At 46.2% G+C, this 57,671-nt stretch carries 41 protein-coding genes and 1 pseudogene (1 of these 42 running past the window's edge); 8 read left to right on the top strand and 34 right to left on the bottom strand.

What is annotated here, in order from left to right; all coding sequences use genetic code 11:
* From ACE04G_RS22675 to ACE04G_RS22650, 6 genes are all read right to left on the bottom strand, one after another.
* Window positions 1-596: the beginning of a rhamnogalacturonan lyase B N-terminal domain-containing protein gene (locus tag ACE04G_RS22675; RefSeq protein WP_221820134.1), read on the bottom strand. The gene continues 1,030 nt to the left of window position 1, outside the view; the window shows 596 of its 1,626 coding nt (coding positions 1-596); it begins with the start codon at window positions 594-596; the stop codon falls past the left edge of the window.
* A gap of 353 nt (window positions 597-949) precedes the next feature.
* A complete protein-coding gene (locus ACE04G_RS22670) occupies window positions 950-1,822 on the bottom strand; it encodes an AraC family transcriptional regulator (protein ID WP_221820135.1) in 873 nt (290 codons plus the stop codon).
* A gap of 167 nt (window positions 1,823-1,989) precedes the next feature.
* The gene (locus ACE04G_RS22665) at window positions 1,990-4,098 is read right to left on the bottom strand and encodes a TerD family protein (protein ID WP_449003774.1); all 2,109 of its coding nucleotides are present in this window, start codon (window positions 4,096-4,098) and stop codon (window positions 1,990-1,992) included.
* Window positions 4,099-4,436: 338 nt separating this feature from the next.
* Entirely contained in the window at window positions 4,437-8,627 is a 4,191-nt protein-coding gene (locus tag ACE04G_RS22660) for a DUF8202 domain-containing protein (protein WP_486094841.1), read from the bottom strand.
* A gap of 277 nt (window positions 8,628-8,904) precedes the next feature.
* Window positions 8,905-12,711, bottom strand: a complete 3,807-nt coding sequence (locus tag ACE04G_RS22655) for a DUF8202 domain-containing protein (RefSeq protein WP_486094839.1) — start codon at window positions 12,709-12,711, stop codon at window positions 8,905-8,907.
* A 178-nt stretch (window positions 12,712-12,889) separates the two neighbouring features.
* On the bottom strand, window positions 12,890-14,026 hold the full coding sequence (locus ACE04G_RS22650) for a response regulator (protein WP_449003772.1): 1,137 nt from the start codon (window positions 14,024-14,026) through the stop codon (window positions 12,890-12,892).
* A gap of 135 nt (window positions 14,027-14,161) precedes the next feature.
* Between ACE04G_RS22650 and ACE04G_RS22645 the strand changes: the two genes are divergently transcribed.
* Complete coding sequence (locus tag ACE04G_RS22645) at window positions 14,162-17,290, top strand: hybrid sensor histidine kinase/response regulator (RefSeq protein WP_486094837.1); 3,129 nt, start codon at window positions 14,162-14,164, stop codon at window positions 17,288-17,290.
* 246 nt (window positions 17,291-17,536) lie between these two features.
* On the opposite strand, the gene ACE04G_RS22640 is transcribed toward ACE04G_RS22645, so the two are convergent.
* The 9 genes from ACE04G_RS22640 to ACE04G_RS22600 form a co-directional block, all read right to left on the bottom strand.
* The gene (locus tag ACE04G_RS22640) at window positions 17,537-19,042 is read right to left on the bottom strand and encodes a malate:quinone oxidoreductase (RefSeq protein ID WP_036671812.1); all 1,506 of its coding nucleotides are present in this window, start codon (window positions 19,040-19,042) and stop codon (window positions 17,537-17,539) included.
* A gap of 378 nt (window positions 19,043-19,420) precedes the next feature.
* Complete coding sequence (locus ACE04G_RS22635; protein ID WP_449003770.1) at window positions 19,421-20,389, bottom strand: ABC transporter ATP-binding protein; 969 nt, start codon at window positions 20,387-20,389, stop codon at window positions 19,421-19,423.
* A complete protein-coding gene (locus ACE04G_RS22630) occupies window positions 20,386-21,186 on the bottom strand; it encodes an ABC transporter ATP-binding protein (RefSeq protein ID WP_221820141.1) in 801 nt (266 codons plus the stop codon). The genes ACE04G_RS22635 and ACE04G_RS22630 overlap by 4 nt, the downstream gene beginning before the upstream one ends.
* Window positions 21,183-22,037, bottom strand: coding sequence for a nickel transporter permease (gene nikC / locus ACE04G_RS22625; RefSeq protein ID WP_076217106.1), 855 nt, complete (start codon window positions 22,035-22,037; stop codon window positions 21,183-21,185). Before nikC ends, ACE04G_RS22630 begins: the two co-directional genes overlap by 4 nt.
* The gene (nikB, locus tag ACE04G_RS22620; protein ID WP_062836581.1) at window positions 22,034-22,981 is read right to left on the bottom strand and encodes a nickel ABC transporter permease; all 948 of its coding nucleotides are present in this window, start codon (window positions 22,979-22,981) and stop codon (window positions 22,034-22,036) included. Before nikB ends, nikC begins: the two co-directional genes overlap by 4 nt.
* Window positions 22,981-24,531, bottom strand: coding sequence for a nickel ABC transporter substrate-binding protein (gene nikA / locus ACE04G_RS22615; protein ID WP_221820144.1), 1,551 nt, complete (start codon window positions 24,529-24,531; stop codon window positions 22,981-22,983). Before nikA ends, nikB begins: the two co-directional genes overlap by 1 nt.
* A gap of 250 nt (window positions 24,532-24,781) precedes the next feature.
* The gene (locus ACE04G_RS22610) at window positions 24,782-25,279 is read right to left on the bottom strand and encodes a hypothetical protein (RefSeq protein ID WP_449003769.1); all 498 of its coding nucleotides are present in this window, start codon (window positions 25,277-25,279) and stop codon (window positions 24,782-24,784) included.
* Window positions 25,280-25,291: 12 nt separating this feature from the next.
* Complete coding sequence (locus ACE04G_RS22605; protein WP_449003768.1) at window positions 25,292-26,578, bottom strand: WXG100 family type VII secretion target; 1,287 nt, start codon at window positions 26,576-26,578, stop codon at window positions 25,292-25,294.
* A 186-nt stretch (window positions 26,579-26,764) separates the two neighbouring features.
* Window positions 26,765-27,568 carry a DNA-binding protein gene (locus tag ACE04G_RS22600; protein WP_449003767.1) on the bottom strand — a complete coding sequence of 268 codons (804 nt, stop codon included), beginning with the start codon at window positions 27,566-27,568 and terminating at the stop codon, window positions 26,765-26,767.
* 164 nt (window positions 27,569-27,732) lie between these two features.
* On the opposite strand from ACE04G_RS22600, the gene ACE04G_RS22595 reads away from it, so the two are divergent.
* Entirely contained in the window at window positions 27,733-28,080 is a 348-nt protein-coding gene (locus ACE04G_RS22595) for a helix-turn-helix domain-containing protein (protein ID WP_339180784.1), read from the top strand.
* 75 nt (window positions 28,081-28,155) lie between these two features.
* Here the strand turns inward: ACE04G_RS22595 and ACE04G_RS22590 are convergent, their stop codons facing one another.
* From ACE04G_RS22590 to ACE04G_RS22570, 5 genes and pseudogenes are all read right to left on the bottom strand, one after another.
* Entirely contained in the window at window positions 28,156-29,850 is a 1,695-nt protein-coding gene (locus tag ACE04G_RS22590; protein ID WP_449003766.1) for a histidine kinase N-terminal 7TM domain-containing diguanylate cyclase, read from the bottom strand.
* A gap of 535 nt (window positions 29,851-30,385) precedes the next feature.
* Window positions 30,386-31,135: pseudogene (locus tag ACE04G_RS22585) on the bottom strand (AAC(3) family N-acetyltransferase); the annotation flags it as partial.
* Window positions 31,136-31,295: 160 nt separating this feature from the next.
* Window positions 31,296-32,714, bottom strand: a complete 1,419-nt coding sequence (gene araA, locus ACE04G_RS22580; protein ID WP_017691494.1) for an L-arabinose isomerase — start codon at window positions 32,712-32,714, stop codon at window positions 31,296-31,298.
* Between the two features lie 272 nt (window positions 32,715-32,986).
* Window positions 32,987-33,682: an L-ribulose-5-phosphate 4-epimerase gene (locus tag ACE04G_RS22575; RefSeq protein ID WP_036611813.1), complete on the bottom strand. Its 696-nt coding sequence runs from the start codon at window positions 33,680-33,682 to the stop codon at window positions 32,987-32,989.
* Between the two features lies 1 nt (window position 33,683).
* On the bottom strand, window positions 33,684-35,300 hold the full coding sequence (locus ACE04G_RS22570) for a xylulokinase (RefSeq protein ID WP_449003765.1): 1,617 nt from the start codon (window positions 35,298-35,300) through the stop codon (window positions 33,684-33,686).
* 434 nt (window positions 35,301-35,734) lie between these two features.
* Here ACE04G_RS22570 and ACE04G_RS22565 point away from each other — a divergent pair, with 434 nt between their 5' ends.
* A complete protein-coding gene (locus tag ACE04G_RS22565) occupies window positions 35,735-36,826 on the top strand; it encodes a GntR family transcriptional regulator (protein ID WP_221820289.1) in 1,092 nt (363 codons plus the stop codon).
* Between the two features lie 158 nt (window positions 36,827-36,984).
* On the opposite strand, the gene ACE04G_RS22560 is transcribed toward ACE04G_RS22565, so the two are convergent.
* Together ACE04G_RS22560 and ACE04G_RS22555 are read right to left on the bottom strand one after the other, a co-directional pair.
* Window positions 36,985-37,746 carry a leucine-rich repeat domain-containing protein gene (locus ACE04G_RS22560; protein ID WP_221820165.1) on the bottom strand — a complete coding sequence of 254 codons (762 nt, stop codon included), beginning with the start codon at window positions 37,744-37,746 and terminating at the stop codon, window positions 36,985-36,987.
* 26 nt (window positions 37,747-37,772) lie between these two features.
* A complete protein-coding gene (locus ACE04G_RS22555; protein ID WP_221820167.1) occupies window positions 37,773-39,716 on the bottom strand; it encodes a DUF6242 domain-containing protein in 1,944 nt (647 codons plus the stop codon).
* A 291-nt stretch (window positions 39,717-40,007) separates the two neighbouring features.
* Between ACE04G_RS22555 and ACE04G_RS22550 the strand changes: the two genes are divergently transcribed.
* The 4 genes from ACE04G_RS22550 to ACE04G_RS22535 are packed head-to-tail and all read left to right on the top strand — an operon-like array spanning window position 40,008 to window position 43,951.
* Entirely contained in the window at window positions 40,008-41,090 is a 1,083-nt protein-coding gene (locus tag ACE04G_RS22550) for an iron-siderophore ABC transporter substrate-binding protein (protein ID WP_221820169.1), read from the top strand.
* Complete coding sequence (locus ACE04G_RS22545; RefSeq protein WP_449003764.1) at window positions 41,083-42,123, top strand: FecCD family ABC transporter permease; 1,041 nt, start codon at window positions 41,083-41,085, stop codon at window positions 42,121-42,123. The genes ACE04G_RS22550 and ACE04G_RS22545 overlap by 8 nt, the downstream gene beginning before the upstream one ends.
* The gene (locus ACE04G_RS22540; protein WP_339180804.1) at window positions 42,120-43,151 is read left to right on the top strand and encodes a FecCD family ABC transporter permease; all 1,032 of its coding nucleotides are present in this window, start codon (window positions 42,120-42,122) and stop codon (window positions 43,149-43,151) included. The genes ACE04G_RS22545 and ACE04G_RS22540 overlap by 4 nt, the downstream gene beginning before the upstream one ends.
* Window positions 43,151-43,951, top strand: coding sequence for an ABC transporter ATP-binding protein (locus ACE04G_RS22535; protein ID WP_449003763.1), 801 nt, complete (start codon window positions 43,151-43,153; stop codon window positions 43,949-43,951). Before ACE04G_RS22540 ends, ACE04G_RS22535 begins: the two co-directional genes overlap by 1 nt.
* 60 nt (window positions 43,952-44,011) lie before the next feature.
* Here ACE04G_RS22535 and ACE04G_RS22530 read toward each other — a convergent pair whose 3' ends face one another.
* The 5 genes from ACE04G_RS22530 to ACE04G_RS22510 form a co-directional block, all read right to left on the bottom strand.
* A complete protein-coding gene (locus ACE04G_RS22530) occupies window positions 44,012-45,226 on the bottom strand; it encodes an ATP-binding protein (RefSeq protein ID WP_449003762.1) in 1,215 nt (404 codons plus the stop codon).
* Window positions 45,227-45,475: 249 nt separating this feature from the next.
* A complete protein-coding gene (locus ACE04G_RS22525) occupies window positions 45,476-46,615 on the bottom strand; it encodes a 5-methyltetrahydropteroyltriglutamate--homocysteine S-methyltransferase (protein WP_221820178.1) in 1,140 nt (379 codons plus the stop codon).
* 192 nt (window positions 46,616-46,807) lie between these two features.
* Window positions 46,808-48,661, bottom strand: coding sequence for a hypothetical protein (locus ACE04G_RS22520; RefSeq protein ID WP_221820179.1), 1,854 nt, complete (start codon window positions 48,659-48,661; stop codon window positions 46,808-46,810).
* Window positions 48,662-48,672: 11 nt separating this feature from the next.
* Window positions 48,673-50,964 carry a glycosyltransferase family 2 protein gene (locus tag ACE04G_RS22515; protein ID WP_221820180.1) on the bottom strand — a complete coding sequence of 764 codons (2,292 nt, stop codon included), beginning with the start codon at window positions 50,962-50,964 and terminating at the stop codon, window positions 48,673-48,675.
* Entirely contained in the window at window positions 50,964-52,058 is a 1,095-nt protein-coding gene (locus ACE04G_RS22510) for a GtrA family protein (protein WP_449004014.1), read from the bottom strand. Before ACE04G_RS22510 ends, ACE04G_RS22515 begins: the two co-directional genes overlap by 1 nt.
* A gap of 398 nt (window positions 52,059-52,456) precedes the next feature.
* Here ACE04G_RS22510 and ACE04G_RS22505 point away from each other — a divergent pair, with 398 nt between their 5' ends.
* Window positions 52,457-53,179 (top strand): YheC/YheD family protein, encoded by a 723-nt coding sequence (locus tag ACE04G_RS22505; RefSeq protein WP_221820182.1) that lies wholly within the window; start codon window positions 52,457-52,459, stop codon window positions 53,177-53,179.
* Between the two features lie 84 nt (window positions 53,180-53,263).
* Here the strand turns inward: ACE04G_RS22505 and ACE04G_RS22500 are convergent, their stop codons facing one another.
* From ACE04G_RS22500 to ACE04G_RS22470, 7 genes are all read right to left on the bottom strand, one after another.
* A complete protein-coding gene (locus ACE04G_RS22500; RefSeq protein WP_221820183.1) occupies window positions 53,264-53,605 on the bottom strand; it encodes a hypothetical protein in 342 nt (113 codons plus the stop codon).
* A gap of 207 nt (window positions 53,606-53,812) precedes the next feature.
* Complete coding sequence (locus tag ACE04G_RS22495; RefSeq protein ID WP_221820184.1) at window positions 53,813-54,409, bottom strand: DUF4303 domain-containing protein; 597 nt, start codon at window positions 54,407-54,409, stop codon at window positions 53,813-53,815.
* A gap of 28 nt (window positions 54,410-54,437) precedes the next feature.
* A complete protein-coding gene (locus tag ACE04G_RS22490; RefSeq protein WP_221820185.1) occupies window positions 54,438-54,716 on the bottom strand; it encodes a hypothetical protein in 279 nt (92 codons plus the stop codon).
* A gap of 12 nt (window positions 54,717-54,728) precedes the next feature.
* The gene (locus ACE04G_RS22485) at window positions 54,729-55,346 is read right to left on the bottom strand and encodes a hypothetical protein (RefSeq protein WP_339306281.1); all 618 of its coding nucleotides are present in this window, start codon (window positions 55,344-55,346) and stop codon (window positions 54,729-54,731) included.
* 336 nt (window positions 55,347-55,682) lie between these two features.
* Entirely contained in the window at window positions 55,683-56,228 is a 546-nt protein-coding gene (locus tag ACE04G_RS22480) for a 50S ribosomal protein L25 (protein ID WP_339306283.1), read from the bottom strand.
* Between the two features lie 375 nt (window positions 56,229-56,603).
* Window positions 56,604-57,380 carry a class B sortase gene (gene srtB / locus ACE04G_RS22475; RefSeq protein WP_339306285.1) on the bottom strand — a complete coding sequence of 259 codons (777 nt, stop codon included), beginning with the start codon at window positions 57,378-57,380 and terminating at the stop codon, window positions 56,604-56,606.
* A gap of 22 nt (window positions 57,381-57,402) precedes the next feature.
* The coding region (locus ACE04G_RS22470) for an LPXTG cell wall anchor domain-containing protein (protein ID WP_486094823.1) at window positions 57,403-57,671 on the bottom strand (269 nt) is incomplete at its 5' end.

Genomic DNA, 57,671 nt, shown 5'->3' with positions numbered 1-57,671 from the left:
CCCGTAACTCCACGAACGGATAAATCTTTGGCCTGATCATTACCATAATATTTGGAGGCTGACTGTCCATTTGCAAACCCGAACACATCCTGACTTTCAATCGCTCCAGTGTTACCTCGGTTGTTTGAATTCGCCGGAACACCTGTCAACACACTACCATTACCACGGAAAATGTACCGCAGCTCCCCGATCGAAGGTTGAGCCGTGATATGCGTTGCCATGTATATGATGTTCTCCCCACCACGCGAAGCATAATAGTGGGTCAGTGTGCTTGTGGATACCGTGATTAACACAGTTGATCCTGAAGGAGAAGTATTCCAAGTCACATTGGCAGAGGAGCCCAAACCTGAGCCGATATGTGATCCTCTGTTGCTGTTCAGCTCCGTACCGTTCATTTTGGCTGAGATAATATCCCCATTGGTTTTGTTCACCACGTAGACTAAGCCTGAACCGGTGTTTACTTCAATTCTGGAGCCGTTATCCGTAACATTAATGGTAGCCGCGTGTCCAGTAGATGCAGGGTATACAGCTGCTGTTGCGATCATAACGACAATTAAAAACAAACCAAGCGCCTTTCTCACTATACTTTTGGTCATGAGTAAATCCCTCCCTGGATTCCATTTAATAAAGCGCTTACATTATAATGTATAATAACTGACACTTTCGTCTCATATCGATATGTCTGCTATGCGGGCATGTCCATAATCAACTGAAATGTTATGTCTGCGTGCGTATAGAATAAAATCATCACTTCATGTAAACCAGATCTCTTCACCCCCTTTTTAAATCACTCTTCAAACTAAAAGTATTCTTACAATTCCAATAAAATAATACCATTATATTACATATACTTGCAATGAAAACGGCTCGTATATCCGATAGCAAATTCTGAAAACAAAAAACGCAGCTTCAAAAAGCTGCGCTAGCAGATACCAAGCTCGAGACAGTATCATCTCTTCCGAATAGGTATCCATATCTCACTTCTATATTGCTCTACAGTAACATCCTTGTGCTCATTCCATAACATTTCCGGACCCTCACTCAGCTCATAGTCCGATGAAGGAAACCACTCCGCGTAGATCCGGCCCCACACCTCCTGTAGCGTGCCTGGAAACGGGCCAACGACAGTAAATACAGCCCACGTCGAAGCAGGAACCTCGAGCTGTTCCAGTCCTTCAGGCACTTCTTTTGTCGTAGCAGCGCCAATGTAATGATCCAGTTCTCCTTGTTCTGCCATCCGCCCCTCACTGAAATGGGCCGAAGCACTAATTAAGCCCAGAGGCTGGACGTTCGATGCCCCCTTAATTGTATCAATCAATTCTGGTGTAAGACTCTGGTACATCGCAGCGATCTCCGGATTAACCCCGTTGAATACGATTGGCACCCTTTTACGAATACCCACGATTCGAAACGCCTCTTTATCTTCAATGCGGTAGTTCATTTCGCTTCCTCCTTGAATGGTCAGTTGAAATGTCATCCGTGGGAAGGCTTTAAGAAATGGACCATGGTTTCGCGCTTCGGAGGGCGTAGTGCCATGCATGCTTTGAAAAGCACGCGAGAAAGAATCCGGCGATGTATACCCGTATTTTAGTGCAATATCAATGATTTTGCTGTCACTGTAGCTTAACTCCATGGCTGCAAGTGTCAAGCGGCGACGTCGAATATATTCCGAGAGCGTTACACCACTAAGAAAAGAGAACATGCGTGTAAAATGATACTCCGAGCAGCAGGCAATCCGGGAAATCTCCTTCATGTCCACGACATCCATCAGATGCTCCTCAATATAATTCAAGGCTTCATTTAACCGCCTCAGCGTATCCATATCATCCCTCCCACGTTAATTTAAGCTTAGCAAAGTCATTCTCTTTGCATCCGACATTACCTGCACCATTCTGTAGGCTCTTTGCATCTAAACAGAAAAAAGAGCAGCATCAGCTACTCTTTTATAACCTTGATATTCACATATCTCCAGTAGTCAAGTCAAACAGGTCAAACCAGATACTCTGCCATAATCTGCTCGATATCGTACGGCGTAATGCCTTGATTCACCGAATAGATTGTATCCGCCTGATCCATTGTATCCACCAATTCTCCTCTAGCTTTGGCATGGAGCATGAACAAGTCATGCAGATCGGGTTTGCGTAGAGTCGTTAGTGCTTTCCCCATCAGGACCATGCCTTTTTGATTGCCTTCCACATTATTGTAGTAATCCGGGTGGCTTGTCAGCGCCAGGTCTGTCCAGATGACGGTACGTTCGACCAGGTCCATAATGACAGGGATTGCAATCTGGGTATCTGCTGTAATATCGATTTTGTTCGCTACGGTAGACGGTTCGAAAATCTCGCCAGACCCCGGCTTCTTCCGCATCATCCACCCTACAAAACATTCCGGCAGATCACAATACGGATGACTGGTGAACGAAAGCAGGGTTGCCACCACATATCGTCCACCATAAGCCACGATGGATGGAATATGCAGATCAATGAACTCACTTGCTCCGTTAGGTGCGGTCACAATGTCTCCGCTATGGACAGCCTTATAGTTAGAGGAGCGCAGATTCGTATAGGAAATGTGCTCCACATAGTTCCAGTCCTTATCGTACATCACCGCAGACAAGTCAATGTCCACACGCCCTGTAGACTTTCCATCCACGTCCCCCTCTTTCCACCAGTTGAAGAAACGAATCGTATCTCCCTCGGCCATCGGCACACGGCTTCCACGAACGATGGTACGTAGAGCCTTGCTTGCCGATCTCTGGGAAAAGGGTACCAGATAATCATGAAGCTGTGGATCGACATAGGTCTTTCCAAGCGTGGGAAGGACAGCGAAGCGCTCTATCAGCGCCTGTTCGCATAATTGCACGACCTCCTGACACGTGGCTTCATCGATGTCTGGCAACTCATTCGGAACAGCAAAGGCTTTGGCTACATTGCCTTTTGGGAAGAAGACACGCAGATCCTGCGGTTCATTACGCTGTGTAAAATGCTGTCTCACTTGCAACAAGACCGGGGTAGATACCTGCTCCAAAACCTCACCAAATGTCAGCAGTACATACGCTTCATCTTCGGTCATCCGCAACAAGTGATCCAGTCTTCTCGCGAATTCACCTGGACGCTGTGATAACAGATCGATCAGACTCCAGACATTTCGATATTGGAAGGCAAGTTCCACACTTCCGTTGAAAGTCGAATAAGGTTTATTATTACGCAAAATAGCAAAGGCTTCTTCACATCGTGGATACCGAAGCTTATATTCCGAAGGATGCAGAATTTCGCCAAGGCGAATCCAGCGATTCTTATATCGCAGCATATCCTCCGTGATGGAGCCGCATTGCTCCAGCAATCCGAGCAAAAGGCGTCTTTCACGGCGTTTGAATTTCCGAAAGGGAGAAGCCGTTGCGAGGCTGACATCACCATCGGACCAGGCAACAGCCAGACGTAGGACATCACTTGCCGTTTTGAAATACGGACCGATCCGGTCGATGTTCGCTTTTTCATGCTTCAACAGCGAGGCAACCACAAAGCCCACATTTTCTTTGAACGGAATCTCAGCGGGTAATAGCGCATCCACGTCTTCCGGGTTTGCATGCTCCAATACCATATCGATATCCGCCTTGTCCGTTTCCGAGATGGAACCTTTTGCTTCAATGATCTGACGGATGAGCGTCTGGAATGCTTGCTGGTTTCCCAAACCAATGACTTTCAAGTCCGTCTTCTCCAGCAAAGGCATTCTCTCCACACATTGTTGATCGGGATAGACCACATTCAGGTTGGTCAGATAATGAATAATTGCATTAAGGTATAACTCCGCTTCATCCGCATGCATCACCTGCATCGGGAATCCTGCATACATCGGTTTGTATTTCACATGTGCGCCGACCATGACTCTCAGATCAGCCTCAAGTTGAATATATACTGCTTCAAATTGTTCCTTGGACAGCTGCCGCGTTGCATGCATCAACTCGTCCGAGAAAGTGTATCCAAGTGCTTCAATATTTTTGAGGGCAGTCGCCAGGTGTGTCTTCGGCAACTGTTGTTTCCCTTCGTTTGATTCGATAATGAGTTTGTTCGCTCTACGCAAATAGATTGTATTGTTCATGATAAAAGAGTCCAGGAAAGCCACATCCCTATATAACGTGAAAGGTTAGGGTTAGAAGGAAGGAATGTGATAGCCTGGACGCCTCCTCTCTGAAATAAAATCTTCAGGAGAGCTGCGCCCCTATGATCTCCAATGATTGTAGAAGGAAGGATCGCAATAGCCTGAAGGCCAGCGGTTCAAAGTTTGTCACCCAAACCTCTGGTGAACCCATCATCTCAGATTCCACGATCTTCCAACAGGGCGAAAGTATTACGACATGAATTTAAGATTTTAATGAAATAGAAAAAAGCCTTTGCCGACCCCCAATGTCAGCAAAGGCTTTTCATTTTAGATTGTGTTTATTGATCAATCAAGTTTGTTACTTTCAACATTCTTGCAATCAATGCAGTAACCTCGGCACGAGTCATCGTGGTCTTTGGACTCAGAACCTCTGGCCCATTACCTTGAATGATTCCGGCTGCAATCAACTGGGCTACATCTTCTTTCGCCCAATTCGATACATCCGCTGCATCACTGTAACGTTCCAGTTCAGAGTTCATCTGATCCGGGCTAATTGCCGCTTCCGGTTCAATCAGACGGTAGGCACGAGCAACCATAGCAAATCCTTGCTCACGTGTGATCTCCTGATTACCGTAGAAGTTCCCATTATCGTAACCGCGAACGATACCGAATTCATTTGCAAGGGCTACCGCAGAGCGGAACCATGCGGAATCGTTAACGTCAGGGAATAGATTTTGTGGTGCATCCTGACGCATTAAGCCCAGTCCAAGCACAACAATCTCGGCAAACTCAGAACGAGTAACCTGACGGTTCGGTGAGAATGTGTTATCTCCGTTACCTTGCAGATCTAATCTCGCAGCGATGTTGTTCACATCCGTTTTACCCCAATGGGATCTGGCATCTTCAAAATCCTGCGGATTCCAGATGACCGAATAACTTCCGCTACTACGCAAGTCATTAATGAGCGCGTAGTAACGACTATTGATCTTCGTAACAACCGTTGGTACATGGAAAATGCTACCGTCCGGGTTGATAATTACGCCTGTTGTAATCCGGTTCGGGTCGATACCTTCCGGAAGTGCAATATACTTCGGTGCATAGCCGTTCAGCTGGCCGGATCGCACGGTCTGTCCATCTTTTGTAAACGTCAGATCCAGATCAACCGGCGTCACAAGTAGCTCATATCCTTGGGATGCGGCTCTTGTCTCGGCGCTGTCAATCAAAGCATCCGAGGAACGTGCGATATCAACATGGACATCAATATCATTCAACGCTGCATTACCAAGCTGTCTGGACACACCATTCACGTCCATTTTACCGCCAGGTACCGGATAGATCGCCAGCGGATTGCTAATGTTTAGTTTGGAACCTTGATCCACTAATTGTTTCAGTGTTTCCAGGGTTAACCCGTCCACCTTCATATCCCCATCATTAGGTGAATGAATGGCGAACTGCTGGCCTGTGCCTTGTGACATGGCAACATTCAGCTTGGCTGGATCAACTTGAACCAATGTTTCTTTGTTATTAGATGGTTTGGATGTAGCAAATGGTTGATGGCTACCATCCTGAGTTGTTTCCAAATTATCCTTCACGGGTGCCGGAGTTGGCGTTGGTACAGGCGCAGGTGTAGGTGCTGGTGTGCTTCCACTGTTACCGCCCGTATTTCCACCGCTGCCATTGTTGCCTCCACCATTGTTACCATTGTCACTGGATGCTCTGGTGATGACCGTAGTGTACTCCGTCTGCAAACCATTCGTATCTGTAACTCTAATGACAATTGTGTTTGAACCTACCTTAAGTGCAAGATCATCACTACTATTGCCACTCTCCACTTCCCTCCAGATTCCATCATGCAAAATCTCAATTTTGTCTGCAGAATAAGGAGCAGTCGGGTAAATACGTAGATTGTACACATCATTGGTTACCGTTGCTGCGTAGTTGAATTGGTTTGGATCAAATGCTTGGTTCAACGCAATATTTTTCCCAAATGAATCGGTCAGACTGAGCTGTGTCAGTGCTTCTTTTACAATAGTAAATGTTTTCGTTTTCGTAACGGAACGTCCTCCGTCCACTGCTGTTACCTCAACGGTATAAGTGCCGGGTGCAAGATCTTCATCCAGATGATAGGACCAGTTTGGGTCCCCAGCATTCCAGATCAAACTTCCTGCAACATCAATTACACGACCTTCTGCATCTTTCAACACTGCACTCAGCGTATCTGTATCCGTATGGACCGTACCCGAGACTGCTGGCTTCTTATCTGAAGTACTCCCTGCTGGTTCAATAATCTTCAGCGCGCTCGCGAATGGGTCTTCCAAATCGAATTGGAAATCATGAACCAATGTCCCTTCTGCTCCCTCGCCTTTTAGATAGCCAGATGTTCCATTGTAAGCAACGTTAACCTTCTCATCACTTGATAATTTAACCGATTCGGGCAAGGTCAAAATCAATTTTGTAGGATCAGATCCATCGATGACAGCTCCGACAACTTCTACGGCTTGCCCACCTACCGTAACTGTAAATGCACTACTTAGATCCACTTCAGAAACTACTTCGATACTTTTATTAAAATGAATGGATATCGTGCTTTCGCCCTCGATGAAGCTGCCGCTGTCCGCTTTGGGTTGATTCTTGACCAATCCATCGATTGCGTTATCCAATACACTTAACAGGTCATTTACTTGAGTCTGTGTTACCAAAGGATTGCTCAAAAGTGTCTGTGCCTCTTGGACTTTGGTTTGCAATGCATTCCATGAATCAGTCGTGTAATCATCATTCGATAAAGCTAAGGCTTCTTTCACTTTTTTCGCTAATGGCATTGTATTGACTGCATGAATAGCCTGCTCGAATTCATCAACCTTGAGTCCGGTTAACGCGTCTCTCAACGTGCCACTACCGTCATAGTTAATTGTAATTTCTTCTCCCGATTCAAGCTGAGCTTCCGTCAGAGGGATGGAAATCGTAGATCCATTAGCTATAAATTGACTCAGATCATCATACACGGTACCTCCAATTGTGACGGTGAAGCCCTTCAAATCATCCGATTTCACGTCACGATTGAAGGTTAGATTCAAAGTTCCATCGTCATTGACTTGCGATATTAGCAAGTGAGCATCTTTAGGATCTGGATAAGCAGCTGCAAACGTGAAGTAAGAACCGTCGGCAAAGTTGGAACTGTTTAATGTAACCTTTCCATCCGTTACTGGATAAAAGGTATCATTATTGTCAAAAGAGTCATCTTGGCTAAGAATGATGTAGCTTGGTTTTAAGCCTTCAGCATCATCCACTTGAAGTGTGATATCTTGATCACTCCAGTTTGTTTTGTCCACCTGATACGAACGATCCATGATCTTTACACGAAAGCCATCTTTCACGATGGGTGCACTTACATAAGATACGGTATCGTTCGCGCTCTTGTCTGCAAACATAAAGAAGGAGTTGTTATCCATCGTATTCTCATTGTCGACATTATCTGAATGAATCGTATCTCCAAGAGCAATGGCTACATTTGAGCCGACTCCTTGTGACTTGGATTGTTTCTGGTTCTGGGCACCTAAGTCATCACGGCCAATCCCGGTAATGCGATTCTTGTAATCTGCCTGGTTCGACAAATTCCAGAAAACAGTACCTTCTTCTCCATTCCAATCACTGGAAACATAGTTGTCTGCCAGAGTGATTCCGTATTTTAACCCCAAGTAACTGTACACTTTAGTTCTTTCAACGTCCTGTAACTCGCGATTATATAATATCGTTTCCGATATTAGTCCATTAAACCTTCGATTATGCCCTGCTCCGAAGTAGTAACCCGTAGCACTTGTGGCACTATTAAAGCTCGCTGTTCCTGCAGTTGTTTTATCGATTAACTTCGTATGATTTAAATACATCCCAAAGTAATCCTCAGTGCGAAGTACATTGAAAATATCTGCTTGCCCTAACTGATACGGATTACCTGCATTATTTCGAATCAATTCGTCGTTCCCTGCATTGCCAAATGAAGATCTGATTACACTTGTACTGTACGTGTCGGTGCTTCCTTGGCCGCCAAAATGCCATGGGAAACCATTCGCAGCAGCTCCTTGAATGGAAAATGCCTCACGAGCGACATCCGTTGTATGGAAAGGCGCCCTGATATAGTATCCTTTGTTACCATCAATTAATATACCGCTGTTAAAGTTAATGGCACCTGTAACTAAGGTGTTAGGATTTACGATACTCCATACATTATCATGTTCTACATTGGGGTCTAGATCTACCAGATCGGTCAAAGAAGTGATTTTACTGCCGTCAGCTGCCAGATTCATACTTCGCTCAACATCAATCCATGATATGAGTCCGTCGCTTACACCACCCGGATATCCCCCTGCGGTAATCGCGGTACTGTTGGATGCAGGATTTTCAGTATCTGCATGAGCTTCTATGGCTGGAAACAAAATTGGTGTAGGCAATATACTCGCAACCATCACCAAAGAAAGCACCCTTGACCATACTCTTGTCATTTTGCTGTTGCGCAATTTCTTATTGTTCTTCAAACACTTGTCACACCTTTCGACTATATCTAATTTAGCTAAATCATTCTTCTCATAATCCCTTCAGGATGTCTGATTTACTAGATTGTGTTAATTTTGAAAAGCTTCACCGCTTATTTTACACTGAGCCTCTTACCAAACTCTTACCAAGCTATACGATAATGAATACTGATCGGTAGAAGGAAACAAATAGAGTTCAGTAACTCCAACGTCAGTCCAAAAAGTAAAAAGCCTTTGCCGACCCCCAATGTCAGCAAAGGCTTTTCATTTTAGATTGTGTTTATTGATCAATCAAGTTCGTTACTTTCAACATTCTTGCAATCAATGCAGTGACCTCAGCACGAGTCATCGTGGTCTTCGGACTCAGAACCTCTGGCCCATTACCTTGGATGATACCCGCTGCAATCAACTGGGCTACATCTTCTTTCGCCCAATTCGATACATCCGCTGCATCACTGTAACGTTCCAGTTCAGAGTTCATCTGATCCGGGTTGATTGCCGCTTCCGGTTCAATCAGACGATACGCACGAGCAACCATCGCAAATCCTTGCTCACGTGTGATTTCCTGATTACCGTAGAAGTTCCCATTATCATAACCGCGAACGATACCGAATTCATTCGCAAGGGCTACCGCGGAGCGGAACCATGCGGAATCGTTAACGTCAGGGAATAGATTCTGTGGTGCATCCTGACGCATTAAGCCCAGTCCAAGTACAACAATCTCGGCAAACTCAGAACGAGTAACCTGACGGTTCGGTGAGAATGTGTTATCTCCGTTACCTTGCAGATCTAATCTCGCAGCGATGTTGTTCACATCCGTTTTACCCCAATGGGATCTGGCATCTTCAAAATCCTGCGGATTCCAGATGACCGAATAACTTCCGCTGCTACGCAAGTCATTAATGAGCGCGTAGTAACGACTATTGATCTTCGTGACAACCGTTGGTACATGGAAGATGCTACCGTCCGGGTTGATAATCACGCCTGTTGTAATCCGGTTCGGGTCGATACCTTCCGGAAGTGCAATATACTTCGGTGCATAGCCGTTCAGCTGGCCGGATCGCACGGTCTGTCCATCTTTCGTAAACGTCAGATCCAGATCAACCGGCGTCACAAGTAGCTCGTATCCTTGGGATGCTGCTCTTGTCTCGGCACTGTCAATCAAAGCATCCGAGGAACGTGCGATATCAACATGGACATCAATATCATTCAACGCTGCATTACCAAGCTGTCTGGACACACCATTCACGTCCATTTTACCGCCAGGTACCGGATAGATCGCCAGCGGATTGCTAATGTTTAGTTTGGAACCTTGATCCACTAATTGTTTCAGAGTTTCGAGGGTCAACCCGTCCACCTTCATATGCCCATCATTTGGTGAATGAATGGCAAACTGCTGACCTGTGCCTTGTGACATGGCAACATTCAGCTTGGCTGGATCAACTTGAACCAATGTTTCTTTGTTGTCAGATGGTTTGGATGTAGCAAATGGTTGATGGCTACCATCCCGAGTTGTTTCCAAATTATCCTTCACGGGTGCCGGAGTTGGCGTTGGTACAGGCGCAGGTGTAGGTGCTGGTGCTGGTGTGCTTCCACTGTTACCGCCCGTATTTCCACCGCCGCCATTGTTGCCTCCACCATTGTTACCATTGTCACTAGATGCTCTAGTCACGTTGATTTTATACGCCGTAACATTTCCAAGTGAATCGGTTACTCTAACAACGATCTTATTCCCACCGACTTGGAGCGGTAGATTCTCACTAACAGTGCCACTTGAAACCTCGTTCCATTCTCCATCTCCAACAGCTATTTCAATCTTCGCAAGTGGATCAAGTGCCGTTGGCGTTAACTGAAATTGATATACGCTATTCGGAACAGAGATGGTGTACGTGTCTTTAGCCGGATCAAAGGCCGGGGACAAGCTTCCCACGGAAGGGACCAGCGTCTGCAACGTAGATTCATCTGTACCAATTACTTTGGTAAGTCCCGTTCTAGCGTTAGTCAGATCCTGAAGTGCCTTGTCTACCTGCGCTTGATTCGCTGTCAGATCATTCAACACTCGCTCTGCTTCATTCATCGCATCTTTGAGTGCTACCCAGCTCGCTGGCGTATAGGCTGACTCTTCCAGGCTTTCACCTGTAATTTCAGTTACTTTCGCTTGTAAAACTGATTTATCTACAACTGGTACAGATGTTGTAGGGATTAGGCCCGTTCTTGCATCAGTCAGATCCAAAAACGCCTTGTTTACCTGCGCATGAGTCGCTGTCGGATCATTCAACACTCGCTCTGCTTCATTCATCGCATTATCCAGTGCTGTCCAGCTCGCTGGTGTGTACTCCTCTTCGTCCAGTTCGCCTGTTTCGATCTTATCCTTAATCTCATCGGCTTTGGCTTTCAACTTCGCCTTATCAATAACAACATAACTTTTCGTATTTGATGCTTCTGAATCTGCATAGGCTGGACTGTCCGTCTTCGCTGTTACTGTCACTTTGTACGTGCCAACTTCTAGCGATGGTACCAATTGCGACAGGTTAAGCGCCGTTCCGGTTACTTCCTCCGTCCGCTTCGTGCCGTCTTCCAGTTCAATCGTTACTTCATATTTATCTGCATGCGCAACTACTTCCCATGTCAACTCATCGTCGGTCAGTGTGACGTCCGGTACCGTCAAAGGAGTAGCAGCAGTTGCAATGGTAAAGTAAGAGTTCGGACCAAAATTTGAGGTATTAAGAGTTACTTGGCCGTTCTCAATTAAATGGAATGAGTCTTGTCCATCAAATTGAGCATCATTGCTGATCACAACATATTGAGACAAAGCCGGGTTAGCTCCCGCTTCGTCTACCTGAAGTGTAATCTGTGATTCAGTCCAGTTTGCTTTCTGTACCTTGTAGACACGCTCCATCCCAAGTAGCTTTTTCCCATCTTTCGTAATTGGTGTTTTGAATTCAGTACTTGCTCCATTGTCACCAAACGTAAAGAAAGAAGAATCCTTTGAGAATTCATTTTTATTTGCAGAATTGGCATCCTCAACACTGTTGCCCAAAGCAATCGTCAACGTAGATCCCTGTTCCTGCGCTTTGGCTTGTTTCTGCATCAAGCCGCTCTGATCATCTCGACCGATGCTTGTAATGCGATGGGTATAGACTGCGTTCTCCTGGGCATCCCAGATCGTAGCCATGTTTGAATCGACATATGAATTGGCTGTCGTCTGATCAAGCGTATAGCCGTATTTGATCGCCAGATATGTGCTGACTTTTTGGCGTTCTACGTCCGTAAGATCATGGTCAAATACGATGATTTCTTCAATCGAACCCTGCCAATATCCACTATTGGCCGCAGTTGCCGGAATTAGCTTACCAACTACGGCTCCGTCCGAGTTACCAGTATTCCACGCCTTATTAAGTTCTTTTCCCCAACCACCCAGTTCCTGTACCTGCTTCATTTTACTGTACAATCTAGCTATATTCGTTCCAGTGTCCCCACCTGTCCAAGTAACAAATAGCTCGGTCGGGAACGTCATTCCCATAAACTTGTCGGGAGTGTATAAAGTCTGGTTAGGGTCACTGTTAAATGTCGTCAAGCCGCCTCTTGCGTCAACTTGAAGCATCCCCATGCCCGTATAACCGCCCGTTTGTACTCCCCATGAAATAATATAATTGAGGCCTCCTGTTTTATTGGTTTTGCTAACGGTAATGATCGATCTTGGGCTCTTCCCTTGAGGGAGCTTACTTACATCCAGATTCATAAAACTACTCGTGCCGTTATATTCCAATACCGGATTGAAATTGATATTATGATTTTTATCATCCCAATAGGTCGGTTGATTAGCTTCCGTACTTTGGGTTGCATTGTTTATTTTACTGCCTTGATCTTCCCAGATACTCACCTTTTCGCCGCTGGCAACTCCGTTTACCCGCTCTGGTCGTAGCCATAGTGCAGGGGCACCAACTCCACCCGGACCAACAGGAGTCTCGTTAGTCGCCTCCGCTTGAGCCAAACTCATGGGTAACGTTCCAATCGCCAGAATAAAGGAAAGAACTAACATGGACATTCTTTGCCATGGTTTCTTCCGAATTTTTGCTGTGTACATAGGTTCCTCCTACTTAATATGTTATTTTTGGACTGCTTACTGACTCAAAACATAATGTTGACCCTCATCTTGCTTATTCTACACATAGCCTCTTACCAAACTCTTACCAAACCTTTCGCTAGCAAATACGACAAAAAAACAGCCTTGCAAACGAAGCTGCAAGGCTGTATATTTCCAATTAACTATTTGATTGTTTCCATTGCTGGTACCACAACTCAACTTCCAACCCAGGACGTATGCCCGCCTCTTGTTCTAACGTAGTGACCAACTGATTATATTGTGCGATTACAGGATCTTTATTGCCTAATCGATCATAGGTCTTCATTAAAGCCAATCCGACTTGCTCCAATGATGGCTCGAATTGCTGTACCCGGTGATATAGCGTAAGTGCTTCCGTATTCTGTCCTAGATCAATGTAATATTGTGCAAGTTCCATGGCATGATTACGCCAGAGTGCATGCAAGCGCTGACGCTCCAGCTCAGCCCATATGTAATCGTCCTCACCATAATATTTGCCTTCATATTGATCTGAGGTCTGTCGATGTTCAGCTATTGTAGACGAAGATAATAGAGGCAATCGGTTAAGACGGCTCTCCCATTCTTCCGCGTCAATCCTGAATTCACCCGTTTCCAATAGATAACCAAACTGTTGATAGCGAATGGACATCTTATCCTCACCCATGAGTTCGTTCATCATGCTGCGTAAGCGATGGATCCCACTGTGCAGATTGGATATACCTCTCCGCTCATCCAACTCTGGCCACAACAGTTCAAGTAACGTATCCCGCTTAATCGGTTTGTTCCGATGGTGGAGCAGATAAGCGAATAACTCTCTAATCTTGGTTGTTCTGAATTTCATATGTTTTGGCGGCTCATTGGGGTGCACTTGGACTTGGAGCATCCCCAGACAACGGATCAACATGGATGGCCCTTCTGCTACATTCAGACTTGCTGACACCGTTCGGCGTTGATACATCTTCATCGTTTTTTCCAAACGGTCACGTGTTACAGGCTTCATAATATAATCCAGCACTTCAAGCCCATAGGCCGTCAGTGCATGTTCGTTATATGCGGTTGTGAAAATAACTTCTGTTCCAGGAGAAACCTCATGGATACGTTCGGTCGCCTCGATCCCGTTCATCCCCGGCATCTGAACGTCCATAAAGACGATTTCCGGCAGATGAATTTCGATCTGATCTATGGCTTCCTGTGCCGTCAGAAAAGAGCCGATAACTTCGCAATCCTCTCTCTCTAGCAACAGTTTGTTCAACCTGCTCAGAGCGAGATATTCATCATCTACCAAAATCACTCTCATATGCACAACTCCTCTGGCTCACTGATCACCCTTTAATCTATAATTTTACCATAAATCCTGACGTGGGACCGCTATCATTTAAATATAGAATCTATGTTCCGGTATTCAAAAAAATGTTCTTCTTTGGCGGAGGGCATGCAGGAATTTGAAGTAAACTGTCGAAAACTAAAGTCTGCCATGAAACCAATAACCTATAAAAAGATACCCCGATATGTAGTGCTGTCGATTCTATTCCTGACTATTTTACTTGGCTTTCGCTGGATATGGTCCGAGACTTTCACTATACCCGCACATCCTGAACCCATTGAAGGCTTGTTAGACCTTCGAGGCTGGGACCTCACCAACGCCTCACCCATATCTCTGGATGGAGAATGGGAATTTTACCCTAAGGCGTTGATCTCTAATCGTGACGCGAAAATGGATAACCTATCCACACGGATTCAAGTTCCCGGTGACTGGCGTAATGCATTACCACAATCCTCATCGTCATTCGGATATGGAACGTATCATCTTCGCATACTTTTAGATCCATCTGTGAAGGAAATCGCTCTCTGGGGTCAGAAAATCCAGACCTCATCGATCATCGAGATGAACGGGACCATTGTGGCCGAATTCGGCCAACCTGCCACTCATGCCGAAGCCTATCGACCAGAAAGGACTGCATTTACGACTTCCTATGTGCTTAACGGTTCTACCGAACTCAATCTTTTGGTGCAGACCGCCAATTTTGACGATCCTTATAGCGGAGGGATCACGCGCTCTCTCTATTTTGGTTCTCCAGAAGCCATTGGAAGTGAACGAGGATTGTCTATCGATCTGCAAAAGATCACGTTCGCCATACTGGTTTTGCACAGTTTATATGCTTTTGTCATGTTTCTGTTTATCCGGAAGGAACGAGCTCTGCTGACGTTCTCAATGCTAACATTGGTAGCTGCCCTAACGGTCGCCTCCGACCATGACAATCTGTTATTGAGTTGGATGCCACTCAACTTCACTTGGATCGTTAAGGCCAAAGCATTGTCCTATCCGTTGTTCGCATTCTTCCTTATACAGATGGCTAGAAGCTTCTCCCATAATCTACAAGGGCGTACACTGTTCCGTATCTATGCCAGCGTGCTTGGCGCTTACTGTTTATTTCTGCTAGTCGCACCAGTGACCCTGATCTACCATGTACTTGAGATTGGACTATCTGACATCCTTTATCTGTTTGCCATTGGCTGGTCTGTGTACCTGTTCTTCCGAATGGCAGCCGAGAAACGAAGTGACGCCAGCTTTTTGCTCTTTGCGGCAACTAGCAGCCTATCAAGCGTGTTATGGGGAATTGTGAACTCGCGTAGCGAGATCACCAACGTGTATTATCCGATCGATGTGATCGCGGCCATATTCGGCTTCTCCGCCTATTGGTTCAGGAAATACTTCCGCAATTCAAGTGAGATTGAGCAGTTGTACGAACAGCTCAAAGAGGAGGATCGGCAGAAGGATCAATTTCTTGTGAATACGGCTCATGAGCTGCGTACACCGCTGCATGGCATCATCAACATTGCTGAGAGTATTGCAGTCCGTGAACGGCGTAAATCAGGTGGGCAGCAGGCAGAAGACATGAAACTGTTAGTTACCATCGGTCGTCGCATGTCTCAACTCGTTGATGACCTCCTGGATGTCATTCGTTTGAAGGAAAAACGCATTACGCTTCAGAAGAAACCTTTATCTCTTGCATCTGTCATTCCAGGCGTGATCGGTATGTTCCGATTCATGGCAGAGGGAAGGCCTGTCCACATGAAGGTAGATATTCCTGAATCACTGCCTTTAATTCAAGCCGATGAGAGAAGACTCGTTCAGGTGCTCTACAACCTGTTGCATAATGCACTGAAATTTACCGATGAGGGTACGATTACCGTATCTGTCCGGGAAAATGGAGAAAGCATTGTAATTCAAGTCTCAGATACAGGTGTTGGTATAAGTGAGGAGATACAACAGCGAATATTCGAGGCGTATGAACAGGGGACCCCAGAGGCTCGTTTAAGCGGAGGAATCGGCCTCGGTCTTAATATCAGCAGGCAGCTCACCGAGCTCCATGGCGGTCAGCTCACCGTGCAATCTGTACCTGGACAAGGATCAACCTTCCAGATCTCGCTTCCACGGGAAGGTACCGCATCGCTATCGGACCAGACTGAGCAGCAATGGGACGCTCACAGCTTCGATGAAATTGCGATTGCAGAGCCGCAGCAGCAGACCATCTCTCAAGATAAGACTGCCGCAAGAATTCTTGCCGTCGATGATGATCCTGTAAACCTGCGAGTACTAGTCTCCATGCTTGCGAATGAACCATACCACATTCAACCAGCAGCTTCCGCACTTGAAGCACTAGAGTTGCTGGATAAGGAGCCTTGGGATTTACTGATTGCGGATGTCATGATGCCCCATATGTCCGGTTATGAATTGACCGAGAACGTACGCAAGCGTTATTCGGTATCGGAGCTTCCCATCCTGTTACTGACGGCCCGTAACGAACCAGCGGATGTATACGCCGGATTCATGGCCGGTGCTACGGACTATGTCACCAAGCCCGTGGATGCCGTTGAATTAAGGCATCGCATCGGGTCTCTGATCGTACTGAAACAATCCATTGATGAGCGACTGCGCATGGAAGCTGCTTACTTACAAGCACAGATTCAGCCACACTTCCTTTTTAATACGCTCAATTCAATCATGGTTCTTAGTGAGATGGACACGGAGCGAATGCAGAAGCTGGGTGACGCTTTTATCGAGTATCTTCAGACCAGCTTTCATTTCGTCAATTCGGAGAAAATGGTGGAGGTCACTCATGAGTTGGATCTTTCCCGCGCCTATCTCTACATTGAGAAAGAACGTTTCATGGACCGGCTAAATGTTATCTGGGATATTCCAGAGGATCTTGATCTGTCCCTGCCGCCACTCACCATTCAACCGCTCATTGAGAATGCTGTTCGACATGGTATTCTCAGCAAAGTGGAGGGTGGAACCGTGCATATCCGAATCATCAACCAAGCAGCGTCCACCTTGATTGAAATCGAGGATGATGGTGTGGGGATGCAGCCCGAGCAGATCGAGCGGGCACTGGCTTGGCCCAAGAAAGGTCCCGGCGGAACCGGAGGCATTGGATTAACCAATACACATCGCCGGTTGACCCAGATGTACGGACAAGGTTTGACCATCGTCAGCTCGCCGGGCCAAGGTACGAAAGTTTCCTTTGTCATCCCTTTGGACCGCAACATAGGAGTCTAAGCGATACGATCTTTCTATGACTCTACAGCCGTATGCTGTACTGTACGATCGGTATCCGTATGCTTTGTGTAAAAGGTCTACGGGGAACGCGATGATAGCGGACATGTTCAAGTTCAATTCCAAGCTCAAGTTCAGGTTCAGGTTCTGACATACCAAATAAACCAAAAGAGAGCTAGGCACGGGTTTCATCCCGGCTTAGCTCTCTTTTCTATGACTTCATTATGACCTAACACGATAAGCTAAACGTTATACGTGCATGACATGTTTTTCATCCGATAATCCCAGCGCCTTGGCTGTTGAAGAATGAACCTCTTTGAGAAGATCCAGATTCTCCACAAGGGATATGCCATAGGAAGGGATCATTTCCTTGATCTTCGGCTCCCATGCCTCCATATGCTGCGGGAAGCACCGCTGGAGAATCTCAAGCATGACCTGAACCGCGGTGGATGCACCCGGTGATGCACCTAACAAAGCCGCAATCGTTCCATCTGCAGATGTGACCACTTCCGTACCAAATTGCAACGTTCCCTTGCCACCTTGGACGGTATCCTTGATCACCTGCACACGCTGGCCCGCCAGAACCATATCCCAATCCTCGCTCTTCGCACCTGGAACAAAATCACGCAATTCTGCCATACGTTGTTCTTTGGATAACATCAGTTGTTGGATCAGATACTTGGTCAAAGAGATTTCTTTGACACCTGCTGCGAGCATCGTAAGCAGATTATGCATCTTAACAGACGTGATTAAGTCGGCATTGGAACCCGTCTTCAGGAACTTCGGCGAGAAGCCGGCAAACGGCCCGAATAGCAGCGACTTCTTATTGTCAATAAAACGAGTATCCAGATGCGGAACGGACATCGGCGGAGCCCCTACCGAAGCCTTGCCATATACTTTGGCATGATGCTGTTCCACGACTTTTTGATTTTTGCACACCATAAAGATCCCACTGACCGGGAATCCGCCGATATGTTTACCTTCCGGAATGCCCGTCTTCTGGAGCAAATGCAGACTTCCGCCGCCCGCACCAATGAAGACGAATTTCGCCTTATGGCGTTCGACTGCACCGCTCTTCAGGTTTTTCACGGATAATTCCCATTGTCCATCGCTGGTGCGTTTCATATTCTTCACGCTATGTTGGTAGTGGACGCCCACTTGTTGTTCCTTCAAATGTTTGATCAGCATACGCGTTAAAGCACCAAAGTTAACGTCCGTACCGGAGTCAATTTTGGTCGCTGCAACAGGTTCATTACTGGTACGATCTTTCATCATCAGCGGCATCCATTTCGCCAGCTCTTTCTTGTCATCCGAGAATTCCATGCCTGCGAATAGCGGGTGATTCGACAAGGAGTCATACCGTCTTTTCAAAAACTGGACATTGCTCTCTCCATGTACATAACTCAAATGAGGAATCGGCATAATGAAGTCCCGCGGATTACGAATCAGACGGCTATTGACGAGATAGGACCAAAATTGCTTTGAGATCTGAAATTGTTCATTCACTTTAATCGCTTTGCTAATATCTACGGTTCCGTCTGGTCGTTCAACGGTATAGTTAAGTTCGCACAATGCAGCATGCCCGGTTCCGGCATTATTCCATTCGTTGGAGCTTTCCTCTCCTGCAGTGGCTAGCTTTTCGAAAACCTTAATATTCCAGTCTGGTGCCAATTCTTTTAGCAAAGTTCCCAAAGTTGCACTCATAATTCCGGCACCAATCAAGATAACATCTGTACTCGTTTGTCCCTGGCTCATGTCTACCGTCCTTATATCCTATATTTGCCAAAAGGATGTAAGCGTTATCGATTTGGCATTTGCAGCAAGCCCATTCTTGAACGGGATCGCACCTTCTCTGAATGATTATAACCTTGATCTAGTGTATCAATAATATAGAGCAATTTAAATATGCAATTTCAAGATATTTGCTATTCCATCAGTATACGCTAGTTTACATCGGAACGTTAGCCCGGTTATAGGCCTGAAAGATATATTTGTTCAAAACAAAGAAAGGAACCCGGATTTAGGGGGACTTGGGTGATCAAATGGATGCACTAAAAGCCGCTCTCGAATCTCTTCGTAAGGCGGCTTCATATATAAATCAACGATTACCACGCCCGGCGTCTCCGGGAGTACTCAGAAAATTGAAATCAGTTCCTTTGTATACGGATGGCGTTCTTCAGCGAACAACGCATCTGCACCAAAACGGTCAACGATCTGACCTTCCCGCATAACGATGATCCGCTGGCTCATGCGATGTACCGCAGCCAGATCATGGGAGATGAACACGTATGACAGACCAAGCGATGTCCGTAAATCGGTGAGCAATTGCAAAACTGCTCCTTGCGAGATCACGTCCAGGCTGGCCGTCGGTTCATCCAGAACAACAACGTCCGGTTCAATGCCAATAGCACGTGCGATCGTGACCCGCTGACGCTGTCCACCACTGAGCTCATGCGGGTATCGTCCAGCCAAATCGCTCGGAAGCTCGACCGCTTCAAGCAGCTTTTGGACGTAAGCATCCTTCGACGTATAGGTAAAGTGGGACAGCTCGGCGTTCCGTCCAAGTTGTTCGTATGGATCAATCAGCGAATCAGCAATCTTGAGCTTCGGGTTTAGTGCAGCCATTGGATTCTGGAAAACAATCTGAATCTTCCGGCGATGTGGCCGCAACCGTCGGCCGCTCAGCCGTGCAATATCCTGTCCACCCAGTGTAATCGAGCCTGCATCTGCATCTTCGATCCTCAACAGACAGCGTGCGAGTGTACTCTTGCCGCAGCCGCTCTCCCCAACCAGGCCAAGGCATTCACCGTGGTTCAGAGTGAAGGAAATATCATTCACAGCCGGTCGGTCTGCACCTGCATACGTTCGGCTGAGATGTTCCACGTGAAGCACAGGGCCGCCGGAAATGCTGAGCGATGAAACGTTGCCTGTACCCGTGGTATCTATATCAGCATCTGTGTCTGCATGATCTGTATCTGTAATATCTATGACTGTACTGTCTGTGTCTGTATGGTTTAAGTCTCTAGCAAAATCATGGCTTCGCACACCGGAATCTTCGGACTGCACGAGTCCACGGCGTTTTTCATTTTCGTTCATCTTCATTCCGTTCCTGCCTCCTTCAAGCCTGACTTCAGCGAACGACTCAGGACGGGAGCCGCATCAATCAGCTGGCACGTATATTCATGCTGGGGATGGTCAAGAATGCGATGTTTTCCGCCAGATTCGACAATCTGCCCTTCCTTCATCACAGCCAAACGGCTGGCATAGCGGCGTACATGGCGCCAATCATGTGTGATAAACAGAATGGCACATCCCGTCTCCGCTTGTTTGCGTGCCAGCAACTCCAATACGCGATGCCCAGACACACTGTCCAGTGCCGTTGTTGCTTCATCTGCAATCAGCAGACGAGGAGACAGCATCAGTGACGTAGCAATTGAAGCCCGCTGAAGCTGTCCACCGCTCAACTGGAACGGATAGCGGCGCAGCAATTCAGCGCTAAGGCCAACCGATTCCAGCGCTTCCTCAGCCCTTTTCTTACGGAGGGCAGAAGACTTTTCCCCATGTACCTTCTGGTATTCATCAAAGTGCCCACCAATACTGCGAAATGGCGTAAACGCTCCCTGATAGTCTTGAAAAATATATGAGATGCGGCTTCCCCGCAGGGCACGCATCTCCTTTGGCTTCCGTTCGAGCAGGTTGCTGCCTTCGAACATCACTCTTCCTGACGCATGCAGGTTGGGCGGCAGCAGACGACCAATCGCTTGCGAGAGCAAGCTTTTGCCGCTACCGCTCTGTCCAACCAATGCCATGAACTCACCTTCGCGAACAGCCAGAGAGACTTGGTCTACAATAGTACGATCCCGACTGGAGATGCTTAGTTCTTCAATGGAGAGAATCATGGCTGCACCTCCTTCTTCACGTCAAACCGGTCTCGCAGATAGTCACCCAGCATGTTGGCAAGCAGGACTACCGAGACAATGGCAAGGCCCGGATAGATCATCAGCTCTGGCCGAGACTGGAAGTAGGGCCGTGAGTCGTTCAGCATCGCACCCCATTCAGGTGTTGGCGGCTGTGCTCCAAGGCCAATGTAGGACAAGGAAGAGATGAGCAGAATAATTTTGCCCAGATCAAGACTGGCCAGTACGAGCACATGGCCTGCGATATGTGGAAGCAGATGTTTTCTCATGATACGACCGTCCGAAAGTCCGTTGGTACGGGCAATCCGAATGTAATCCTTTTGTGACTCCGATAAAACTGTACTCCGAACGAGACGCGCATAGCTGACCCACTTTACGATTACAATCGCCAATACCAGATTACCGATTCCCGCGCCAAGCAGGCCACTGAGTACAATCGCCACGATGGTATCAGGGAAAGCAAGAAAGGCATCAGCGATCCGCATGAACAGCTTATCGACCCAGCCACGTTTGTATCCTGCGATCAAACCAAACGGAATACCGATCAGCAGTGCAGCACCGAGTGCCAGCAGACTATAACCCAGTGTTTGGCCGCCGCCAAGCAGCAGACGTGTCAGTACATCGCGGCCCAGATGGTCGGTGCCGAACGGATGGAGAGCACTTGCGCCCTGCAATCGTCCGCGCAGATCGGTTAAGGTATGATCATGTTTCAGAACTAAAAAGGCATATACGGAGGCCGCGATGACCAGCAGGGCAAATAGCAAACCAACGATCGCCTGCCAGTTATGTTTTTTAGATTTTGTAGGTGGAATGGGCAGGGGTATGGTTTTCATCGGTGGGCCTCCTTTTCCTTCAGTTTCATTTCAGGATTCAAATAACGGTACGATAGATCAACCGCCGTATTCACGAGAAATACCACGATAGCCATGATCAGAATGTAACCCTGAATCAGTGGATAATCACGCTGGCGGATGGCGTCAACGACAAGCTTACCGATGCCCGGATAAGCGAACAACACTTCAATCACAACAACTCCACCAATCAGGCTGCCGAGGCTGACGCCGAATACCGTAATGACAGGCGGCAGACTGTGCCGGAAGGCGTGAAGCATGAAGATCCGTCCTTCGGATAACCCTCTTGCCCGGGCGGACCGAACGAACTCCTGACTTAGTGAATCTAGCAGGCTAGAACGCAAAAGACGCACATAGACGCTGGAGATAGCGAGTCCCAGCGTCAGAGATGGCAGAATAAGTGAGGTGAATCCATCCCGGCCCATGGTCGGCAGATTGCCGAAGCGTACGCCGAACATGTCGATCAGGATTAGACCCAGCCAGAAGCTCGGCACCGCCGCACCCACAATGGAGAGCATCCGGCTGCCGCGGTCAATCCAACTGCCACGATGGAGCGCTGACAGCGAGCCGAGCGGGATCGCTATGACGAGCATGACCAGCAGTGCGCCTATCGTCAGTTCAGCCGTAGCTGGCAGCGCACGCATCAAGGTCTGCATGACAGGCTGGCCTGTCGAATACGATACACCGAAGTCGAGCCGAACGAAATCGAGCAACCAATTGCCGAACTGGACAGGAAGCGAATCGTTGAAGCCCATCTCCTCGCGTACAGCTTCGACCTGCTCCTGACTGACGGACAGTTCGTCTACGTTCAAGATCGTCAGCACGGGATCACCCGGAGCCAGACGAATGAACAAGAAGCTCACAAACATAATGAACAACAAAAAGATAAATACCTCAAGGAACTTCCGAAGCAAAATGCGAAACATTACATCACATCCAGCTTATTGGTAATCATGTAATATTCACTGCGGGTGGTAACCCAGTTCTTAATCTTCTTACCGTTATAGGCAACGATCGTACCAGGATGCAGCACGAATGAATTCAGCACGTTGTCATGCACGTAGTTGGCTGCCTTCTCAGCAAGCTCTGCGCGCTTTTCCGGTGCAACTGTGAGATTCAGTTCGTCGATGATCTTGGTCAGTTCTGGATCTTCCGATCCACTGAAGTTAAGAGCACCTTTCGGATGGTACGTCGCATTCAGATAATATCCAGCATCCCCACGAGGAGCTGTCAAATTACTGTAGGTCGCAATATCCCAGTCGCGGTTGGATGCCATATAGTCTTCCGGGGTGTCAATCTGGCGAATCTGCACGTCGATACCAATCTTCTTCGCATCAGACTGGAACACTTGAGCAATCAGTGGCAGATCGGCACGAGCTGAATACGTCAGCAGCGTCAGTTGCAGCGGCTTGCCATCTTTCGTCATCACGCCATTTTGCAGCTCGTATCCAGCTTCCTTAAGATAGTTCACTGCGGCGTCAGGCCCGGATTGCTTAGCAGTCTCTGCATAAGTTGGCGCGAACGGCAGCGATGGCAGAAATGGTCCGATAGCTGCTTCGCCGTAGCCGAGCAGGATCGTGTCGACGATACCCTGACGGTCAATCAGCGCATCCAACGCACGACGAACATTGAGGTCCTTCATACTCTCCCGCTGCATGTTCATCGTTAGCTGATGCACGCGGAATGTCGATGTCGACTCTACCGTCATGCCGTCCATCGCTTTCAGCGATTCAAGACTCTCTACCTCTGGACGGTATACAATATCTACCTGCCCAGATTTGAGCGCTAGTGTGCGGGCATTGGCATCTTCATTGAATGAGAACGTGATGGAATCTAGAGGCGATGCTCCGTCCCAGTATTCATCATAGCGATCCAGTTGCAGCTTGCTGCCCGGGGTAAAAGAGGTCAGTTTAAACGGGCCCGTACCAATGGGCTTGTTCACAACGTCCGGCTCACTCACGTCGATAATCGCCGTGTTCGGATTCACCAGCTCTGAAGCGAACTCCGGGAACGGCTGAGTTGTAGTGATCTCCAGCTTGTCGCCCTCGGCTTCAATCGTATCAATCTTCAGTGCGTTCTGAATCGCTACATTCTCTTCCAGCGCCCGCTCAAGGGATGCCTTAACGGATTCACCCGTCATCGGCTTGCCGTTCTGGAAGGTCACATCATCTCGCAGGTCAATCGTCCAATGCTGCCCGTCTTCGCTCTCCCAGCTCTCGGCGAGCCATGGAGCAACCGTCAGGTTATCTTCATCGAGACGAACCAGCGTTTCCGTAATGCCCGCGCGCAGCGGCACATAGCTGGAATCCACATGTGGATCTAGCGAACTGGTGGAGAAGTTATATAGGAAGTGAACATTTTTATTATCGGTGGATGGTTGCGCAGCGGGACTGGACTCAGATGATCCGCAGGCGCTCAACAGTCCAGCGCTCAAGGCCAAGGAGACCAGCGCTAGCAGTGGCGTCTTTTTATTCAAGGTAATGCCCCTCTCTCTTAATCGTAATCATTATGATCTAAACAATGAGTATTATCATATCGTAATGATTACGTTTTGACAAGAGTTATATTGGTGTTAGAACGAGAAAAAATCCGACTCTCGGATGAGAGCGGATTCTTCATGTTTTTTGTTACATAGAACTGGTGCCCACTCATGTCCAAAGAAAAGGACCGTCTCCGATTTAATACAATCAGGACGGTCCATGCAAACTTAAATTCATTTATACCCCTTAATTATCAACTCTCTCTAAAGCAATATCACTGATATCCTGTTCCTCAATATCCAGACCTCTCCAATAAGTTAATGGATACGCAGCATTACCTACTATCATTTCACCTTGTTTTATCGTGAAGCTCCCGCCTCTTTCTATGAATTTTATAATGGGTTCATACAAGTTAATATATTTAATTGCTTGATTTGTGCCTTGATCTGCTAGTTCTGTAATTTCTAAATAACAGTAGCAAATTGCCTTCATATACGGATTTTGAAGAATACCAAGATTCGGACAGGCTTGATATACTTTTTCATCTACAGTTTCACCAATAGTTTTAGCGAAACTAAATACGGGGTATCGATCTACTGACGTATCCATCTCATTTAAGAAATGATTGACCCGTCTAAGGTACTCTTTAATTAGAACATGGTATGACTCTAGTGAATTTTTCCCTAAATCTTCAAATGGAATGAACGATAAACGTTCTACAGCTTTATTTAATAAATGCCCCATACAATCCTCCATTTATTTAAACATTTTATTAAAGAAATATTCTTCGTAACCAGGAAATGCATTATTAGGTTGTTTCGGTGCGTTCTCGTGGGCTCCTGGTGGAAATCCATCATATCTCCCTTTTTCGTGATTCCATGATTCTAACGTACGATACTTTTGGCCTTGTGACATAAACTTTCGTTCAGCAAGTTCATGTTCAGCCAATTGCTTGAACCATGTTTTTTGCTCAATAGATAGCTCACCCTTTTGTGCCGTTTTCCATGCATATGCTATTTCATCATCAGCAATAAAGCGTTCCATTTTATACTCTTTACCACCAGGTTGAGGAACTTGATGTTTGCCAAAGAACAAGTGCTTTTTCATGCTTCTTATTTCATTAACGCTCATTCCTGTATTGGAAGCTACAACATCGACATCTTTCATTTTCAATTGTCTTATTGATTCATACTCTGCCTCTGCTGCTTTGTCATAATCTCTCATTCCCGATCCAGTGAACTTCTGACTTGCCTTTGTTCTCTCATTCGAGTCTGTCTGGATCTTCTCTGCCTTCGCCTTAGCAGTCTCAATATGCTGCTTAATCTTCGCCACAGCAGGATTAGAAGCTGGCAATCGATGAGGCCCTTTACCACCCGGCATGCTCCCTCGAACCATCTGAATCGCCATGAATATCTGACTAAACTTCAGAGAGGTCACCATCATCTGAGCATACTTATCTGATACAGGCTCTCCTGTCGTAGGATGAATCCCCATCTCAAACGCCTTGATCTGTAATGCAAAAATATCTTCCCCAGGCGGCTCAACGTTCACAGCTTGCATGCGATTAAAGTCCAGATTTCCCTGATCCCTCTGATAAGCCTGAAGGGCAGCCTGATCCGCAACACCATTCTCATTGACAGGCATCCATACCAACTTACCAAACATATTGATTTGCGCCATCCGATATCCCTTGTCACCCGAACCTGAATCACCTGTTGATTTGGTCATCATAGCTGCGGCACCGACTGCTCCAAACGCACCACCCAGACTTCCCTTCTGAGCATCTGCATCTTGGAAACGCGTGGCAATATCCTTCAATTCCTTGGATGTGTTCACCATACTCTCCAGCGCTTTATCCAGTATAGGTCGTGACTGCTCGAACTCATAGTAAAATCGCTCCTGCGTCGCGCCCATCCACATCATCTGAACGAACATGATCTGTCTCGTCAGATCACTTCGTATACTCTCTAACTGCTGTCTGGCTTGATCCACCTGATTCGATACGTGATGTAGTTGTTCAGGGGTAACTTTGATTGTACTCATAATGTTTCTCCGCTCATTCGAAATAGGATTATCCTATGTTAGCAGAAGTGTAATATGTAAACTATCCGGCTAACATCCTGATTTCACCATGGTAAAAACACAAGCCGTGCTCCTCATCGGTGCTATGGTCCTATATGCATATACCCACTTCAAGGCATATCCTACCAGTTTCAGTAAATACCTTTCCTACTTCATTTCCTCCAACATCCCACGATACAGTCCAATCTGCTCCGCTGTCGCCTCTTCGCGCAATGATTCCAACAATGCCGTGCACCTTATAAAATAACGATCCATCTCAAGCCTATCCACTAACCGAATTGCCTGCAAAATGAATTCCACGGCCTCCTGTGGTCTTCCCATCCACTGTTCATACAAAGCCCGCTGATAACAGTAATGGTACATATCATCGTTGTTTGAAGAATTCATTTCTCTGCCATCGCCCTGTATCTGATCCTCGAACACATGTATAACTCGATCAATCTGCCACCTATGCCGCACTGCTGCTTCCGTAATCACTTTCAGACCTGCCAACCATTCCTCCGGATGCTCAAGCAAAAAGTTCACAAACTCCTCCAGCAGCTCCACCTGCCCAGCTTCAATCTCAAGAGCATACCTATTCACCTGTGCCTTATGCCTGAACTCCTGCACCACCTGCATACCTACCTCATCCAGATCCTCCATCCATCCCAGATCTGCATATTGATCGATACATGCCCTCGCCTGATCCACCTGTCCCATCTTCTGGTGAGCCATACCCCGCATTGAGTGACTGAACCCATAATAGTAGACCATGGGCCGCTCGATGTGTACATGTGGTGCAGGCACTCCCTTTGACCGATACTCCTGCCGCTCTTCATGGATGGACTGCACACATTGATATAACATGTCCGCCCTCTCCATCACCTTGTTCCAATTTTCAAAAGCCACAGCCATCTCCAACATTTCAACAATGATGTCCGGTTTGAGTGATTTTAGGATAGAAGTTCGCAAAGATAATCCTCCTTAATTATCCATTTTTATATAATTGTATAGATAAACAAAAATGTGGTCAATATAAATTGTACTTATAAGTACTTTTATTTAATAAATCACTTTGCACTTATTAGTCTGTAACGATTCTATAACCTCTTCTAACCTTAAGTGGAGGTGATCAAATGAGTTTACCAGAGGACGTAGGAAATCGAATACGTGAGTTAAGGAAGGCAAAAGGCTGGACTCAGGAACAACTGGCGGAAGCAGCAGGTCTTCATTACAGCTATATTGGTGGAGTTGAACGGGGAGATCGTAACATTTCTTTGGAGACTCTTGAGAAAATAATGAATGGATTGCAGGTCAATGCTGAAGAAATCTTTAAATTTAAAGAAGACTCTGAGAACAAAAGAGCCTTGGATGAACATATAACTCTAATAAGTGGCAAAAGTACAGATACAATCGTATCATTGACCAAAATTAGCAAAGAAGTTTTAAATGCTATCGAAAAATCACATAAAATTTCCGATTAATATATCTTTACTAACATCATTCTTTAATACCAAAAAAGAGTGGATTACGTCTCCACTCTTCTCTTATTTCTCTTTTCAAATAACTTCCCGCTCAAACTCCGCAAACTCCACTCTGTTGCGCCCATTCTGCTTCGCCTGATACAAGGCCTTATCCACCGCAGTGAACAGCTGGGTCAAATACCCCTCCGGATTGTCCGGCACATGCACAACTTCAAAATCCTCAAAGGAAAGAATTCCAATACTAATCGTAATGGACACCTGCATAATCTCGTGATCCACCATAATGTGGTTGGACTCCACAGCTGTTCTCACGCGCTCCGCGATTTGGTTCGCCAGATCATGCTCCGTATGCGGAAGGTAGATCATGAACTCCTCCCCGCCATAACGCGTCAGGATGTCGGTGCTGCGAATCGATTGTTTGACGGCCTCCGCCGTGCGAACGAGCACTTCATCCCCGATAACATGTCCATAGCGATCATTGATCGCTTTGAAGTAGTCGATATCGAGCAGCAGGAGTGAGAATGGTGTTTTGTATTGAATATTGGTAATGACCTCATGATTCAGATGTTGGGTCAGATATCGACGGTTGTAACAGTTGGTTAAACTGTCCGTCAGGGCGAGTTCCTCCAATTTGCGATTGGCCTCGGATAACTCCTGACGTATCAGGTCTAGCGCCTGATTTCGCTCCTGAAGCGTTACGTTCTGGCGATTCATCTCTTTCACGTAGAAACGCTCCTGCGAGACATCCTGGAACGTGAGAATATGACCGATCGGCACAAGAGCCGAGTCCACAATCGGAGAAGATTGCAGGATATAGTGCCGGATATTGTTGTCTCGCTCCACGATCACTTCAATGTGAGAGAGGGTATTTTCTTTTTTCTTATAGTGATTCACGAACTCCCGACAGCTGCCCACAACATGTACAGACTCCAGAAAGGCTTCCATATCAAAAGAATCCCCCACATGCAGATCCATAAAGGATCGTGAGGCTTTGTTCGCTTCAACAATGACTTCATTCTCATCCAGTACCAGGATGCCGTAAGGAATGGTATTGATTACATCCTCATGGGCGATGGAGACCAGATCGAACACATTGTATCTTTTGATCACATAGACAAAGAACAGGTCCGATAGAAAGATCCCCAGCGAAGTCATGCCAGGAATGATCGGCAACCAGCGGGCTAGAACGACATTCAGAATCGCATCAATCGTTGCAAACACAGCCAACACCAAGATGCCCCACAGGGTGATTCTCACCTGTTTTTTGATCATGGCAGACGTCTGCGAAGAATACACCGCCCGGAATAGAACCACGAGAGAAGTCAAGAAATAGCTCACCAGAATAGTCATCACAACCCAGAACCAAAGACCGTAATCCCGCTCGATGTAACCGCCCTCCAGTGGAATGACGAATTCGTTCCATGGATTTGCGACCACACCTATAGCCCCGATCACCGCAGGGACAAATAGCAAGAAGGTTCCTTTTGCACTCAAACGCTCTGAATAACCGGTAATAAAGATCGTCAGTAGAAGCCACCCGCTCCCAAGCAAGGAGACCGCAACGAAAGATAAGGTAACATAGAATAACTGCAGACCGGATTCATCCGTGAGCGTACTCGCAAATTGACAGAAAGGCCAGAGCATCATCAACCCGTGAAACAAAAAGTACACCTTATGTAAGTTCGTAATCCTAACCGTGGCAAACACATATACACCTATACCAAACAATAGGACAAATAAAAAGAGATCATACCATACTAAAGGGTTCACGAATCTTCTCCTTCTTAGATGCTACAATGACAACGTGGTTGTTCATGATTCTATGTGATACTTATATAAAACTTCAATAAACACCTATACAATTCTGCTACGCCAAACTTACTGGTTAATTTAACCATATCTTATCACACCACCATAAGGGTGAGTAGCCCATACACTGGAAGTCCGACCAACCTCTGATTGAAATGCTGATCTATTTTGCTCTTATGTGAAGGAATCTGACTGTTCCACAAAAAAACCGCCCATATCCAACTGAGCGGCCAGCCAGCAACCTGTTTTATTCAAATGATCCAAACCATTCGCGGAGTTAATCTCTCCGACAGTAGTACTTCACCTGTTGATCAGGCTGCATCTACTCTTCTCGTATGATGGCTATGACTTGCTCATGATTAAGTAACCGTTCGCCTTCAGCGACCTGTTTCTCTGCGACTAACAGCTCCGATTGCAGCTTATAACGCGCCTCGTTTCTGAGGTATGCTTCATGACTCATCCCAACTAGATCTACTTCACAATTAGGTGAATGGAATGGTTCGTTGTCCGAAAATAAGTCCGGATTGTCCTTCAGCATCTCCGTGATTACCTCTGCGGTCCTAGCCGCATCACATACTCTTACAACCGCATCCCCGAGTCGTCCTTTATGCATCGCACCTTCGCGAACCAGTACCTCGTCTACTTTCCAGAAATGCTCCGACCATGGCAATCCACAATGTCTGCGGGATGGCACTGAAATCTGGCTTCCATCTGGTAAAACCGTATACAGCATCTCATGCTCGTCCGTCATTCTGCCAGGGATGTCCACCCACTCTTCGACCCCATGGATAAATGTATTCCGCTTCAAATCAACGCCTACTAATAAGATCGTCGCTTTCCGATCTAGCAGTTTCCCCCATGCTGAACCTCTCGCACACGGTGTATCGAAGAGATGATCGTCCTTTGTAAACGCCTCTGCGTCCCGTCCCAGTGCCGCTACCGAGTGCGTCGGGTGCCACGAACGAACCACGCCCGGCCGTTTACGAAAAAGTTCAGGCAGAATGCCCACACAACAGGTAGAGTTTTCCACGTGGAACATTGGGTTATCCGCATTAATGGTAGACCATGTATGGGTGGGAAGCACCAGCAATCCGTCCTTCATATAGTCGCTAAAGGCATCCAACACCGTGTCCGCTCCACCTTCAACCTCGCCTATACTTTTCATTGAAGAGTGAACAAGCAACGTGCCTTGCCCATCCAAACCGAGCTGCTCTAGTTGCTGCATCAAGCTTTCTTTTGTATACATGTCTTTCCTCCCTCATTACATATCCCTTTTCGATGAAAAAGCAAATCCTTGCTCAGCTTCACATCATGCTTCTCAGCATAACAAACAAAGGGCCGAGGGTTAACCCCCGGCCACAGAGAAAAAATTTGGTTGAGTTCAGGCAGTAGCTGCCACTCCACTTTTACTTAATAATAACGTACTCCAGATTCACCAGCTTCGCATACGTCACGATCTGATCTGTGGTCAGGTTCAAGGATACAACCGTATGGTGACCACCACCATTTTCGATCCATGCTTTTACCCCGTCCTGGAAGTTCGGCTTCACGCTCCACAATACACGCGCTACCGGCAGGTTAGGTGCTGGAACGGTTGGCTCAAATGCAGATACTTCATTGATCAGCAGTTTGTAATGAGTACCGAAGTCTGCCATGGATACCACGACACCTTCGCCTGCTTTGCCGTCGAATACGAGACGTGCCGGATCTTCACGATCGCCAATACCCAGTGGGGACACGATGATTCTTGGTTTCGTGCTAGCCAGTGTAGGGTCTACTTCAAGCATGTGGGATTGCAGGATAGCTTCCTGTCCAGCAGCCATCTCGTATGTGTAATCTTCCATGAAGCCCGTGTTCTCGTTATGGGCCATGATTTTCAGCAAGCGATCCAGCGCAGCCGTTTTCCAGTCACCCTCACCGGCAAATCCGTACCCTTGAGCCATCAGGCGTTGTACAGCCAGACCCGGAAGTTGTTTCATGCCATGCAGATCTTCGAAGTTCGTAGTAAAGGCACTGTAACCACCTTCGTCCAGGAAACGTTTAATGGCAATCTCATAGCTCGCTTGCACACGTACACTGGCTTCCCAAGCTTCCTTGCTGTTCGTGCCATAATCGAATTCGTAGAGGTCTCCATACTGAGCGATCAGATCATCGATTTCCTGCTCTGTTACGGCGTTCACGTATTGCACGAGGTCGCCAATGCCGAAGTAATCAACCGTCCATCCGAATTGGATCTGTGCTTCTACTTTATCGCCTTCGGTCACGCCCACGTTACGCATGTTATCACCGAAGCGCGCTACTTTGATGTTAAAGCTTTCATTATAAGCTACCGCTACGTCCATCCAGTCAGCAACCTGTTGTTGCACTTCTGGGCGCTCCCAGTAGCCAACAACGATTTTATTTTGTTTTCTCAGACGGGCATTAATGAAGCCGTATTCGCGGTCACCGTGTGCCGCTTGGTTCAGGTTCATGAAGTCCATATCAATGGTTGCCCACGGAATGCTTTCATTAAATTGCGTTGCCAAGTGCAGCAAAGGTTTTTGCAGCAATTTTGTACCACGAATCCACATTTTCGCCGGGGAGAACGTATGCATCCATGTGATGACGCCCGCTACTTCGTCGCGGTAATTGACTTCTTTCATCGTGCTCGTGATTTTATCTGCGCTTACCGCCAGATCCTGCAATACGAGCGGGTACGGCAGTACGCCGCTTGCATTAAGGGCATCCGTAATTTTCTGTGCGTTGGCTTTTACTTCACCCAGTGCTTCTTCTCCGTACAAGTGCTGTGAACCGACCACAAACCAGAATTCTTTTGCTGCTGACATATAATCATCCTCATTTCATTATTTTATAGTTGAACCAATGGGTTTACACTAGCACACTGCGCAGCCAGAATAATCTTTCGATCGCTGGTTATCCCCGGATTTTTTTGATTCCCTTTTTTAAAGGGAAAATCCTGTGATAAACGCGAACGCTCCGCTTCTCCAGCTTTCTTCTGTCTTCTCCGTTATCGTGTAAAAAGTATAGTTGAACAAATCATTCCCACACTAAACCACTTGGAAGCCAGAACATGCTTCCAGTCACTGTTATAACCTAATTACTTCTGTCCGTAATACGCGTCTTTTCCGTGTTTTCGCAGATAGTGTTTATCCAAAATGCCTTGTGGCAGTTCTTTCGCGAAGTTATTCAATTGCCGCGCGTACAGGTTCATTTTGCACACTTCCTCCAGCACGACACTGTTTACCACCGCAGACTTGGCATCTTTCCCCCACGTAAACGGTGCATGACCATGGAGCAGTACTGCTGGAACTGCCATAACATCAATCCCACGCTGCTCAAACGTTTCAATAATGACGCGCCCTGTCTCCGCTTCGTATCCACGATCAACCTCATCCTGATTCAGGAAACGCGCACAAGGTACCGCCCCATAGAAGGTGTCTGCATGCGTGGTGCCCATCACAGGTACGTCCAGTCCGGCTTGCGCCCAGATGGTCGCCCACGTGGAATGTGTGTGCACGATGCCACCAATCTCCGAGTAATGCTTATATAATACTGCATGTGTTGCGGTGTCCGAGGAAGGTCTCATTTCTCCCTCCACTACGTTACCGTCCAGATCAACCACAACCATGTCGCTTGCTTTCATCGTATCGTAGCTGACGCCACTTGGTTTGATCACGAACAGACCGCTTTCCCGATCAATTGCACTGACGTTACCCCAGGTGAATTTTACAAGTCCGTGCTTTGGCAGTTCCAGATTCGCCTGGAATACCTCTTCTTTCAGTTGTTCTAACATGTTATTCCCTCCCGTTCTCTACCAGATGATCTACAGCTGCTTGCTCAATCGCAAGCCCACTCCGGTAGCGTTCGATAAATGCTTCAAACCCTTTCACATCGGATGCATCCGGCGCCACTTCGACTCCCTCAACATCGTTAAAGACCTTCTGCTCCAGGAACACATCCAGGCTCTCCTCTTGATCCTTGTTGATCATATACGAAGCCAGAAGTGCCATGCCCCATGCGCCGCCTTCACCAGCGGTAGACATTACCGACACGGGTACGTTCATCGCAGCGGCTACAATACGTTGTCCGACAACAGGGGTCTTGAACAGGCCACCGTGAGCCAAAATGCTGTCAATGGCTACATTCTCTTCTTCCGTCAAAATGTCCATACCCAGCTTGAGTGCACCGAAGGCACTGAACAGATGTGTCCGCATGAAGTTCGCCAGATTGAAGTTGCTTTCCGGGGAGCGGACGAACAATGGACGGCCTTTCTCAAGTCCCGTAATGTTCTCACCCGAGTAGTAACCGTAGCTGAGCAAGCCACCACCATCAGGGTCTGCCTCCAAAGCCTTCTTAAACAACACGTTAAACAACTTGGCGTTATCCACTTCATATCCCATTGCTTGAGAGAATTCACGGAACAGTCCAACCCATGCGTTGATATCACTTGAACAGTTGTTGGCATGCACCATCCCTACTGGACTGCCATCCGGCGTGGTGACCATATCGATCTCGGGATACACTTTGGACAATTCCTTCTCTAGTACGATCATCGCAAATACGGATGTGCCGACGGAGATGTTCCCCGTACGTTTTCTCACGCTATTTGTTGCCACCATACCCGTTCCGGCATCGCCTTCTGGCGGGCAGAGCGGAATGCCTGCTTGCAGATCATGCGAAGGGTCGAGCAACTTGGCTCCCGCTTCCGTTAGCTCACCTGCATTCTCACCCGCGAGATATACCTTGGGCAGAAGGTCCTCAACTTTCCACGGATAACCTTTGCCTGCGATCTGTTCGTCGAACTGTTGGATCATGGATGGATGATAGTTATGTGTAGACTCGTCAATTGGGAAAATGCCTGAAGCATCGCCGATCCCAATCGCCTTATTGCCCGTCAGCAACCAGTGGATGTATCCAGCCAAAGTTGTCAGGTGATCGATCTGTGGCACATGCACCTCTTCGTTCAAAATCGCTTGGTACAAGTGGGCGATGCTCCAGCGTTCCGGAATATTGAATTGCAGAAGCTCTGTCAGCTCTCTTGCAGCTGCTCCCGTCGTAGCATTACGCCAGGTGCGGAAAGGTACCAGCAGTTCGCCCGCCCTATCCAAAGCGATATATCCGTGCATCATGGCCGAGAATCCGATAGAACCAACCGTTCGCAGCGTAATTCCATATTTCTGTTCCACATCTTGCTTCATCTCACGATAAGCCGTTTGCAGACCTGTGATGATATCCTCCTGGTTGTACGTCCAATATCCATCTTTCAGGAGGTTCTCCCATTCATAACTGCCTGACGCGATGGTCTCAAAACGTTCGTCAATCAACACCGCCTTAATCCGCGTTGATCCAAATTCAATTCCAAGTGAAGTAGCGCCCTTGGTAATGGCTTCTTTCAAATCCAATTGACTCATAATCACGTGTATCCCCTCTCCGGTCGCGATTTCCATCCCAAAGGATGCATATATAAGGTGAAGCTTCTACTTATGGCAGTAGCTAATAATGAAATTTTGTATAAATGCTTCCTGTTGTGTTTTCAAAGAATGCGCTTTCCTTTTCTAACAGCCTTAGTATATTTTTTGTACGTACATTTGTCAATAATATATAATAGTTATACTTACAAAGGGTACATAATGCACTTTATTTGATGATTGAAAGGTCTTATAAGGTCATAAAACGGGTATGTTGTAAGGTACACCTCTATTTAAAAAGGCCGGATATGTACGGTTTATTTCAAAAATTGTGCTGTTTTATATGCATCTTATCTGAATCATGCTAAAATATGTACGTACAACTATTTGAACAATAACGTTTATATAGATGAGTAACGATGAAAGAAGTGGACTACGTGAAGCCAAAATACCAGGTCATCATTGATGATATAAAGAGTCATATCCTCTCGGGGACATATAGCATAGGCGAACAGATCCCCACCGAGTTGGCATTACAGGAAAGCTACACCGTAAGTCGCCAGACGGTGCGGAAGGCTATTTTAGAGTTGTCAAACGAAGGATTTTTACGAAGCGAAAAGGGGTCAGGGACCTACGTTAGCAATCAGTATCGATCACGATCAGGCGTAAACACGTCGAAGAAAACGATTGGTGTGATCACGACATACATCTCGGATTACATCTTTCCATCCATTATCCGTGGCATCGAGAGTCGTCTGAATGAGGACAACTACTCGTTACTGCTGGCCAGCACCAATAATGATGTGGCACAGGAGAAAAAAGCCCTCGAAATGATGCTCTCCTACGGCGTGGATGGCCTGATTGTCGAACCGACCAAAAGTAATCTGTACAATCCCAACATTGCGTACTACCTGTCCTTCAAGGAGCAGGATGTGCCGTTTACGATGATTAATGCATTTTATGAGGAGCTGGAGGTTCCGTTCTTCTGCCTGGATGACGTGCAATCCAGTTATCTTGCCACTCGGGAATTGATCTCTAAAGGCCATACCCAGATCGGCATTATTGCCAAAATGGATGATCTACAAGGCAAGTACCGGATGAAGGGGTACATCAAGGCGCTGGGTGAAGCGAAGTTACGGTTCCATCCTGAGCAAGTGCTTTCCTTTGATACCGCATCGAAACCGGATTTATCTTATAATGTAGCCACGTATCTGGACGAAAACAGGGATGCGCTCACCGCGATTGTCTGTTACAACGATGAGGTGGGACTGGAGGTCGTGAACGCCTGTAGGCAACTCGGCATCTCGATCCCGGATGAGTTATCCATCATTGGGCAGGACAATTCGTATATTGCCAAGAACGCCAACATCCGGCTAACAACGCTAACCCATCCCCAAGAGCAAATGGGCCGCGATGCTGCCGACTGGGTGATCAAGAATCTGCAAGGCAAAAAGGATCTGCCAACGAACACCTACTATCAGCCGGTGCTGGTTGAGGGGGAGACGGTGAAGGAGATCGTAGTGGAATAATATTGTTGTGGGACGAGCGTTAAGTTGTTACCGAGCGTTTCTGTCCAACATACTTAAAGAAGGCCGTCAGAATATCTGCGGCCTTCTTTGTTTTTGTTCAATATAATGAGGGATTAACTTCTTTCTTACATATACATATACATTTTCTCTAATCAAAACTACTTCGCCTGACCCTCTTCATCGCTTATCAGACTTACAACGACGCCTTTCTTCTCCAAGTTTTTCACAACCTGCTCTGCACGCTCATTCAACGGATTGTTAGCCAAATATACCTCTGTTAGATGTGGGATGGTTTCGAGCACTGTAATATCCTCGATGAGGTTATCTTCTACATATAGATACTCCAAGGTCGGATGATTTTTTAAAGGAGTCAGATCCTGAATTTTATTATCGTTCATAATGACCCATTCCAGCTTTAACTTCTGAAGAGGACTTAGATCAGTCACCTGATTACCACTGGCGAGTAGACTGGTCAGCTTACGCATATTTTTTAATGGAGCCAGGCTTTTGATTTTGTTATCGTCCATAACCAGATTTTGCAGATTAGTTAGACCTAAAAGTGGTGAGATATCTGCAATCTGATTGCCTTCAACAGCTAAGAACGTCAATTTTTTCAACTTGTGGAGTGGCTTAATATTTTTTATATTTTGATCAGGCAAGAATATATCCGTCATATTAACGGCATGTTCAAGACCTTGCAGGTTAGAAATCTTACTTTTTAATTCCATAGCATATAGAGATTTTAATTTTTTCAAATCGGCAGCCTTTATTTCCTTCTTAGCCGACATCTTCAGATCTGCTCGAATAACTTTGGCCAGGACCGGGTCTTTGATAAGCGATGCAGCCGAGATAATAGTGGTCGGTAATAGTACAAAAACCAAACATAAAACGATCATACTTTTGATGAATTGATTACGCATATAGATTCTCCCTTTAAGCATCTTAATTAGTGGCTCCGTTTCAAGGAGTTGAGGTCAGCCGTAACGATTTTACCTGTATTTCCAAAGACGTACACTTTCCCTTTAAACTCCACCGCATCGTACCAATCGTCTACCGTCAAGACATCCTGCTTGGTCCATTTCTCAGCGTCATCGGAAAGGAAGATGGAACCTTCACTGCCGACAGCAATGAAGAGATTGCCCACGTATGAGATGCCAAAGAATCCAGTGTTCATTCCACGAGCATATAATTCATCACGGAACTCTGTCCTCGCCCATTTCTTACCGTCCTCTGAAGTCAAAATAACCGCACTCTGTGCATTCCCATAGTAACTGGCAGTGGTCACGACAAATTTTCCGTCACCCCATACCACATCGAAATTATGTCCAGGAAATCGTGCCGGGATTTCGTTCCACTTCAGACCATCCTCGGAGACGAGCAAAAGTCCTTTTTCTCCAACGGCTACCAGTGTTGTGCCGTTTGATGCCATCGCATTGATTTTTTTCTTTACATTAGTGTTTAGGATCCTCCACGTCTTCCTATCCTTGGAAGAAAGAATCGTGCCGGCCTCACCTGCCACGTAATACGTATTATTGGCATACAGCACGCTCGTAAGTGATTGAGTTGTCGGGGATTTAATGTCCTTCCACTTTCCCCCATCAACAGAGGACATCATCTTCCCGTTATCTCCTACCGCAAAAAAGTCCTTCCCTGACCATACAACTCCCCGAAGTGGATACGCTTGATCCACATAAGAAGATTGCCATTTGCCAGCCGTGTTCATCTTTGCAGAACCCTGCGAGCTGACGGAAAGGAAGTTAAGCTGGCTAAGATACCCACCCACCAGCACCAGCCTATCCTTGCTCACTGCTGCTTCATATACGTTACTCGGAAGCACAAAAGGATATCGCTTTGTCAGCTTCCATTTGCGCCCATCCGCAGATGTTTGAATACCAGCATCCGTAATCGTTATATACTGTTTGCCGTTGTGAATGGTAAAAAACGGGTTCTGCTTAGGGCTAGTTGCAAACCCAGCATCGCTCCAGCTCTTACCATCCTTGGATGTCCAGTTGACCTCCTTCAGGACATGATTGGCTTTATTCACATATTCAAAACCAAAAATATAAAACCTGTCCTTTGCCCAGTACACCTTGGACCAAAAGGCTTTAGAAGATATGTATGTCCATTTCAGTCCATCCTTCGAGGTCATGATCGTTGCATCCCCTACAGCAACAAAAACTCCACCGCCATAGGTCATATCCCAAACTTGCTCATAATTAGGCTGATTGGTCTTCACCTTTTTCCAGGTGATTCCGTCTTTGGATACCGCTACGACTCCGCCTTCATAACCTTGAGCCACGAAGGTATTATTGCCCCATGCTACGGCTGTAAAATTGGTGGAGATACCTGTTTTTCGCTCGGTCCACGTTAATCCATCCTCTGAAGAGAAAATCTTTCCTTCATATGTTGTTCCACCAACTGCAATATATCGTTTCCCGTTCCATACGGCGTCTTTTAAAAATCTTATATGTATTGAATTATTTAACTTCTCCCATGACAGACCATCAGTGGATGTCCATACGGTTATGATATCTGCTTCCTCACGAAAACCCATGAATTCTGACTTTCCATGAATAATCAAACTAAAATCTACTGGATTCCCGGTATAGATTGTCTTCCATGTAACTCCGTCCTTAGAGGTTTTCACATAACCTCCGGCAGCTGGCATCATATAAATCCCTCCACCATAGGCAATGGAATGGGAAACTCCACTATTTAACTCATCCAATGAAGACCAATTAAGGCTCAACTGACTTTTTACTACAGCATCCTCAATGTTCGCAACTTCACCCTCTGCCTGGGCAGGATGTACAGAAATTAGGGAAAACAGCAGAATCGTAGTTAACAGCAGAGGTATTACTTTTAGTGAAAAAACTAGTGTGCGACTCATAGTTATCTCCTTACATTATTTAATACTAGAAATATACCATGATCTGGAATGCAATACATCGATAATATGTTCATCCCTTTCTAATAGAAACCCCTAATATGATATGAGCCTTTACAATTTTTTCATTGACACTCCCTTTGATAAAAAGATATATTTATTGATGTTGATAATCATTATCAGGTATATAAAACGTTTTATATATCTACTTGTTCACATCCCCATGGATGTAATGGATCAATCAGGATGTTAAGCACTACCAAATACATTTTAAGATTCAGGAAGGGGAAACACATGAACACAAAGAGAAAGTTTCCATTAACGGCGTTACTGGTTTCACTAGTCTTTATCCTGGCATTGGTAGGTTGTGGCAACCAAACAGCTGAGCCAGCAGCAACTCCTGCTGCAAGTGACTCGGCAGCTCCAGCTACAGAAACACCAGCCGCTACAGATGAGAATGCCGGATATCCAATTACGATCAAGCATGCACTGGGCGAAACGGTTATTGAGAAAAAGCCTGAGCGTGTAGCTACTGTACAATGGGCGAACCAAGATGTCGTTCTCGCGCTTGGACAAGTTCCTGTAGGCTTCTCTGCAGCTAACTTTGGTGTTCAGGACGACAGCGGACTGTTGCCTTGGACAGCTAAGAAACTCGATGAACTCGGTGTAACCGACCCGAACGTTTTCCAAGATACAGACGGACTTGATTTTGAAGCGATTTCCGATTCCAATCCGGATGTTATTCTTGCAGCATACTCCGGTATTACGCAGGAAGACTACGATCTTCTTAGTGAAATTGCTCCAGTTGTAGCCTATCCAACGGCTCCATGGGCAACAACATGGCGTGAGCAGGTTACTTTCAATGCGCAGGGTATGGGGATGGAAGCAGAAGGTGAGCAATTGATCAAAGATACTGAGGCTATGGTCAACGAAAAATTAGCAGCATATCCTCAGATCAAAGACAAAAAAGTGGTTTGGGTTAACTTCTCCGCTGAAGACATGTCCAAACTTCATATCTATACACCTGTAGATTCACGCGTGGCCTTCCTTGGTGAGCTAGGGTTGGTTGTTCCAGAGAGTGTCACTAGCCAAATTACAGACCCTAACAGCTACTCCCTGAGCTTAAGCGCAGAGAATGCTGAAGCCCTTAATGATGCAGATATCCTTGTTGGATACGGAGATGCTGAGTTGCTAAAAGCTATTCAAGCTGATCCTTTGCTGGGTAAAATCCCTGCGGTTAAACGTGGTTCTGTAGCGTTCATTGAAGCAGATACACCTTTGGTTGCTGCTGGAACGCCAAACCCACTGTCCATTTCCTACACGATCGATGATTACCTGAAACTAATTAGCGGAGCTATCGACAAGATCAATGAATAGTACATCGCTTTCGAACGATAATCACATACGAGCACATGTCCCCAAGAACTTCATCCTGGTGTTAGTCATTTGTTTCATTCTGCTCGCTGCAACTATGATTGCCTCACTGGTCTTTGGCTCTAGACCCGTGAGGTTTCATGAGTTAATCGACGGATTATTTCACCCGGAAGTAGACTCTTATGGGGCAAACATCGTGCGCAAACGGATCTCCCGAACAGTCTTCAGCTTGTTATGCGGGGTAGCACTCGGCGTATCAGGAGCACTGATGCAAGCCGTTACCCGGAACCCACTTGCCGACCCAAGCATATTGGGCGTCAATACAGGGGCATCCCTGTTTGTGGTTATCGGTATTGCATTTCTGAACATCAGCAGCGCCAATCAATATATCTGGCTGGCACTTGCCGGGGCTGCAATAACGGCTGTGTTTGTATTCGGAATCGGCTCAATGGGGCGTGGCGGAGCTACGCCCATTAAGCTTGTTTTGGCCGGAGCAGCCATTAGCGCCGCGCTCTCCTCACTCGTCACCGCCATTATGATCCCTCGTTCGTATGTCATGGACCAGTTCAGGTTCTGGCAAGTGGGCAGCGTAGGATCGGCAACCTGGAGTGGAATCAGTACGTTCATCCCGTTTCTGCTCATCGGCGTACTCATTGCATTTCTTACGGCTCCGGCACTAAATGCGCTGGCGCTGGGTGATGATGTTGCAACAGGACTCGGTGTTCGCACAGGAACACTTCGATTCATTGCAGCCCTTGCAGGGGTTTTATTATGCGGAGCAGCTACTGCTCTTGCTGGACCGATTGGTTTCATCGGATTGTTATCCACCCACGTCATACGCCTTATACTGGGGCCCGACTTACGTTTTGTCATACCCATGTCAGCCATAGCTGGAGCGATCATTCTAACGATATCCGATGTTGGTGGCAGACTCATCAGCAACCCTGGAGAGCTTGAAGTCGGTGTCGTTACTGCCTTTATAGGTGCTCCAATATTAATCATCCTCGCGATGCGATCGAAAGTGCGTTCATTATGAGAGATCAATCGATTGAATTTATTATGGCGGGCAGACGTCATCGACGTCGCCGCTGGATACTTGTCACCAGTCTCCTTGCCATACTTGCATGTGCTCTTTGCTGCGCCATGCTTTTGCTCGGCAACACAATCTATCCGGTCAAAGATGTCATTAGCTCCCTTTCGGGAGAGAAGATCAAAGGTGTGTCTTTTGCCGTGAATACGATACGTCTACCAAGAATGCTTACAGGTCTCTTTGCCGGATTTGCCTTCGGCATTGCAGGTTATACCTTCCAGACCATGTTGCGGAACCCGCTGGCCAATCCTAATGTTATCGGGATCACGTCAGGTTCAAGCGCTGCTGCTGTGTTTTGTATCGTCGTACTTCATGCAAGCGGAGCTATGGTTTCCTTGGCTTCAGTGATTGCAGGTCTGGCTACGGTATTGTTCATATATGTACTTTCCAGAGGAAAAGTGTTCTCCATCGGACGGTTAATACTTATCGGGATTGGTATTCAAGCTATGCTTGATGCAGTAATCTCCTATCTCTTACTGGTTAGTTCTGAAAAGGATATTCCTGCTGCAATCCGATGGCTCACAGGCAGTCTGAACGGTTCTCAGATGAGTGCACTGCCGCCTCTCGTGATTACCGTACTGATCTGCACACCTATCATCATGATGTTGGGCAAACACCTCAGTATATTGGAACTCGGAGAACAATCGGCATTCTCCCTAGGTGTGGATACGGACAAAACCAGAATTGCACTTATTGTGAGTTCCGTCTGCATGGTTGCCATTGCTACCGCGACTACAGGTCCGATCGCCTTTGTCTCCTTCCTTGCGGGACCTATCGCGAAGAGGCTCGTAGGTGTTGGCTCCTCGAACATCATCCCGGCTGGTTTGGTTGGCGTTAATCTGGTTCTAGCCTCAGATCTCATCGGACAGTTTGCTTTTGAGTACAGATTCCCCGTAGGCGTCATTACCGGATTGCTCGGAGCACCGTATCTGATCTTCCTGTTAATCCGAATGAATCGTAAGGGAGAGTTATAATGAAACCGACACATGTATTTGAAGCGAAACAACTGGTTGCGGGATATGAAAATAAAACCATTATCCACGGTGTGGACATCGTAATACCGAGTAACCAAATAAGCGTCATTATTGGCTCTAATGGTTGCGGAAAGTCTACCCTTTTGAAAACCATGGCTAGGCTCATTAAGCCTACATCTGGCAGCATTACGCTGGACGGCAAAGCCATCAGCAAGATCCCGCCCAAGCAATTGGCTCGTGTGATCGGATTACTCCCACAGTCTCCCATTGTTCCGGAAGGCATATCGGTAGCGGATCTGGTGGGGCGTGGAAGATTTCCACACCAATCCTTGTTCAGTGGCTGGACCAAGAAGGATTACGAGGCTGTCGCTGAAGCCATGACCATCATGAACATTACCGAGTTTGCCAATCACAATATTGATGAACTCTCGGGCGGCCAACGTCAGCGTGTGTGGATTGCGATGGCGCTAGCGCAACAGACGGATATCCTTTTTCTCGATGAGCCTACAACCTTCTTGGATATCACGTATCAAGTTGAGATTCTGGATCTGCTTACCGAGCTGAATCGCAAACACGGAACGACCATTGTAATGGTACTACACGATATCAACTTATCAGCACGGTATGCAGATCATATCTTTGCACTTCATACCGGAAAACTTGTTGCTGAGGGTAAACCTGCAGAGGTGATAACCGCAACACAAGTGAAAGACATTTTTGGATTGGAATGTACGGTCATAGAAGACCCCGTCTCGGGATCACCGATGGTGGTGCCGAAAGGGCGATATCATGCTAGATAGACGAATAGCGGCAGTTGCGACAAAGATCCCTTTGTCCTACTGTCGCTATTTTATTTTGGTCTAATCCATTTTAGCTATAAAGCGAATCGTCACCGAGGTCCCCTGAGCTTTTGCGCTGTGATATTCGATCGTTCCCTCATACTTTTCCACGATATTATAGCAGATCATCAATCCAAGCCCCGTTCCATTTGTTTTCAATGAATAAAACGGAGTCCCCAGTGACTTCACCTCTTCCTCCGTCATGCCGCTTCCCTGATCCGAGATCCTTATCTCTACCCATTGCTTCACTCGCTTCGCTGTTACGTGGACGGTTGTACCCGCATCCGAAGCTTCTAATGCATTTTTGATAAGATTGATCAGCAACTGCTTGAACTCAATTGTATTAATGAGAATTATGCAATCCTCATCCACCTTCACATCCATATGTTTGTCCGATAACATCGCATAGGAGCTGAGCAGACCCGTCACACCTTCAAGGACCTCCCTTACATCGACCTTCTCTGGTCTCAGTTCTCTATTGGGTTTGGCAAGGGTCAGAAATTGAGAGGTCACCTGTTCGACAGTATTCAGTTCATCAATCATTAAGGCAAACTTATTCCTCACCGGCTGCTCAAAAGAGTGATCCTCTCGATATAGCTGCAAAAAACCTCGCACCACCGTCACTGGATTACGAATCTCATGAGCGACAGCAGCTGTTAGATGAGCGATCATCTTCAAATGCTCTGTTTGTTGTAGCTGCTCAAAATAAAGTTCCTGCTTTTTCATTCGAGAAACGCTCAGATGAAAAATAAGAAATAAAATGACCTGACTTCCCATAATATTGATAAAATTGCCTACCACATCTGTATGTATATATGCATACTCATTCCCTTGGTTATACAGAAGATTATAACCAAACGTAATGAGGAGCAATATTCCATTGAGAATTAACGAGAAATAAAATAATTTCAGATCATAGAACAGGATGGCGAGGGCTGGAAGTAGACTTATGAGAATGTAGGTTGTCCAAGACTGGGGATATAAAAGAGCAAGCGTATAGAAGTATGCAAATCCGATCAGAATGATGCTCAATCTGAAGGGAAACGTCTCAAACTTGGGATATATCAATAAACATACAGTGAGAACGGTTACGCATAAGCAATGGATCATATAACCCACGGTAATCCCATTCAATTCTGTCGTGGACAGGATTAATCCCGATAACATCAGAGCAATAATCGCTAGCATTGAAATATAATACGTTTTCCGATTCATCTGACTGTGCAATTCTTTCATGAATTCACCACTTTTGAATGGATTTCTACAGTATTTCTACAGTATCATTGTATCTTATTTGGTGACCTGCATACTATGGATTCTGATCAAATTATTGAAGCGGATGAGCACATTTAATATTAACATTCACTTCGAAAAAGATTACACTAAAAAGCCATACGGATGTTGTCCGTACAGCTATTTCGCAGTTGTTTTTGTTCATACACAACATGTGATTAGTGACGAATGAAGATAAGAAATTTTACTTCCTTACTTCCAAAGCTCTTCGGCAATTTCCTTAATGAAGGCAAGCTTGCGCCATTGCTGTTCCTCGGTCAGATGGTTGCCTTCTTCCGTGGAAGCGAAGCCGCATTGTGGACTCAGGCAGATTCGATCCAGATCAACATATTGTGTAGCTTCCTCAATCCGTTTCAGGATATCTTCCTTGTTCTCCAACTCTCCGAATTTGGAAGAGAAGAGCCCAAGTACAACCTGCTGATTGTCCTTCAGGAAACGAAGTGGTTTGAAGTCACCAGCCCGTTCCGTATCAAACTCCAGATAGAAACCAGAGTAGTTATCGATGCTCAGAAGTGTCTGCGCAATCGGCTCGTAACCGCCACCGACTCCTGCAAATGTCGAAACATAATTACCGCGGCAGACATGAGTGGTTACCACGAGGTCTTCCGGCAGGCCAGATACCACATCTTCGTTCAGTTTTGCGAGTTCGTTTGCGTACTCTTCCACATTGACACCAATCTGCTCCATCACTGTGATGAACTGTTGGTCACACAATGCACCCCACGTACAATCATCAATCTGGATGCTGCGGCAGCCGGCTTCATAAAAAGCCAGAATGGATGCTTTGTACGCCCCAGCAATGTCCGAGAGAAGCTCTTGGCGGTTCGGATAGATGGCCTGTGTGCTTTCCTTATTATCTGCCCGGTCCAATTCGAATAGGAACTGTGCAGCTGCTGGGATGGACTGACGGGCAACAACGTCTTCCCCAGCCGCTTCTTTCAAGAAGGCATAATGAGCTACAAATGGATGACTGCTGTAGCTGATTTTGCCGCTCAGACGAGCTGTTTCCGGTCTGGATGTCGCACCGTTGAATCGGTAGCCTTCCTCAATGATTGTCCGCTCTACACCATCCAGTCCCCAGAAGAAGTCCAGATGCCACCAAGAGCGGCGGAATTCGCCGTCCGTTACAGCCTGAAGGCCAACCTCTTTTTGTTTCTGTACAAGTTTCACAATCTCGGCGTTCTCCACTTCATTCAACTGTTCCGTGGTAATTTCGCCGTTTTGGTATTTTAATCGGGCATCCTTCAACGCACTCGGGCGCAGGAAACTGCCCACAATATCATATCGAAATGGAGTGACTGTTCGTTGTTTAGGTCCTGTTTGTACGCTCATAGTTTAATCTCCCCGTTTATCATTATAGAATTAAATATAACATATCCGATCGGAATAGCTGTTCTACGAAAGAGTTATAGCCCGCTATAGGTATTAGCTATAGCGGGCTATATTTAAGGAGAATCTATATACAATCATGTATTCAATCTTACCTGACCAGATGTCCGGAACAGGATCTCAACATCGATGATCTCAAGTCAACGTAAGAACGATCTGATCCCCGGAACGGGTGATTCTGTAGATACCCTCCTGCATGTCGATGCCATAATGCTTTTTCAGCAACCACTTGGCGTTGAGATCGGTCTCGACAACCACCAGATAATCGTAGCCGCTCAGAAGGTTATCCATATTATCCTCATAGAACAACACAATCCCGTCCACATGAGGAGCATACAAGAAATACTTCCCTACATATTGCATGTAATAGTTCGTGACCTGTTGGTCCCTGTCTGAGGCGTAGAAGAGATATCTGTTGTTATCCTCCTGCCCACCTGAGTACCACCGATCACCAGTAACCGCATGAATCTTGTAAGGAAGCGTTGTATCATAGCTTTGGGCGATAGACACGATACCATTGTATTCGGACAAAAGGATGGTGGCTGCAACCGCCATACAGCCGATAATGCCTTTTTGATAATGACCTTTTGTCTCAACTGTCTTAAAGGACTGATAATCTGGTACTTCACCGATCCGATAGTGGAATGATCGCTCCAGGTCGATCGCAGCGCACAACACCAGCCCACCGGCGAATAGCACCACGATACTTGATGCATAACGCTCAAATCCAGCCAGGACAATTGCTTCATCCAATGGCATGGAGAAGAGATACAACGCCAGAATACCCGCATAGTACAGTAACAGCACAACGTCCAAAGCAATTAATGCTTTCCACAAGTTCCACTTCTTCTTGAGCACAACGATGGCAAATACAGATGCTGCAATCGCGATAAGCTGGAAAATAACAATGCCGATCACTGGCCGTGTCGTCAGATCCGTACTGGCCTTCAGGAAAGTCCACAGAATCTCACGCATCTGCTCTGGCGTTTTGCCGGCTTGAATCCCCGAGGTAGCCACATCGAACTTGTTATCAATCCCTTGGAACACCGTCGCCATTCGCCAGCTCCAGCCAAAGTAGGGAATCAGCGCACCGCAGATCGTACCCACTACAGCGAGCGCTGTTTTCCAATCGAACTTTTGTTTATGTTTTAGCCATGTATACACTAGGAAAATCAGACCGATCGCAGCGAAAATAATACCCGTGCTTTTGATGATGGTCAGTAATCCCGCAAGCGGAAGAACAACAATACATGCCTTTTTGATCTCATTACGATATTGGTAGATCACCGCCAGGATTGCGAGCGCGTAGATCGGAAGCAAGAAATCCACGAGCAGGTTGGTGATCCGAATCGTAAGATTGAAAAACGAAAGTGTAGATAACCCGAGCCCGAGAAAAGCGTACAGAAGAAAGCGTTTCTTCTCCGAAACAATGCCAAACATGGCATAAAAACAGGAGAAGATAAGTAATCCCTGTGCCAAGAGCATTACGGACTGGGAGTGCCCCATGAAGCGACAGACATAATAAATGAAAGACGAAGTCCCAAGCGGATAGTTTTTAAAATCAATCAGGTTGGAGTCTGGCGTTGGAAAGGCATCTGTACTCAGCATCTGCTTCAGTACGATAGCCCAGTGTGAGAAATTATCGTAATGTGTTAATTGGTTCTGAAAGAGCACCAGCAAGAAAACAAAAGTCCCTGCCAGGAATGAAAATTGGAATATAGAAAAGGACATCCTTAATGATGCCCCTCGGCGCAACCTGAGAAACAACATTCCCCCATATAAAAGCAAACCTGCAATCAGGATGACAAGGCTGCCCGTAAAGAGCTGCCCTGCCAAACCACTCAGAAAAACAAAGCAAGCAATCGAGGAAAACACAAATACAGGGATGAACTCCCAACGTAGTGAAAGAGCCTTCCGTACAAACTGCATATAACCAAGAAAGGAGAATATCAATAAAACTCCCATCACAAAATGAAGCACAATGAGCATCTCTATCTCTCCTAACCCTCTCTGGTGGAACGATCGGAATGTGGCTGAATCAAATCAGTCAGCAATTGGTCGATCAGGCCCTTCTCCACAATATCATCGATATTCTCCACCGAGAGAAGCACTTCACGCTCACGGGCTGTCGTTTTTCCCGTATGTTGCAAAATGACTTCAATATTACTCTTCGTATAAAAGGTAACGACCGCTCCTGCCGCAATATCACCATGGAAACCCGTCGCGGAGAAGAAACGATAATTGAAGCTGCGCAGTGTACAGCTAGCATCATTGGTGAAATGAACTGGAAGCTGAAGGGATAGCCGCGGCATTTTTCGCTGATCCGATCTGGGTTGAACAATCCGTTTTTTCACATTACGTAACATATCGTCATAAGCCGTATCCCACAGATTCATCTGCTCTGGCAATGAGTGTTTACGGTCGTAGATGATTTGCATGTATTGGCGGTTATCATTCTCATCAATCGGCTGAACCGTTGCGGAGTAACGCCAGCCCTCCCCATCCTGTTTCACATAAACGATGACTGCATCGAGATTGGCCTCATACCGGTCGGTTTTGACAACCAGAGAGATGATCTTCTGCTCAGCCAAATAAATGGGATAAGGAACATAGAAGGCAATACCTTGCTCAGATACATCCACCGTTTTGGCCTGATATCGCAGATTGTTGGCTTGGTCGTGAATCGTGACATCTTCCTGCGCCCGAATCCGTTCTGTCTCCCGATACGCACGGCGGCCAACCATGAAGAACAGGGCGTAACATAGCGCAATCATGTTATGAATTAGCCAGAAAATAATGATACTGCTGAAGAACAGCGCAATGCCGTACTTGCCATTCACATACCGAATCACGGCTGCAATGGAAAGCAACAGCAAGAAGATATGCGGAAGTGCATATAACAGAGCAGACATCCATTGTCGACCGCTTGCTCTGCTTTTGTTGGTGACCTTGAATTTTTTCTCACGAATACCCAGCGTCTCCAGGAGAACCGGCCAGATCAAGTAAGGCATGAATATGGTATCGATAACCTGACTCCATCGCTGATTCCGAATATTGCTGGACAGATATCGCATGGATACACTATAGAAGAAATAAGATGGAAGCCAGAATATTAGGATTTGCCAGAAGGTTGTATTCACAATCTGGAAGTCGAATAACGCAAACAAAATAGGTGCCAAAATGAAAATCAACCGGTTAAAGAAGGACCACCAGTATAAGAAACTGCTTAAGTAGGTCACCCTCGTCCAGAAAGGAAGCTTGCCAGATAAGGGTGCACGCGTATTCTGCAGGCTCTGAATGATACCCCTTGCCCAGCGAATCCGTTGCTTAATCATACTCTTCACTGTTGTTGTCGTCTGCCCGGCAGCTTGAACCTCTTGAGTTGCGTAGGTAATATAACCTTCCTGCTGCAAGCGGATGCTTGTCTCAAAGTCCTCAGTGATTGTATTGAGTGGAAAACCTCCGATGTCTTCCATGCCCTGCCGGGAAATGATCGTATTACTTCCTGTATAGGCTACCGCATTGGAGGCATTACGCAGGATGTTCACTTCTCTGGAGAAGAAATCCTGTTCATTCGGAATACCTTGCTCTGCATACAGGTTGAACTGGAATAGATCCGGATTGTAGAAACTTTGCGGGGTCTGTACCAGACCAAGCTTGAACTTAGGGTCCATCTCGTCCTCTCGGCGAGGACGCCATACCTCATTCTCCTTAATAAACGTGGAGAGCATGAAATAGGGTACCGTTTTCATCAAAAAGGTGTGCTGTGGAATCATATCCGCATCAAACGTTGCAATGAGCGGCGAAGAGCTTTTGCTCAGTGCATTGTTCAGATTACCAGACTTGGCATCCTTGTTTCCGGGGAACCCCAGATATCCCACACCAAACTGTTTGGCAAGCTCCTCCACCTCAGGTCTTGCTCCATCATCACAGAGATAGATATGAACCTTCTGTTTGTCCGGGTAATCCATGAACGTACAGGCATTAACGGTTTTATATAACAGATCAACAGGCTCATTATGCGTAGCAATAAATACATCCACATCCGGATAATACTCCGGCGGAACGATTGGAAAATCGAGCTGTGTACGTTCTTTTTGCATTTTTTGAAAGAATAATTCAAAGGTTGTCAGTACGGTGACCGTCTCAGCCACAATCAGCAGCATACCAAAAATGACGTTCAGAACGCCCTCACCCCATGGCAACGTAAAGAACGTACGCCATACCAAATAAATCGACATCAGGATCATCGTGATGACAAAAAAGATATTCTGCCTTTTTTCGTTTTGCACTACAACTGCTTCCTCCTTGCTGCAAATACCCATCTTCGCTGCAATTGGAAACTGAGCAGGAACAGCAAGGCATCACAGACGAATTTCGCCAATTTCTCATCTACGAAGAGAACGGTATGGAATATATAAACACCGGTACTGGACAGCAAGATCACTACTCCGCATAACGTTAGATAGCGCCATAGACTGCCCTGGCTATCCTCCTTGCGGAATACAAAGTGTCTGTTCAGTACATAGTTGACTACAATGGAAATAATTCTCGCAATCACGGTTGCCAGCAGAATTCTTAAATAGTGCTGCTCACCCAACATGGGCCGCAATGCGTCGATCAAAAACCAGGCGATGCCCAAATCCACGACCGAACTCGCCACCGACGATGAGATGAACCGCAGGAAATTGGAGAACAACACCCCCATGACCCGAGCACTATCCTGGATCGCTTTAAAATGAGTGCCCGCATTGCCATTTTCATAAATGACTTGAATTGGCATGGTATGAATCGGAATGCCCGATTGGATGCACGAGATGAGCATCTGCAGCTCATATTCAAATCGAGTGCCGCGAACATCCTGCATAAACGCAAGTAACCCTGGACCGAAGGCACGAAGCCCAGTCTGGGTATCTGACAGCTTTTTACCATACAGCATGGCAAAAATAAAGGAGGTCATCCGATTGCCTAACAGGGACTTTGGGGGTATATTCCCCTCGCTGAAGTTCCTTACCCCGAGCACCAACGAATCCGGATGAAGCCTTGCTTCTTGGGCTATGCGGTATACATCCTCAGCTGCGTGTTGTCCGTCTGAATCAGCGGTTACGACGAAGGAAAATGCGTCGAATTGCTGACCAATATACTCAAATCCGGTCTTGAGTGCCGCACCCTTCCCCTGATTTTCCGCATGTGTCATCAGAGCACAACCGTTCTCGCGAAGCTCCTCGAAAATCGACTGGTAGGCCTCACCAGATCCGTCGTCCACAATAACAATATTAGTAAATCCATACTCTCGCAATTGCCTTACATAGGCTGGAAGTCTCTCATCCGGTTCAAGCGATGGAATGAGGATGATCGTTTCGCCGTTTTGTCTACCTATAATCATCCTGATAAGCCTCAATTCGACATATTTTCACAGATTCTTTTTTGAATATTGTGAGTATAACACCGAAAAGGCATACAGTAAACGAATAACTTGTATATATATTGGTAAAAAAGTTGCACTCTTTTATAAGCTAATTCATAGGCGAAAAATACTAGTAGAGGGTTAGTCTAGCACTACTCAAACAATTGCACATTTGGCTCTCGTTTCAGCACATGTACCAGCATGGCGTGAATGAACGCCTCCCCAGAATGCAGTCGTTCCTCGTATTAGTTCATCTTCTGTCTCCATCGACCGATTGGACATGCTTCCCACTTACAAATCTAGACGAATGGCCACTTATGCGGATCACGAATTTGAATTAGAATGACCGTAGACGATTGAAAAAGGCTGTGATTCCAATGTTATTCGAAAGAGACAAATGGTTGCAGTATGGCATTCTGCGCGATGAGCCCTCTCTTGCAGAACTGTTGCCAGAGACACAGTTGCTTGAGAAGGATACGCTAACGAAGATGCTTCTTCAGTATTCCAGCGTTGTACTGAAACCTCGTAATGGCAGTTACGGAAGGGGTATCCTGTTCATTAAACGAAGCGGTGCAAATGCTTATCGTATTCAAAATGAAAATAACTCAGTCACCATGAGAGACAACGTGCAGTTAGTCGAATGGTTCGAACAAACAATCAAAAGTGATGAATATATTATCCAAAAGCGTCTGCAGCTTGCTCAAATTAAACACAGGCCGTTCGACATTCGGATTATGGTTCAGCGCAAAAAGGGTTCCTCGTCCACTTGGAACGTGACAGGTTCCTATGCTAAAGTCGCAGCACAAGGATACCAAGTCACCAATGTGAATAACCGCCCCATTCCCGTTATTAAAGCACTGAGACTAGCTCGAATTGGAGATCGGCGCTTACTTGTCAAAGCGGAACAAGTTGCACGATTAGCTGCCAAACGATTGGGAGAGCATTACCCCATGCTTAGACAAGTTGGGTTCGATATAGCCATCGACAAGAAACGGCGAATTTGGATTATCGAAGGCAATTATCAACCGGATTTGCGCCCTTTCCGACTTATGAAAGACTCCTCGATGCACCGCAGAATATTATGGTACAAGAAACACTAAAACGAAAAAAGACGACCTGCCTGCTAGCCCGGGCAAGTCGTCTCTTCATGTTTCGTACCTAATCTCGATATTAATCCTCTTCGGTTATTTCCGGCATTTTCTAATCGTACTTGTAACACGTGTCACTCGGAACTGATTTACCCCTACCTGTATAATGGCGAACTGGCTGTACGAAGTACCAGAAGAGGTATACGGTTCAGCCTCAATATTTCCACTCGGTGTTCTAACCGTCGCGGTGATTCTAGTTACCAGGCACACACCACGGTCGGAAGATCTCCAAGTCTCGTCACGCTGAACACTATATCTGTCGTTGCTACAAAAGATGGATGCATACTCCACTACTCCACTCGCATTAAACGAAGTCGAGTTATAGATCTGAACAGGGTCATAACCACCTCTAGGTGCTCCAGGTCTTCTATTTCCCATTCTCAAAACCTCCTTTTTTATTGATAGTCTATTAAATGCAATTAAATAGTTTTGGTGAGGTATAAATGTGGACAAGGTAGAAAAAGTGTGTTTGTACACTGTTGACAAACACGAAAAAAACCACCCTTTAATGTACAAAGGTGGTTTGCGAATTATAGACCTACTGTTAGTATCATTTTAATGAACTAATTCCGTCGAAACAGTACATCATAGACGGTCAAAACTCTCCAAATTGCAGATGCTTCTACTCTGCCGCTTCGCCAACCATGCTTGCATAGCCGGAGATTCCGCCCGATTCAAACGTAAGGCGATTTCAGTGTTGATCTTATCCGGCGGCATGACTTCAACAAGGACACATACGGACTCTCGCGGTTGATTTAAGGCAAATATGCCTTCATCATCGAGCATTTTCATCGCCAGCTCCATGGCTTTCAGCCTCACATCCAACTCGCGATTCCAATCATCATTCTCCAGTTCCGCAATGAAAGGACGCTCGTTATATCGTTGTTTGACACCGTCAAAGTGATCATCCCCAAAACAACAATAGGGCGAATCCGCATACGACCATTTGATGAGATCCGCAATCGTGGATACCGGCGTATCACTTTCCTCTGCTTGTCTAGCCGATTCCAACGCCAAAGCTTCCCACGACCATGCAGAAATGCTTGGCACATGTCCTTCGCCAGTAGTGTATAACGTACAATAATAGTAACGTTCACCATTTTCAAAAAGGGTGCAAAAAGACTTTCTGGCGGCAGCAGCGATCTCTATGGCCAGTGTCTCTATTTCTTGCATTGGCTTCATGAATAGAGTTCCCCTTTCCATTCGTTGATCATTTGCCCCTTCGATATGAATTGGCTATTTGGACTAGATACCAGACACCCGCACCCACAAGGGCAGCAGACACCAGATTGATGCAGCCAAACACGATGAGTGACTTTGCTTGGCCTGGACCAATCCGGAAAGCCGTAACAAGCTGGAAGACAGCCGGTAGCAAAAATGCCAGCCAGGAGATGGTTATAAGCTTTTCTGTTCTGAAACTCCACCACACTGCGGAACATGAGGCAACTAGCAGTACCCAGGTACAGATAATATTTAGGGCGAACGTCATTTCGTCCCCCTCCTATTTGCCATGAATCACAAGTCTATATTTACTGAAGATCCACGATTGGCTCAATTCGTGCATTGCATCATGGCTTATACGCACAGAGGGCTTTTGCTCCTTCATCGCATCTGCATCAAGGGCTGAGAAGCGAAGGGGTTTGGTCATTTTTTTGATAGTTTCTCTTATTTCATCGAAAAATGCATAGGTCAGCGGCTTATGGTCCCGGATATCCTCATAAATATAGTACTTTCCTTTTTCATCTTCCAAATTAACTTGAAAACCTTTCGGAAATGAAAGCAAGATACACGGCAGTTCATCCTCTGCCCATTGTCCGTGATATGGAAAAGAAACCCCTTCATTTCTTACAAAAAATCCTGAACTTTCTTGATCTGATGCAATAGAAATAGAGTAAACAAAGAAGGGATGGATGTCATATCTCTTTTCTCCTGCCACAAAATACTGATAGAACGTCTGATACTCCTCGTACACCTGATTATAATCATGCTCTGTTCGGGCAGCATTGGTACGATAGAATTGCGCTTGCCGATGCTCCAAAAGCTGCAAAAGGCTTTTAAACTCTTCAGGAGTGATGAAGAATCTCAGTTTATAGAATCCGCTATTCTTTAATTTGTCCATTTCTTTTCGCTCACCGCCCTGTTTAGAAATGTTATGCCAATGACCTTAGCGGTTCAGGTTCAACTATATATGTATCTTATTTCCATTATAGTGATTACCTTTCCTGAGTCTACCTACTTTACACCTGAATTTTGCGAATGAACTTTGAAAAGGTAGCGAAATATAAGGATCATTGCGCTTGTACGCGAGCAAAAAACATACGTGAGGTGAATTCCAGACTACCCGCCTTGTGAGGTTGGGAGCACGCCAACATCTCGTAATCAGCACAAATTAGCCGTACGGATGATCACCCGTACGGCTAATTTTGAATTATTCAGCTTTGCGAATTTGGAATTGTTAAGGTTTAACTACAGAGAGAAGAGACTCATTCCCCTCAGAGATCACCGTCACATCTGGTGCAAACGTTGCATCACTTACATGTAACGTTTCTCCAAGTTCCATAGTACTAATGTCAAATTCAATCGACGTTGGCAAGTGTCTCGGCAATGCCTCCACTTCAATAGAAGATAATTGAACCTGCACGACTCCGCCCTGTTTTGTACCGATCGGTGTGCCGTTGAACTTCACAGGAATTTTAGTACGCAGGATCTCATTGGTCTGCACCTGTTGAAAATCCACATGAAGTAAATCCCGTGTAACTGGATCACGCTGGAGATCTTCCAACAATACAGTCAATGAGTCTTTCTCTTCAAACTGCAGTTCGATAAAACCAGACGTACCCTGCTTCAACCATTTTTGAAATTGTATTGTTGGAATATGAATCATTTCATTCTCCGTATTTTTGCCAAAAACAATACCTGGCAAACGCCCGGATTTACGTAAATCCCTAAGTCGGGATGTATTTAATGGAATGCGGTTCTCCGCTTGAAAACTAGTAGTCATGCTATGTTCGCTCCTCTTTATTAAATGATATTTTCACATTTTTTATACTCATCCAACCATCCCCTGTTGGGGCTAAAGAGAGAAACATAGCATCACCACCTCCATATACGATCCAATTGATTTTAAAATACATTTAATGTAAGCACCCATAATATACATGAAGGCACTCTACTCCGAAGAGTAGAATGCCTATGGGATGCTTCAACCCTATCATAGAAACATAGATTTGTCGATTTAACACGCCATTTCCCATTTTGACGACTGGAACAGGCCTTCATGTCCATGAGCACCTTATTTCGAGAAAAAGAAAAATCGCGTCCTCTAAGGAGAGAACGCAAAATAAAGCAGATTGATTTTGTGTTTCAGCATCGTCAATTAACGCTTTCGGGCCACCACCGCTAGCCTACCGTTTTCGGTCGAATACTCGCATGTGGACAGTACAATAAGCTTGTCACCATACTGTGCTGTTACGCCTGTGTCATAAAGAGAGAGTTGTTGGATATTCTGAACATATGAATCGAACTCGGCGGGCGTACTTACATTCTCAATCTGGTAGTATTTAAACACGTCGTCCGATTTGCGATAAACTTTTGACAGAATAACGGCAACAATCTCATACTCTTCCTTCTCGTAAAGCGTGCTGAACTGGAACGTCGCATGTTCTTGATAGAAGCTTTTGTTCTTGTACTTCATTAAATCTTTAAACATCCAACCACTTTTCATGTGATGACCATGAATCAGCAAAATGTCCGAATTGTTGGTCGTACTAGACTCGTCCAAAAAAGGAAGCCCGCCTTGGTTTTCATTTTTATCAAAATCATGATTGAGATAGTACTCCGAATCCTGTGGGCTCTGCATGACCGGGTACTCAATTCGGGTACCGTCAATCTTCAGCCAGCCGACGATGTCTGAGTTCCTCTCGTAAAGATCTCGAAATTCGGGAAGCATAACCGGCTCATTGCCTTTATTGAACAAAAGGGAGGGGAATACATCCCCTCCACCTTGTTCTGATCCTTCTTTCCAAACCTTTGTTAACTCTTCGATTTTCTGCTTCTCGGCATAATCTCGCAAGAAAGTCCTCGCAAGACTGACAAGTGAAAATACCAACACAAGCAAGGAAACAGCGATAAGAATTTTTTTAGTTTTGCTCATTTTCTTACCGCCTTCCCTTCCATTACTGGATGTGCTTTTTCTTCTTGTACCCAAGCAGACAGAACCCGATCGTCATTAAGGACATCAGCGCCAAAATCATATACAAGAATGGCGATACGCTGTTATCTCCAGTTTTCGGAGCATCGTCCAACTCGTTGCTATCGTTCTTAAGCTGACCGTTACCATTGCCCGGATCTGGTGTTACGGTGCCTGGGTCAGGCGTTACCGTGCCTGGGTCAGGCGTTACCGTGCCTGGATCTGGCGTTACCGTGCCTGGATCTGGCGTTATGG

The organism is Paenibacillus sp. AGC31 (genome assembly GCF_057334655.1).
Note: the sequence above shows the minus strand (reverse complement) of the source record. Positions and strands in the feature narration are given on the sequence as shown.

Coding starts and splice junctions, on each gene's coding strand:
- ACE04G_RS22505 (WP_221820182.1), top strand. CDS start 52,457: ATGTTATTCGAAAGAGACAAATGGTTGCAGTATGGCATTCTGCGCGAT.
- ACE04G_RS22555 (WP_221820167.1), bottom strand. CDS start 39,716: ATGAGTCGCACACTAGTTTTTTCACTAAAAGTAATACCTCTGCTGTTA.
- ACE04G_RS22570 (WP_449003765.1), bottom strand. CDS start 35,300: ATGAGTCAATTGGATTTGAAAGAAGCCATTACCAAGGGCGCTACTTCA.
- ACE04G_RS22535 (WP_449003763.1), top strand. CDS start 43,151: ATGAAACCGACACATGTATTTGAAGCGAAACAACTGGTTGCGGGATAT.
- ACE04G_RS22610 (WP_449003769.1), bottom strand. CDS start 25,279: ATGGGGCATTTATTAAATAAAGCTGTAGAACGTTTATCGTTCATTCCA.
- ACE04G_RS22630 (WP_221820141.1), bottom strand. CDS start 21,186: ATGATTCTCTCCATTGAAGAACTAAGCATCTCCAGTCGGGATCGTACT.
- ACE04G_RS22520 (WP_221820179.1), bottom strand. CDS start 48,661: ATGCTCATTGTGCTTCATTTTGTGATGGGAGTTTTATTGATATTCTCC.
- ACE04G_RS22495 (WP_221820184.1), bottom strand. CDS start 54,409: ATGAAGCCAATGCAAGAAATAGAGACACTGGCCATAGAGATCGCTGCT.
- ACE04G_RS22635 (WP_449003770.1), bottom strand. CDS start 20,389: ATGAAGATGAACGAAAATGAAAAACGCCGTGGACTCGTGCAGTCCGAA.
- ACE04G_RS22645 (WP_486094837.1), top strand. CDS start 14,162: ATGCAGGAATTTGAAGTAAACTGTCGAAAACTAAAGTCTGCCATGAAA.
- ACE04G_RS22480 (WP_339306283.1), bottom strand. CDS start 56,228: ATGACTACTAGTTTTCAAGCGGAGAACCGCATTCCATTAAATACATCC.
- ACE04G_RS22650 (WP_449003772.1), bottom strand. CDS start 14,026: ATGAGAGTGATTTTGGTAGATGATGAATATCTCGCTCTGAGCAGGTTG.
- ACE04G_RS22640 (WP_036671812.1), bottom strand. CDS start 19,042: ATGAGCCAGGGACAAACGAGTACAGATGTTATCTTGATTGGTGCCGGA.
- ACE04G_RS22525 (WP_221820178.1), bottom strand. CDS start 46,615: ATGAGCGTACAAACAGGACCTAAACAACGAACAGTCACTCCATTTCGA.
- ACE04G_RS22655 (WP_486094839.1), bottom strand. CDS start 12,711: ATGTACACAGCAAAAATTCGGAAGAAACCATGGCAAAGAATGTCCATG.
- ACE04G_RS22485 (WP_339306281.1), bottom strand. CDS start 55,346: ATGGACAAATTAAAGAATAGCGGATTCTATAAACTGAGATTCTTCATC.
- ACE04G_RS22500 (WP_221820183.1), bottom strand. CDS start 53,605: ATGGGAAATAGAAGACCTGGAGCACCTAGAGGTGGTTATGACCCTGTT.
- ACE04G_RS22605 (WP_449003768.1), bottom strand. CDS start 26,578: ATGAGTACAATCAAAGTTACCCCTGAACAACTACATCACGTATCGAAT.
- ACE04G_RS22575 (WP_036611813.1), bottom strand. CDS start 33,682: ATGTTAGAACAACTGAAAGAAGAGGTATTCCAGGCGAATCTGGAACTG.
- ACE04G_RS22665 (WP_449003774.1), bottom strand. CDS start 4,098: ATGAACAATACAATCTATTTGCGTAGAGCGAACAAACTCATTATCGAA.
- ACE04G_RS22540 (WP_339180804.1), top strand. CDS start 42,120: ATGAGAGATCAATCGATTGAATTTATTATGGCGGGCAGACGTCATCGA.
- ACE04G_RS22550 (WP_221820169.1), top strand. CDS start 40,008: ATGAACACAAAGAGAAAGTTTCCATTAACGGCGTTACTGGTTTCACTA.
- ACE04G_RS22670 (WP_221820135.1), bottom strand. CDS start 1,822: ATGGATACGCTGAGGCGGTTAAATGAAGCCTTGAATTATATTGAGGAG.
- ACE04G_RS22510 (WP_449004014.1), bottom strand. CDS start 52,058: ATGATTATAGGTAGACAAAACGGCGAAACGATCATCCTCATTCCATCG.
- srtB (WP_339306285.1), bottom strand. CDS start 57,380: ATGAGCAAAACTAAAAAAATTCTTATCGCTGTTTCCTTGCTTGTGTTG.
- ACE04G_RS22595 (WP_339180784.1), top strand. CDS start 27,733: ATGAGTTTACCAGAGGACGTAGGAAATCGAATACGTGAGTTAAGGAAG.
- ACE04G_RS22560 (WP_221820165.1), bottom strand. CDS start 37,746: ATGCGTAATCAATTCATCAAAAGTATGATCGTTTTATGTTTGGTTTTT.
- nikB (WP_062836581.1), bottom strand. CDS start 22,981: ATGTTTCGCATTTTGCTTCGGAAGTTCCTTGAGGTATTTATCTTTTTG.
- ACE04G_RS22530 (WP_449003762.1), bottom strand. CDS start 45,226: ATGAAAGAATTGCACAGTCAGATGAATCGGAAAACGTATTATATTTCA.
- ACE04G_RS22490 (WP_221820185.1), bottom strand. CDS start 54,716: ATGACGTTCGCCCTAAATATTATCTGTACCTGGGTACTGCTAGTTGCC.
- ACE04G_RS22545 (WP_449003764.1), top strand. CDS start 41,083: ATGAATAGTACATCGCTTTCGAACGATAATCACATACGAGCACATGTC.
- nikC (WP_076217106.1), bottom strand. CDS start 22,037: ATGAAAACCATACCCCTGCCCATTCCACCTACAAAATCTAAAAAACAT.
- araA (WP_017691494.1), bottom strand. CDS start 32,714: ATGTCAGCAGCAAAAGAATTCTGGTTTGTGGTCGGTTCACAGCACTTG.